The organism is Streptomyces sp. NPDC045021, from assembly GCF_056432645.1.
Map to the genome: position 1 here is coordinate 232,023 of NZ_JBWKIQ010000010.1, position 57,671 is coordinate 289,693.

Annotated in this window: 36 protein-coding genes and 2 pseudogenes (1 of these 38 only partly in view); 21 read left to right on the forward strand and 17 right to left on the reverse strand. The window is 68.5% G+C overall.

Going from position 1 to position 57,671, the window contains the following annotated elements; all coding sequences use genetic code 11:
* Window positions 1-136 precede the first annotated feature (136 nt).
* From AC07DC_RS28260 to AC07DC_RS28270, 3 genes are all read right to left on the reverse strand, one after another.
* A complete protein-coding gene (locus tag AC07DC_RS28260; RefSeq protein WP_478917302.1) occupies window positions 137-1,438 on the reverse strand; it encodes a sugar ABC transporter permease in 1,302 nt (433 codons plus the stop codon).
* Window positions 1,435-2,223 carry an ATP-binding cassette domain-containing protein gene (locus AC07DC_RS28265; RefSeq protein ID WP_478917303.1) on the reverse strand — a complete coding sequence of 263 codons (789 nt, stop codon included), beginning with the start codon at window positions 2,221-2,223 and terminating at the stop codon, window positions 1,435-1,437. The genes AC07DC_RS28260 and AC07DC_RS28265 overlap by 4 nt, the downstream gene beginning before the upstream one ends.
* 170 nt (window positions 2,224-2,393) lie before the next feature.
* Entirely contained in the window at window positions 2,394-3,506 is a 1,113-nt protein-coding gene (locus tag AC07DC_RS28270) for a sugar ABC transporter substrate-binding protein (protein ID WP_478917304.1), read from the reverse strand.
* A gap of 344 nt (window positions 3,507-3,850) precedes the next feature.
* Here AC07DC_RS28270 and AC07DC_RS28275 point away from each other — a divergent pair, with 344 nt between their 5' ends.
* Both AC07DC_RS28275 and AC07DC_RS28280 read left to right on the forward strand, forming a co-directional pair.
* Window positions 3,851-4,951 carry a LacI family DNA-binding transcriptional regulator gene (locus tag AC07DC_RS28275; protein ID WP_478917305.1) on the forward strand — a complete coding sequence of 367 codons (1,101 nt, stop codon included), beginning with the start codon at window positions 3,851-3,853 and terminating at the stop codon, window positions 4,949-4,951.
* A gap of 986 nt (window positions 4,952-5,937) precedes the next feature.
* Window positions 5,938-7,284 carry a jacalin-like lectin gene (locus tag AC07DC_RS28280; protein WP_478917428.1) on the forward strand — a complete coding sequence of 449 codons (1,347 nt, stop codon included), beginning with the start codon at window positions 5,938-5,940 and terminating at the stop codon, window positions 7,282-7,284.
* Window positions 7,285-7,449: 165 nt separating this feature from the next.
* On the opposite strand, the gene AC07DC_RS28285 is transcribed toward AC07DC_RS28280, so the two are convergent.
* Window positions 7,450-10,185: a beta-L-arabinofuranosidase domain-containing protein gene (locus AC07DC_RS28285; RefSeq protein ID WP_478917306.1), complete on the reverse strand. Its 2,736-nt coding sequence runs from the start codon at window positions 10,183-10,185 to the stop codon at window positions 7,450-7,452.
* A 712-nt stretch (window positions 10,186-10,897) separates the two neighbouring features.
* Here AC07DC_RS28285 and AC07DC_RS28290 point away from each other — a divergent pair.
* Window positions 10,898-11,614 (forward strand): FadR/GntR family transcriptional regulator, encoded by a 717-nt coding sequence (locus AC07DC_RS28290; protein ID WP_478917307.1) that lies wholly within the window; start codon window positions 10,898-10,900, stop codon window positions 11,612-11,614.
* Between the two features lie 173 nt (window positions 11,615-11,787).
* On the opposite strand, the gene AC07DC_RS28295 is transcribed toward AC07DC_RS28290, so the two are convergent.
* The 3 genes from AC07DC_RS28295 to AC07DC_RS28305 form a co-directional block, all read right to left on the reverse strand.
* A complete protein-coding gene (locus AC07DC_RS28295; protein ID WP_478917308.1) occupies window positions 11,788-12,546 on the reverse strand; it encodes a hypothetical protein in 759 nt (252 codons plus the stop codon).
* Window positions 12,546-13,076 (reverse strand): SigE family RNA polymerase sigma factor, encoded by a 531-nt coding sequence (locus tag AC07DC_RS28300; RefSeq protein ID WP_478917310.1) that lies wholly within the window; start codon window positions 13,074-13,076, stop codon window positions 12,546-12,548. Before AC07DC_RS28300 ends, AC07DC_RS28295 begins: the two co-directional genes overlap by 1 nt.
* A 177-nt stretch (window positions 13,077-13,253) precedes the next feature.
* Window positions 13,254-14,009 carry a FadR/GntR family transcriptional regulator gene (locus AC07DC_RS28305; protein ID WP_478917311.1) on the reverse strand — a complete coding sequence of 252 codons (756 nt, stop codon included), beginning with the start codon at window positions 14,007-14,009 and terminating at the stop codon, window positions 13,254-13,256.
* A 664-nt stretch (window positions 14,010-14,673) separates the two neighbouring features.
* Between AC07DC_RS28305 and AC07DC_RS28310 the strand changes: the two genes are divergently transcribed.
* The 11 genes and pseudogenes from AC07DC_RS28310 to AC07DC_RS28360 all read left to right on the forward strand — a co-directional run bounded on the left by AC07DC_RS28310 (window position 14,674) and on the right by AC07DC_RS28360 (window position 29,444).
* A complete protein-coding gene (locus AC07DC_RS28310; RefSeq protein ID WP_478917429.1) occupies window positions 14,674-15,984 on the forward strand; it encodes an ABC transporter substrate-binding protein in 1,311 nt (436 codons plus the stop codon).
* 17 nt (window positions 15,985-16,001) lie between these two features.
* Window positions 16,002-16,895, forward strand: coding sequence for a carbohydrate ABC transporter permease (locus tag AC07DC_RS28315; protein WP_478917430.1), 894 nt, complete (start codon window positions 16,002-16,004; stop codon window positions 16,893-16,895).
* Window positions 16,885-17,799, forward strand: a complete 915-nt coding sequence (locus AC07DC_RS28320) for a carbohydrate ABC transporter permease (protein WP_478917312.1) — start codon at window positions 16,885-16,887, stop codon at window positions 17,797-17,799. Before AC07DC_RS28315 ends, AC07DC_RS28320 begins: the two co-directional genes overlap by 11 nt.
* Window positions 17,800-17,870: 71 nt before the next feature.
* Window positions 17,871-19,844: a DUF8034 domain-containing protein gene (locus AC07DC_RS28325; RefSeq protein WP_478917313.1), complete on the forward strand. Its 1,974-nt coding sequence runs from the start codon at window positions 17,871-17,873 to the stop codon at window positions 19,842-19,844.
* Entirely contained in the window at window positions 19,841-20,698 is an 858-nt protein-coding gene (locus tag AC07DC_RS28330) for an amidohydrolase family protein (RefSeq protein WP_478917314.1), read from the forward strand. Before AC07DC_RS28325 ends, AC07DC_RS28330 begins: the two co-directional genes overlap by 4 nt.
* On the forward strand, window positions 20,695-21,033 hold the full coding sequence (locus tag AC07DC_RS28335) for an L-rhamnose mutarotase (RefSeq protein WP_478917315.1): 339 nt from the start codon (window positions 20,695-20,697) through the stop codon (window positions 21,031-21,033). The genes AC07DC_RS28330 and AC07DC_RS28335 overlap by 4 nt, the downstream gene beginning before the upstream one ends.
* A gap of 220 nt (window positions 21,034-21,253) precedes the next feature.
* Window positions 21,254-21,648 (forward strand): annotated as a pseudogene (locus tag AC07DC_RS28340) (aldo/keto reductase); the annotation flags it as partial.
* Between the two features lie 166 nt (window positions 21,649-21,814).
* The gene (locus AC07DC_RS28345; RefSeq protein WP_478917316.1) at window positions 21,815-24,883 is read left to right on the forward strand and encodes an RICIN domain-containing protein; all 3,069 of its coding nucleotides are present in this window, start codon (window positions 21,815-21,817) and stop codon (window positions 24,881-24,883) included.
* 603 nt (window positions 24,884-25,486) lie between these two features.
* Entirely contained in the window at window positions 25,487-28,018 is a 2,532-nt protein-coding gene (locus tag AC07DC_RS28350; RefSeq protein WP_478917317.1) for an RICIN domain-containing protein, read from the forward strand.
* Between the two features lie 122 nt (window positions 28,019-28,140).
* The gene (locus AC07DC_RS28355) at window positions 28,141-28,668 is read left to right on the forward strand and encodes a SigE family RNA polymerase sigma factor (RefSeq protein WP_478917318.1); all 528 of its coding nucleotides are present in this window, start codon (window positions 28,141-28,143) and stop codon (window positions 28,666-28,668) included.
* The gene (locus AC07DC_RS28360) at window positions 28,665-29,444 is read left to right on the forward strand and encodes a hypothetical protein (RefSeq protein ID WP_478917319.1); all 780 of its coding nucleotides are present in this window, start codon (window positions 28,665-28,667) and stop codon (window positions 29,442-29,444) included. Before AC07DC_RS28355 ends, AC07DC_RS28360 begins: the two co-directional genes overlap by 4 nt.
* 80 nt (window positions 29,445-29,524) lie before the next feature.
* On the opposite strand, the gene AC07DC_RS28365 is transcribed toward AC07DC_RS28360, so the two are convergent.
* A complete protein-coding gene (locus tag AC07DC_RS28365; RefSeq protein WP_478917431.1) occupies window positions 29,525-29,617 on the reverse strand; it encodes an RICIN domain-containing protein in 93 nt (30 codons plus the stop codon).
* 837 nt (window positions 29,618-30,454) lie between these two features.
* On the opposite strand from AC07DC_RS28365, the gene AC07DC_RS28370 reads away from it, so the two are divergent.
* The 3 genes and pseudogenes from AC07DC_RS28370 to AC07DC_RS28380 all read left to right on the forward strand — a co-directional run.
* Window positions 30,455-31,819, forward strand: coding sequence for a ricin-type beta-trefoil lectin domain protein (locus AC07DC_RS28370; protein ID WP_478917320.1), 1,365 nt, complete (start codon window positions 30,455-30,457; stop codon window positions 31,817-31,819).
* Window positions 31,820-32,412: 593 nt separating this feature from the next.
* Window positions 32,413-33,909 (forward strand): arabinofuranosidase catalytic domain-containing protein, encoded by a 1,497-nt coding sequence (locus tag AC07DC_RS28375; protein ID WP_478917321.1) that lies wholly within the window; start codon window positions 32,413-32,415, stop codon window positions 33,907-33,909.
* A 186-nt stretch (window positions 33,910-34,095) separates the two neighbouring features.
* Window positions 34,096-35,559, forward strand: a pseudogene (locus AC07DC_RS28380) (glycoside hydrolase family 10 protein); the annotation flags it as partial.
* A gap of 178 nt (window positions 35,560-35,737) precedes the next feature.
* On the opposite strand, the gene AC07DC_RS28385 reads toward AC07DC_RS28380, so the two are convergent.
* Window positions 35,738-36,484, reverse strand: coding sequence for a FadR/GntR family transcriptional regulator (locus AC07DC_RS28385; RefSeq protein ID WP_478917432.1), 747 nt, complete (start codon window positions 36,482-36,484; stop codon window positions 35,738-35,740).
* 253 nt (window positions 36,485-36,737) lie between these two features.
* On the reverse strand, window positions 36,738-38,972 hold the full coding sequence (locus tag AC07DC_RS28390) for an alpha-L-fucosidase (RefSeq protein WP_478917322.1): 2,235 nt from the start codon (window positions 38,970-38,972) through the stop codon (window positions 36,738-36,740).
* A gap of 567 nt (window positions 38,973-39,539) precedes the next feature.
* Between AC07DC_RS28390 and AC07DC_RS28395 the strand changes: the two genes are divergently transcribed.
* Window positions 39,540-40,646, forward strand: a complete 1,107-nt coding sequence (locus tag AC07DC_RS28395; protein WP_478917323.1) for a ricin-type beta-trefoil lectin domain protein — start codon at window positions 39,540-39,542, stop codon at window positions 40,644-40,646.
* Between the two features lie 94 nt (window positions 40,647-40,740).
* On the opposite strand, the gene AC07DC_RS28400 is transcribed toward AC07DC_RS28395, so the two are convergent.
* The 5 genes from AC07DC_RS28400 to AC07DC_RS28420 all read right to left on the reverse strand — a co-directional run bounded on the left by AC07DC_RS28400 (window position 40,741) and on the right by AC07DC_RS28420 (window position 47,635).
* On the reverse strand, window positions 40,741-42,090 hold the full coding sequence (locus AC07DC_RS28400; RefSeq protein WP_478917324.1) for an extracellular catalytic domain type 1 short-chain-length polyhydroxyalkanoate depolymerase: 1,350 nt from the start codon (window positions 42,088-42,090) through the stop codon (window positions 40,741-40,743).
* Between the two features lie 453 nt (window positions 42,091-42,543).
* The gene (locus AC07DC_RS28405) at window positions 42,544-44,343 is read right to left on the reverse strand and encodes an amylo-alpha-1,6-glucosidase (RefSeq protein ID WP_478917325.1); all 1,800 of its coding nucleotides are present in this window, start codon (window positions 44,341-44,343) and stop codon (window positions 42,544-42,546) included.
* Between the two features lie 69 nt (window positions 44,344-44,412).
* Window positions 44,413-45,174: a carbohydrate ABC transporter permease gene (locus AC07DC_RS28410; RefSeq protein ID WP_478917433.1), complete on the reverse strand. Its 762-nt coding sequence runs from the start codon at window positions 45,172-45,174 to the stop codon at window positions 44,413-44,415.
* Window positions 45,175-45,290: 116 nt separating this feature from the next.
* Window positions 45,291-46,280: a carbohydrate ABC transporter permease gene (locus tag AC07DC_RS28415; protein WP_478917326.1), complete on the reverse strand. Its 990-nt coding sequence runs from the start codon at window positions 46,278-46,280 to the stop codon at window positions 45,291-45,293.
* A 101-nt stretch (window positions 46,281-46,381) separates the two neighbouring features.
* On the reverse strand, window positions 46,382-47,635 hold the full coding sequence (locus AC07DC_RS28420) for a sugar ABC transporter substrate-binding protein (RefSeq protein WP_478917327.1): 1,254 nt from the start codon (window positions 47,633-47,635) through the stop codon (window positions 46,382-46,384).
* Window positions 47,636-47,923: 288 nt separating this feature from the next.
* On the opposite strand from AC07DC_RS28420, the gene AC07DC_RS28425 reads away from it, so the two are divergent.
* Window positions 47,924-49,012: a LacI family DNA-binding transcriptional regulator gene (locus AC07DC_RS28425; RefSeq protein ID WP_478917328.1), complete on the forward strand. Its 1,089-nt coding sequence runs from the start codon at window positions 47,924-47,926 to the stop codon at window positions 49,010-49,012.
* A gap of 238 nt (window positions 49,013-49,250) precedes the next feature.
* On the opposite strand, the gene AC07DC_RS28430 is transcribed toward AC07DC_RS28425, so the two are convergent.
* Together AC07DC_RS28430 and AC07DC_RS28435 are read right to left on the reverse strand one after the other, a co-directional pair.
* Window positions 49,251-51,656 carry a ricin-type beta-trefoil lectin domain protein gene (locus tag AC07DC_RS28430; protein WP_478917329.1) on the reverse strand — a complete coding sequence of 802 codons (2,406 nt, stop codon included), beginning with the start codon at window positions 51,654-51,656 and terminating at the stop codon, window positions 49,251-49,253.
* Between the two features lie 99 nt (window positions 51,657-51,755).
* On the reverse strand, window positions 51,756-53,318 hold the full coding sequence (locus AC07DC_RS28435; protein ID WP_478917330.1) for an arabinofuranosidase catalytic domain-containing protein: 1,563 nt from the start codon (window positions 53,316-53,318) through the stop codon (window positions 51,756-51,758).
* 723 nt (window positions 53,319-54,041) lie between these two features.
* Between AC07DC_RS28435 and AC07DC_RS28440 the strand changes: the two genes are divergently transcribed.
* Entirely contained in the window at window positions 54,042-55,619 is a 1,578-nt protein-coding gene (locus tag AC07DC_RS28440; protein WP_478917331.1) for a ricin-type beta-trefoil lectin domain protein, read from the forward strand.
* Between the two features lie 301 nt (window positions 55,620-55,920).
* Window positions 55,921-57,671: the 5' portion of an RICIN domain-containing protein gene (locus tag AC07DC_RS28445; protein ID WP_478917332.1), read on the forward strand. It continues 46 nt past the right edge of the window; the window shows 1,751 of its 1,797 coding nt (coding positions 1-1,751); the start codon lies at window positions 55,921-55,923; its stop codon lies beyond the right edge, outside the window.

Below are 57,671 nucleotides of genomic sequence, written 5' to 3' on the forward strand. Positions count from 1 at the left end.
ACAACAAACCCGGCCCCCCCCCGGTGGGCGCCCCGGGCGCGCGAGTTATGGCTTTTGGGTTGGGTTTGGGCCCACATACACGGGGTTGTGGGCGCCCCCAACCACACCCAGTGGACATCAACTCACCAACCGCGTCTCACAGTCCGGTGGCGGCGGCGCGTTTGCGGCTGAGTGCGTCGACTCCCGCGGCGACGGCGAGGATCGCTCCGGTGACGACGAATTTCACGCCGGCGGTGTAGCCCATCAGACCCATGCCGTTGTCGATGACGGCGACGACCGCGCCGCCGAGCAGGGCGTCGAAGGCGCGGCCCTTGCCGCCGAAGAGGCTGGTGCCGCCGATGACCGCTGCGCCGACGGCGTACAGGAGGGTGTTGCTGCCGCCGGCGTTGGGGTCGACGGATGTGGCGCGGGAGGCGGCGATGACGCCTCCGATTCCGGCCATCGTCGAGCAGATGACGAATCCTGCGATACGTATGCGGGCAACGCTGATGCCCGCGCGGCGGGCAGCCTCGGCATTGCCGCCGACGGCGTAGATGTGGCGGCCGAAGGCGGTTCCGTTGAGGACGTAGGTCCAGATCACCAGAAGGATCAGGACGATGACCACGACCACGGGGATGCCGCGCAGAGAGATGATCGCGGCGTTGCGGGAGCGCTCCATGTTGAGGAAGAAGACGGCCAGTCCGCCGATGACGGCGACGGCGGCGACGCGCAGCACGGTGATCGGAACGGGTTCGGTGACCAGGTTCTTGCGGACCCTCGTGGCGCGGCTGGCGATCTGGGCTGCGCCGTATCCTCCGACGCAGAGGGCCAACAGGAGCCAGCCGAGCACCGGGGAAAGGTTGTTGTTGTCGATGGCGACGATGGTTTTGTCGCGGATGGCGATGTTGCCGCCGTTACCGATGATGAGCAGGACGACGCCTTGCAGGGCGAGGAAGGCGGCCAAGGTGATGACGAAGGAGGGGATGCCGACCTTGGCGACCGAGAGCCCGATGATGAGTCCGATGACCGCACCGGTGCCAAGGCCGGCCAGGAGGGACAGCCACCAGGGCTGGCCGTGTTCGGCCATGAGCTTGGCCATGACGGCGGCGCAGACGCCGGAGCCGAATCCCGCGGAAAGGTCGATCTCGCCGAGGAGCAGGACGAAAGCCAGGCCCATGGCGATGACGGCGACGGGTGCGCCCTGGGTGAACAGATTGGCGAAGTTCGCCCCGGAGAGGAATTGCGAGCGCAGTACGGAAAAGGTCACGCACAGCGTGACCAGTCCGGTGATCGCGGGCAAGGCACCCATGTCACCGCCGCGCACCCGGGCGGCGTACTGCAGCAGCGACCCCCTCAGCTCGGTCAGGGACGAGGGAGCGTTGCCGTTGTGCTCGGGGCGACGGCCATCCTTCCCTGCTCGTCGCACGCGGGCGCTCTCGTCGATCTCACTTCTGGTCATCGCAGGCCCTCCGGGCGCGTGTCGGCGGGGTTCTGGCCAAGGCGTCCGGTGGTGATCAGTTCAACGACCTGACCGTGGGTGACGTCACCGGCGCGGACTTCGGGAACCGACCGGCCAAGGTAGAGGGCACAGATCCTGTCGCTGACGTGGAGGACGTCGTTGACGTTGTGCGAGATGAGCACCACTGCCAGACCGGCGTCGGCCAGGCGGCGAACGAGTTCCAGGACCTGTGCGGTCTGGGCGACACCCAGGGCGGCGGTGGGTTCGTCGAGAATGACGACGCGGCTGTTCCACAGGACGGCCCTGGCGATGGCGACGGTCTGGCGCTGGCCGCCGGACAGGCTCGCGACCTTCTGCCGGACGGATTTCACGGTCCGCACCGACAGGGCGGCCAGTGTCTGGGCCGCCTGCTCTTCCATCGTGGCCTCGTCGAGGCGGAAGCGTCCCTTCTTCTCGCGGCCGAGGAACATGTTCCCGACGATGTCGAGGTTGTCGCACAGCGCCAGGTCCTGGTACACGACCTCGATACCGAGCGCCGCGGCATCCTTCGGGGAGTGCAGGTGGACGGGCCGGCCCTCGAAGAAGTACTCACCCGAGTCGATGGGGTGGATGCCGGCGATGCACTTGACCAGGGTGGACTTGCCCGCGCCGTTGTCGCCGACCAAGGCGGTGACCTGGCCGGGGTAGACGCGGAAGTCAACGTCGTGCAGCACCTGTACGGGGCCGAAGCCCTTGTTCACGCCGCGCAGTTGGAGCAACGGGGTGTCCGGGGAATGGACGGTCAACAGGATCTCACTTTCAGGTCGCGCCCGTCGTGGCGGAACGCGCTGTGGGAGCGCACGGACTGGCATGGGCCACCTCCGGCCGCCTGGGGGGCAGTGTGGCCGGAGGTGGCGGTCAGGAGCGCCGAACGGGGGACAGCGCGGGTGCGGTCGGGAGACGTGTGACCGGAGGCTCAGGAGACGCCGGCGGCGGTGCAGGCCGCGGTGAACGCGGCGGTGCAGAGCTCTTCCTTCTTGACGAAGCCGTCCTTGACGACGTCCGTGATGTTGGCTTTGGTGATGGCTTCCGGGTCCAGCAGTACGGAGGAAACCGTGCGCTTCCCCACCGGGTCCTCGATGCTGTTCGGAACCGAAGGCGCCTTGCCCGAAGCCAGCGCCACGGCCAGGGCGGAGGCGGAGTCGGCCTCCTTCTTGACGGCCTTGTAGACCGTCATGCACTGGTCGCCCGCGAGGATCGACTGCAGTGCGCTGACCTGTGCGTCCTGCCCGGTGACGGGGACCTTCCCGTTGAGGTGGTTCTTCTTCAGGATGGCGATAACGGAGCCGCCGAGGCCGTCGTTGGCGGAGAGCACCCCGGCGATCTTCGGCTGTGTGGTGAGCATCTGCTCGAAGATCGTGCCGGCTTGCTGGTTGTCCCAGCCGGGCACGGACTGGTTGGGACCCTTGACCAGAGTGCCGTCGGCATACAGGGGGTCGAGCACGGAGTTGTAGCCCTGTGCGAACAGCGTCGCGTTGTTGTCGGTGGGAGATCCGTTCAGCTCCGCGACGATGGGTTTGGAGACCTTGTCCCGCTTCAGGCAGTCCACGAGCCCCTGCCCCTGCAATTTGCCGACCTGCACATTGTCGAAGCTGACGTAGTACTTGGCGGAGCCGCCGAGCGTGAGCCGGTCGTAGTCGATCGTGGCGACGCCCTGGGCGGCGGCCTTGGCCTCGATCGCCTTGCCGGAACCGGAGTCGAGGTTGGTGAGGATCAGGACCGTGACGCCGGAGGTGATCATCTGGTCGGCGATCGTCTGCATCTGGGAGGCGTCGCCCTGGGCGTTCTGGATGTCGTACTTGATCCCGGCCTTCTTGAACGCGGCGGCCAGCAGGGGCGCGTCGTCGTTGGCCCATCTGGCAGAGGACTTCGTATCGGGCAGGATCACGCCGATCTTCCCCTTCGCAGCGCCGCCGGGGGAATCCGAGGAAGCCTCGCCGGAGCTGCTCTTTCCGCACGCGACCACGCCGAGGGCGAGGACAGCGCACAGTCCGGCGGCAGAAGCACGCGTGCCGAGTGAGGGATGCATAGCGGTTCCTTGTCTGAGGTAGGGCGGTGCAAGGTTGGACTGCGCCGTAAGCGCGAGTTGGAGAACATGGCGTCGCCGTAGACCAGCAGGTGGACGGTCCCGGAGTCGGCCGATGGCGACGAGCCGCCGCCGGCACCACAGGCCCCGTCGCGCCGATCATCAGGGCGGACGCCGCGGCGATGGCGCCGAGCCTGTTGGCCTGTTCCGGAACGCGCCATTACGAACAGCGGACAGATGCTGTCTCAGGCTCGGATCGATCGAAGGTTTCGATGATAATCTCGAATGTCGTGGGGGAATCTATGCAAGCCCCCAGGAGCCGTCAAGGGCTTGGACGGTCACACCTCATGGAGCGGCGCCTTGATCCAGGGGCTACCATCCGTGCCGTGAACTCTTCGGCGGCAAGGAATCCGCAGGAACGATCGGCAGAGGTGGTCCCGGTGACGGTGGCTGCGACGCTGGCCGAGATCGCACGTGAGGCAGGAGTGTCGGCTCCGACTGTTTCGAAGGTTCTGAACGGTCGGGCGGATGTGGCGCCCGCGACCCGCGAGAAGGTCGAGGCGCTGCTGCGCCTGCACGGCTATCAGCGCCGTCGTGGTCACCAGTCCACGCAGTTGCTGGAGCTGGTCTTCCATGAGCTGGAGAGCTCCTGGGCGATGGAGGTCATCCGCGGCGTCGAGAACGTCGTGCGCGAGGAAGGGCTGACGGTGGTGCTCTCTGAGTCCTCGGGGCGCCTGAGCCTGGGGCAGTCCTGGATGGAGGGCGTGCTCGCACGCCGTCCGACCGGGGTGGTGTTGGTGCTCTCCGGGCTGGACAAGGACCAGCAGGCGCAGCTCACGAGCCGCAAGATCCCTTTCGTGGTGATGGATCCGGCCGGCGATCCCGGCCAGGACGTCCCCGCGGTGGGTGCCACCAACTGGCAGGGTGGCCTGGCCGCGACCCGGCACCTGCTGGAGCTCGGTCACCGGCGGATCGCGGTGATCTCCGGTCCCAGCCGGATGATGTGCAGCCGCGCCCGGGTCGACGGCTACCGGGCGGCACTGGAGATGACCGGCATCGCCTACGATCCCGAACTCGTCCGCGAGGGGGACTTCCACCACGAGGCCGGCTACAGCGCGGGCCTCGAACTGCTGCGCCTGCCCGACCGCCCGACCGCGGTGTTCACCGGGAACGACCTGCAGGCCCTGGGGCTGTACGAGGCGGCCCGCGAGCACGGCCTGCGCATCCCCGAGGAGTTGAGCGTGGTCGGTTTCGACGATCTGCCCCTGGCCCGCTGGGTCGGACCGCCACTCACCACCGTGCGCCAACCGCTCACCGAGATGGCCGAGGTCGCCACACGCATGGTGATCGACCTGGCCCGCGGAAACCGCCCCAGCACCCTGCGGGTGGACCTGGCGACCACCCTGATCGAACGCAGCAGCACCGCACCGCCGCGTCCCGGGCGGTGAGGCTCCCCCCGCCCGGGGTGCCGCGTCGCCGGCGCCGCATCAGTGACGCCCCGGTGCGACGTGAGGTCTGCCCGGACCATTGACGCACCCTCGCGCTCGCCCTAAAGTCACCGCTGGCATTCGGAACGGTTATCGAAACTTTCGATGCGCCAACGGCCGCCGCCCAGCCGACGAACCGACATGCGCCCGAACCCGTTGAACACGGACAGTGATTCATGGCCAGGGCCGCCACCAAGCTCGATGTTTCCCTCTGGCCCGACAGGGGTCCGCGCCGCAAAGTGGACCGAGCCGTCGGTCGCCCTCGCGGTCCAGGCCCGCGCCCTTCTCGGTGCCGGGCAGCTCGAACTCCGGTCCCCGGCGCGTGGATCCGGCGTAGTGGGTGGTCCGCACCCCGACTACGCACCCGGGATGCAGCCCTGACGACCCGCGTGGTGATCGGTAGCGCAGGGTCGCGGAAGGGAGGTCGGTCGATGGCGGACGGGGTCGGGGAACCCCTGAGGCAAACCCCTCCTCTCAGCGGGCGGGTTGCGAAGCGTTGAAGCGCTTCGACGCTGTCACTGGCGCCTTGAGGCTGCCAATGTTCCAACAACGGGAAGGTTCCCTTGAGTTCTCCCTCTTGTTTCGCGAGAAATATGTCATTAGCGTTCGCCGCGAAGTGAAGCGCTTCGACGCACCGAGGGAGAAGGGGCCGTCATCACCAACGAGTTGAACCGGAGCAGTACCGTCGGCACAGCCGCCTCCGTGGCCGGGGCTGCCGCGCTGACTCCTCCCCCGGCGCCGCCAACCGGGTCGGAGGCCTGGTGATCCGGCCGGACGGCCTGAGCTTCCAGGCGTACCGCAAGATGCTGGGCGACGCGACCGTGCGCACCGCGCTGCCGGTGAGCCATGGCATCAACTGTCGAACTGCCGCAGCCGAGGCGGCGACAACTACAGGTTACCGGCGGTACGTTCTCGCAACCCTCCCTACTGCTCAGGAGTTCCCCTTCATGCGCCGTCTTCTCACATGCCTCACGGCCGCGGCCATCACATGCGGCGGGTTAGTCGCGACCGCGTCCCCCGCCGCTGCCGCGGACCCGCTCTCCGGCTCCTTCAGCACCCTCACCTACAACGTCGCGGGTCTGCCGGCGATCCTCTCCAGCGCCTCCACGCCCCGCGACACCAGCACCTCCGCCATCGGCCGGCGCATCGCGCCCTACGACATCGTGCACGTCGAAGAAGACTTCAACTACCACTCCTACCTCTACGCGGCAGACAGCGCGCACGCCCACCGCACCCCCTCCAGCGGGGGCGCCGGCATCGGAAGCGGGCTCAACACCCTGTCGAAGATGCCTTACGACGAGGACGACTTCGAGCGGGTGCACTGGAACTCCTGCCAGATCGACTCCGGCGACTGCCTGACGCCCAAGGGGTTCACCTTCCTACGTGAACGGCTGGCGGAAGGCGTGTACATCGACTTCTACAACCTGCACACCAACGCGGGCACCAACGACGGCGACCTGGCCTCGCGCGCCGACAATCTCAATCAGCTCACTGCCTTCATCAACGCCCGCTCGGCCGGCAACGCCGTCGTGGTCATGGGCGACACCAACACCCGCTACACCCGTAGCGGCGACACCATCGCCGAATTCGCGGCCGCCAACGGCCTCACCGACACCTGGGTGAAGCTCATCCGCGGCGGCACCCCGCCTGCCAAGGGCAGCGACGCCCTCGTCTGCGACCAGACCGGCCCCACCGTGCCCAACACCTGCGAGGTAGTCGACAAGATCCTCTATCGCGGCAGCAAACTCCTGTCGCTCAACGCCACGTCCTACGACAACGAGCACGCCACGTTCCTCACCGATACCGGTCTCATGCTGTCCGACCACGACCCGATCGCGGTCGGCTTCTCCTGGTCGCGCAATGCGGACTTCCAGCTCAGCGACCAGTTCGGCGGACCGCACGGTGACCACTACACCGACATCGATGCCGTACCTGCGGGCGCCCGCCCAGTCAGCCTCTCGCTGCGCAGCGGCTCCCGCGTCGACAGCGTCGGGCTCACCCTCGACAACGGCAAGGTCCTCACCCACGGCGGTACCGGCGGCACGGTGTCGTCCCTGACCCTGGGCAGCGGGGAGTACGTCACCTCCGTCCAGCTGTGCCAAGCCGAGAAGGACGGCCACACCCGGATCTTCTACGCCAAGTTCAGTACCAACCTTGGCAGGAGCCTGTCCGGGGGAGCCACCACGTCCGACTGCGTAACACGCACCGCGCCCTCGGGATGGCAGCTCGCCGGGTTCCACGGACGCGCCACCAACGAGATCGACAAGCTCGGCTTCCTCTATACGAAGCGCTGAACCACTCCCCTACGCCGGACTCGCGTAACCGGAACCGGACCGGCGGTCGCGCCGCGTGACCCGTCTGCGCCTGACCGAACAAGGCGAGGCGGTCGTCCAAGCCGTCATCGCCACCTCGACATGCCCGGGGTCCGGGGGGCGGCGGACCGCCGGTTGCGCGCCGGCTCAGATGAATCGCCACAGGTGGTCGCTGGTGCCGTTGTCGTCCCAGAGGACGGCCTGGGCGCCCTGGGCCGTGGAGGCGCCGGCGACGCCGAGGACGCGGCCGCTGTTGGCGCACTGGATCCTGAAGGCGTCGCCGCCGCCGTGGCGCAGCCGCCACCGGTGGTCGGCGGAGCCGTTGTCCGCCCACTGGACGATCCGCCCGCCGTTGGCGGTGCCGCCGTTCTCCACGGCGAGGACCTTGCCGCTGTTGGAGTTGCGCAGGCGCAGGTAGCCGCCGGTGTCGACGACGGCCGTCCAGCGATGGTCGGCGGTGCCGGTGTCGTCCCACTGGACGGCGAGGCCGCCGTCGGCGGTGGACATGTTCTGGATGCCGAGGACCCGCCCGCTGGCGACGTTCTGGATGCGCCTGGCACCGTCGGGGGCGAACTGCCACTGGCTGGCCGCGGCGCCGGTGTCGGAAACCTGCACGGCTGCCGCGCCGCTGGCGGTGGAGTTGCCTGCGATGCCGAGCAGCTTGCCGGTGTGGACGTTCTGCAGCTTGTGATAGCCGTTGCCGGCGTCGACGACGGTCCACCGGTGGTCGGCGGTGCCGGTGTCGGCCCACTGCAGGATCGCGGCGTTGTCGGCGGTGGACATGTCCTTCACGCCGAGGACCTTGCCGCTGTTGAGGTTGCGCAGCCGCAGTGCGGTGCCGTCGACGATGAGGACCCAGTTGTGGTCGGCGGTACCGGTGTCGGCCCACTGCAGAGCGAGGCCGCCGTCGGCGGTGGACATGTTCTGGATGCCGAGGACGAGTCCGCTGGCCGCGTTGACGAGACGGACGCTGGGACTGTCGGTCCGCCAGTAGGCGGTGTAGTTGAAGCCCTGGGCGTCGTGGAACGGGGCGAGGTTGACCTTCGCTCCGTTGGCGGTGGCCGTGAAGGCGAGCGCGGTGCTGCTGGTCCGGGTGATCGAGGCGGCGTCCAGGGCCGGGAGGGAGGACAGTGCGGTGCTGCCGTAGTTGCCGACGAGGACGGCGGGGCCGTAGGTGACCGCCGCGACACCGGAGTTGTCGTTGGCGGCCTGGAGGGCCACCCGCATGGGGAGCTTCACGGTGACGGTGTCGCCGGGGGCCCAGGACCGGGTGAGAGTGGCATAGGTGCCTGGGTTGGCCGTGACGCTCTGGGCGACGCCGTTGACGCTGACGGTGGCGCCCGAGGTCCAGGCGGGGATGCGGACACGCATCGACCACGTCCCGCCGACACTGCCGGCGACCTGGAGCGTCGTGGTGTCGCCGGCCGGGTAGGAGGTGGTCTGGGTGACCGTGATGCCTCGCTGGGTCCAGTTCAGGACGGAGGGGAGGAACAGGTTCACCGTGAGCGTGGTGCCGTCGTGGAAGTAGATGGAGTCCATCAGCTTGGTGTTGGACTCCATGCCCGTTCCCTGGCAGCACCAGAACGTGCCGTAGTCGGTGCTCCAGGTGCCGCCGCCCCAGGCCGGGCCCTTGCCGCGGCGGCCGCCCGGGTTGAGGGAGGTGAAGTACGTGATGTGGCCGTGCGGGTCGTCCGGGTTCTGGGCGCCGATGACATGGTTGAGCAGCGCCTTCTCGTAGAAGTCGAAGTACGAGGCCCGGTCGGGGTCCAGCTGCCACAGTTCCCGGGTCAGCTTGAGCATGTTGTAGGAGTTGCAGAGCTCGCAGGCGTCGGCGGCGAGGTAGCCGGAGATGGCGTTCGGGGCCCGGAAGTGTTCCGCCTGGCTGTTGCCGCCGATGGCGTAGGTGTGTGAGCGGGTGGTGATCGTCCAGGCATTGGTGGCGATGTCGCGGTAGCGGGTCGTCCCGGTGGCCTTGTACTCGCGGACGGCTCCGATCCACTTGGGCACCTGCGTGTTGGCGTGCAGGCCGTCGAGCTGGTCCAGGTTCGCGGCGAGGGGGTCGAAGACAGCGGCATGGTCGAACCGCTGCGCGGCGGTCAGCCAGCGTACGTTGCCGGTCTGCTGGTAGATGTCCGCCAGTACCTCGTTCATGCCGCCGAACTCGACGCCCATCAACGACTGCATCGTGCTGCGGCTGAGTGTGGCGGTGCGTCGGTCGACCCAGTCGGCGAGCGCGAGAAGCACGTCGCGGGCCTGCGTGTTGTCCATGAGGCGCCACGCGTCGAGCAGACCGGCCATGGTCTTGTGGACGCAGTAGTACGGAACGTTGCCGTTGTTCAGGGTGCCTGCTTCGAGGCTGGCGAAGTCGGACTCGGGGAAGCCCGAGAGGTAGCCGGCGGAGAAGCCGGCGGTCGGGTTGTTGATCTGGCACTTGGCGAGTTCGGCCACCAGGTAGTTCGCCTTGTCGCGGCAGGTGGTGTCCCCGAGCGAGGCGTAGGCCTGGGACCACGCCGTGAGGAAGTGGCCCTGCACGTGGGTGCGGAAGGGAAACGACGGGTCGTCCCAACCGCCGGTCGGGGCGCTGGCGTTGGTGGAGAGCCGGTGGTTGGCGCGAAAGTTGTACAGCAGGCGGTCGACGTCGACGAAGCGGAGGTAGGCCAGAGTGCGGTTCTGATTGTCGAGCCATCGACTGCTGGTGAGCCGGACCTGACTCAGGTCGAACGGGAGGGTCGACACTCCGATGTCGGATCTGACGGGAGATGTCACCGCCGCTGCGGAAGCGCGGCCGACGACGGGGCCGGCCGCCACGGCCACGGCCGCGACGCCGGTTGCTTTGATCACGGCACGGCGGCTGAAGGGGTGAACCGGCAAGGTGAACTCCATGGTCATGAGAGACGAAGTCGGGGACTCGGGTTGGTGGGCAGCGCAGGAGGCGCTGCCTGGCGATGCGGCCAACGTCGAGAGGTCGCGTCAGGTTCGCTGCGTCCACCGGCAGTCATGTTCTACTGGGGGACGCGGTCGGTGGTGACGGGTGTCGGGGAGTACGGCGGCCAAGGATTTGCGCACAAGGGGTGGTGGGTTCAACCGACTGCCGCGGGTGGTGCTACAGCTTGCGGAGTTCGACTTTGTCGATGCACATCCAGGCACATCCAGATGCCGGCCCTACCGTCGCAGTACATGGTGATGGTGAAGTCGCAGTCCTTCGCATGCCGCATGTGTCACCTGCCCGCAGGTAGCAGCCGGCGCCCGCATGGCGATTGTTAACGCTCACAATTGGCGTGTCAATACGTTCGACGGCAGCGCTGACAAAGCCCTCCCCCCCACACCGCGCACAGCCCACACCACTCCCCCGTCACGCAACATGACGGGATGACGGGCAACGGTGGAACCGCCGAGATGCCCCGCAGCATCTTCAGCAGCCCCTGGACGGCTTCCGCGGTCAGCGGCGTGCAGCTGCGAGGATGTCGGATCCGCCGCTCCGGTCGCCGCTTGCCGTGCGGGTCTCCCGCCCAGCGGTCCCTGATCAGCTGATCGCCGTCAAACATGGGATGTCCTGTTACGCTCCGGCTCCGGAGATCAGGAAGAGGTTGGACGGATGTCGCTGACCGACAAGGCCATCAGCCGAATCAGAGAGCTGATCCGGTCGGGTGAACTACCGCCCGGGGCCAAACTGCCGTCCGAGCAGCAGCTCGCCGCCGACCTCGGCCTGTCGCGAAACCTGATGCGCGAGGCCGTCAAAGCGCTCGTCGTGGCGCGGGTGCTGGAGATCCGGCGGGGTGACGGGACGTATGTGACCAGTCTCGAACCCAGGCTACTGCTCGAAGGGCTCGGCGCCGCCGTGGAGTTGCTGAGGGGCGACACCCTGCTGGAACTGACCGAGGTGCGCCGCCTGTTCGAGCCGGTCGCCACCGGACTGGCCGCAGCGCGGATCTCCCCGGCGGAACTCGCCGAGGTCCACCGGCATCTGGAGGCGATGCGCGCCGCCCACGACGACGTGGAGCTGCTCAACGAGCACGACTCCGCCTTTCATCGGGCCGTGATCGCGGCCACGGGCAATGCCACCTTGGCCTCGCTACTGGAGGGCATCTCCGGCCGCACCGTACGGGCGCGCGTGTGGCGCGGGGTGGTCGATGACCACGCGGCCGCCCGCACCCTCGCCGAACACGAGGCGATCTACGCCGCCCTGGCCGCCGGCGATGCGTCCCTCGCCCAGGCCGCCGCGCTGATGCACGTCAGCACCACCGAACAGTGGATGCGCGCCCACCTCGGTCGTCAGGACGACCTCGCGTCGGGCGCGCGGCCCCCAGGGTAGTCCGCGTGGCCTACGGCGAGTCCGCACGATCGCGGCCGTCGCCCGCGAGGACGGGAGCGACCAGGCGGCCACCGGGACCAACGCCGACGAACGCCGATCCGTACCGGGTCACGAGCCCGCCCGGCCGGGTTGACCAGGGTGGCCGCGAGCGGGTCGGCGGCGGCGTGGCTCGGTCAGCCCGTGGCGGTGAAGCCGCCGCGGATCGTGGCCGCGCCCCGTGGCCCCGTGGCGTCGACTCGGTAGGTGTCGCCCTGGGCGGCGCGGGTGCCGGCGGCGTGGTTGTACTGTGCGGCGAATTCGTGCCGGCCGGCGGGGACGGTCCTGCCGGGTTTGAGGGTCCAGCGGTAGTGAAGTCCGCCGCTGTCCTGCCGCACTTCGACAGTGAAGTCGGAGGCGGGCAGGGTCTGCCAGGCGCCGGTGCTCTTGACACCGCCGGTCTGCGTGACGCGTAGTTCCAGGGTGAGCGCGGTGAGCGGCCGGGCGGTCTGCACGGTGAGGTCACTCTGCGACCAGAACGGGTTGCCGTGCGGGTCGATGGAGCCGGTCGCGGACAGCGCGCCGTCCTGGGCGATCGGGCCGGTCGATGGGGGTGACGTGCGCGGGCCGGCCGTCGCGGAGACAGGCGGATGCCCCGGATCGGGCGGGGGAACGGGCGCGGTCGTCGTCGGCGGCGCGCTGACCGCCGCCCCGGTCCCAGGCCGGTGGGGTGGCGGGGTCTGGACGATGGCGGCCATGGCGAGGCTGCCGGCCGTGACGGTCCCGAGAGCGATCAGCACCGCGAGCACGATCTTTCTCCAGGACGCGACCGTCCGTTCGCGGTGGCGGGCGCCCGGGGGACGGGCCATGCCGCGCTCCACGCGGGCCAGCATGCGCGCCCGGTCCGGCTGGTGGGCATCGGCGGCCTCCCGCAGACGCCGTGTCAGGTCGTCCATCAGGCCTTCCTCCTCACCAGTTCCCCGGTTGCCCGGTCGCCCAGCAGCCGTGCCAGCTCCGCCATCCCCTTGGACGTCTGGCTCTTGACCGTACCTACGGACACGCCGAGCGCGAGCGCGGCGTCCTTCTCCGACAGGTCGAGCGCGTGCCGCAGCACCACGCAGGCGCGCTTCCGGAACGGAAGCAGGTTCAGCGCCGCCCGCACGTCCACGACCGCGGCCACGTCCGGATCGTCCACCCGCTCCGTGCGCGCGGACCAGAGCAGGGCGATGCGGCGCCGCTCGCGGACCGCTCGGCGGATGCGGTTGCGGGCCATGTTCGCGACGACGCCCCGGGCGTAGGCGACGGGGTGCTCGGCCTGGCGGACGCGGTCCCAGCGGTGCCACAGGGAGAGCAGCGCATCCGCGGCAAGGTCGTCGGCAGCGTCCGAGTCACCTGTCAACAGGTAGGCGAGCCTGGCCAGTTCGGTGTGGTGCTGTTCGAAGAAGCGGTGGAACTGCGCGGCCGCGGACGGATCGTCGAGGAGCATGTCCGTGGCGCGACCTTTCCGCGTCGGTAGCGAAGGAGAGGTGATGTTGAATGGTCAACCTTTATGGCAGCGTATCAGCCGTCGCGGCAGGGCAGCGCGGGGAGAGTTCCCACCGAAGGGCGCAGAACAGGTCACCTGCGTGCGGTTCCGTTCTGCGACCCGGGGGCCGGTGACGCATCAGCCGAAGACGCGCTGTTGGATCTTCTTGCGGTAGTCCTCAAGCGTCTTGTCGATATGAGTGGCAGCCGCGAGCGCGGCCTCCCCCGGGTGGCCGTCCCGGATGGCCTGGTAGATCGCGGTGTGCTCCTCGATGGCACCCATCGCGTGTCCCCCCAGCGTGCCGCCCAGCGCGATGACACCCGACTGCCGCTGCAGTCGCCGCGCCTCCTGGACGGACACCAACAGGAAGACGTTGTGGGCCGCGGCGGCAATCCCGGCGTGGAACGCGTCGTCGCCCTGCTCGAACAGGTCGACGTCGCCGGATGCGAAGGCATGGCGACAGGTGTCGGCGGCCTTCTCGATGGCGCGCAGTTCGCCGGGGGCCGCCCGGACGGAGGCCAGTCGGCTCGCCTCCATCTCCTGGACTCTGCGGAACTCGAAGAGCATGAACAGGTGGTCGAGATTGGCCGGCAGGAAGAACCCGCCCAACCGCCCCGATCCCAGCATGCCGGGGTCGTCGGCGACGTAGAGCCCACGCCCCTTCTGTGCGCGCACCCGGCCCAGTGCGGAGAGGATCTTGACGCCTTCGCGGACCACAGTGCGGCTCGTTCCGAGCCGCGCGGCGAGGTCGAGCTCCGTGGGCAGCCGGTCGCCCGGGCGCAGTCCCAAGGACGCGATCAGTTCGAGCAACTGCTCGGCCGCCACCTCGTACCCGGGCCGGTAGGGAGCCCCCTCCTCCCTGCCGTTCACCGTGCCTCGCGGTGCGTCCGTCACGAGAGCCTCGCTTCCCCGTAGTCGTCATCCTCATGGGTCTGATGCATCTTCCCTCCGACCTCAGCAGGAGAGCAAGAGCCGCGAGAATAAGCCTGCACACTTCTTGACGAAGCAGCGCCGTGCAGGCCTAGATACACGGTAGTTGCTCGCGAACCGGCCCTTGATGTCTCCTATTTATTGGACTCCAGGACTCCTGTTACTGCCGTCCAGGCCGTTCCCTGCCTCGTGCCCATGCCATCGGCCCCACCACCCAGGAGTCGCCGCGATGCACGCTCCCCCCGCCCACCGTCCGGCCGGCCCTCAGCCGCGTGGCCGGCTCACTCTCAGTCGGCATCCGGTCGGCCGGCCGCAGGCCGTTGCATGTATCAGACTTATATGGCCCCGATATCCACATCGTCCGCAAAAATAAGTGTGCACATGGCCTTGACCCGGTCCGGCTGCCGAGAGCTAGATTACGTGCCAAAAGGCCCGCCCCGCCGCAGTCGGCCTGTTGGCGCCGGATGAACTCATGTGTATGACTCATTCTCGGCTGCCCCCTCATCTGTTGCCCTCCTGCGTGGACGGGACGGGCACCACAACGGAGTGGAGAAACCACATGATCGAAACAATCGGCACACGTGGCTGCACACCGAGACCACGCGGCCGCCGTGCACGCGGCGCCCTGATGGCCTCCTGCGCCGTGGTGGCCCTGGTGACCGCCTCGGCCTGCACCAGCGGCAGCACCGGCGGCGCGACCACCACGAAGGACGGCTTCAAGCAGACCGCCCAGGACAGCGCCGGCACGCTGACCATCTGGGTCGACTCGACCCGGCTGGAAGCGGCGAAGCTGTACCAGAAGCAGAACCCCGGCGTGAAGATGGACATCGTCACCTTCGACGGTGACGCCAACGGGTCCAACTACCTCCAGACCAAGGTCCAGCTGTTCAACCGCACCGGCAAGGGCTGGCCCGACGTGGTGTTCAGCTCGCAGAACAACGAGGTCACCTGGGCGGTCGACGCGGGCTTCACCGCCCCGCTCGACAAGGGTCTGGTCCCCACCACGACCCTCGGCAACTTCGCCAAGGGCGCCAACGACGTGTGCACCGTCAACGGCACGCTCTACTGCCTGCGCAACGACCTCTCCCAAGGCGTTCTCTGGTACAACAAGACCCTGCTGGACAAGTTCGGTTACCAGGTGCCGACGACCTGGGAGCAGTACGCGGCCCTGGGCGCGAAGGTCGCCGCCGAGCACCCCGGCTACCTGGTGGGCGACGCCGGCGACTCCTTCACCCCGGAGATCTATCTGTGGGCGAGCAAGTGCGGCGCCAACCAGATCACCGGCCCCAAGGCGGTCACGGTGAACACCACCAGCGCCGAGTGCACCAAGATGGCCCAGCTCATGGACGGCCTCATCCAGAACAAGTCCATGTCGACCAGTGGTGTCTTCAGCACGGACTTCGGCAAGAACCAGGCCGACAAGGTGCTGCTGATGCCCGGACCGGCCTGGTACGGCGGTGCCCTGTTCAAGGGCACCTTCAAGGTCCCCGCGGGTCAGATCGCCGCTGCCCCGGCCCTCCAGTGGCAGGGTGAATCGGCCCCGTCCACCGGCAACGTGGGCGGCGGAACCTGGCTGCTGTCCGCGCACTCCGCCCACCTCAAGGCCGCCACGGACTTCCTGACCTGGGTCACCACCTCCAACGACTACCAGGGCAAGACCGCCCCCGGCTACCCCGCATACGCCCCGGCCGCCGCCACCTGGCTGGCCGCCCAGAAGGCCGGCGGCTACTACGCCAACGACATCACCAAGCCCCTCCAGACCGCCTCGACGCAGGTCTGGCCCGGATGGGGCTCCGGCCAGTTCAGCCAGGAGGCTATTTGGGCGGCCACCGTCAAGCCCGGCCTGACGGACGGCAAGACCATCGTCTCCATGCTCCCCGCCTGGCAGAGCGCGGTCGTCAACTACGCCCAGAGCGACGGATACAAGGTCTCGAAGTGACCGCCGGCACCCCCGCGGTGGGATCCACCGGGGGGCGCGCCGCCCGCGCGCCCCGGCGCAGCCCGACCACTTACCTCTTCGTCGCCGGCTATGTGATCCTGCTGGCCGCCTTCGGGATCGTGCCGACCGGCTACGCCATCTATTTCGCCTTCACCACCGCCGACGGCGCCTTCACCGGATTCGGCAACTTCGTCACCAACGCGGACGACTTCCGCTTCCTGCCGGCCGTCGGGCACATCGCCCTGTACCTGGTGTTCTGGCTCGCCCTGCTCGTGATCCTGGTCGTCGCGCTGTCGCTGCTGCTGCACCGGTTGGCGTCGCACGGGGTCAGCAGAGCCCTGCGGTTCCTCTTCTACATACCCGGAGCGCTGGCGGGCGCGGCGAGCGTGATGGTCTGGCTGTTCATGCTCGACCCCACGGTGAGCCCGGTCAGTTTCCTGCTGCGCCAGATGGGCTTCGACACCTTCGGCGCGGTCATCGCGCCGGGCCATCTGCCGCTGCTGTTCGCGCTCATCGCGTTCTGGACCGGCGCGGGCGGCTGGATCGTGGTGATGCACGGGGCGCTGAACAACATCCCGGTCGAGGTGCTGGAGGCCGCCCGGATCGACGGCGCGGGCCCCTGGCACACCGCCTGGCACATACAGGTGCCGCTGCTGCGCAAGTGGATCGTCTACATGGTGATCCTGGCCTTCGCGGGAGGCACCCAGCTGTTCGTCGAGCCGCAACTGCTCTCCCAGGCCAGCGTCGGCGTGGCCGGCCGGGACTACTCGCCCAACCAGCTCTCGTACGACTTCGCCTTCCAGATGAACAACATCAACGGCGCCGCCGCGGTCTCCGTCGAGCTCCTGCTCGTCGGACTCATCGTCGCCACCGCCTTCGTCGCACGGTCGGGATTCTTCGATGCAGACTGACACCCCAGCGCACGCTCCAGCCCAGCGGAGGCGGCGAGCGGTCCGGCGGCCCGTCCCCCGGCTGCTCACCGCCGTGGTGTTCGGCCTGTCGCTGGTGTTCTTCGTCCTTCCGGTGCTGTGGCTGGTGCTGGCCGCCACCAAGACGGATCAGCAACTGGTGCACGGCAATCCGCTCTCCTTCGGGTCGTTCCACGCGCTGCGCGCCAACTGGCACGCGCTGACCGGCTTCCAGGACGACGCGCTGATGCTGTGGCTGCGCAACTCCGCGCTCTACTCCGGCGTCGCCCTGGTCATCACCCTGTGCGTGGCCGTGCCCGCCGGGTACGCGATGGCGATGACCGAGTTCCGCGGCCGGCGCACCCTGCTGGTGGCCACGCTCATCGTGATGCTGATGCCGAACGCCACCTTGGTCGTGCCGCTGTTCCTGGAGATCAACGCCGTCCACCTGATCGGATCCATGTGGTCGATCGTCCTGCCGTACGCGTTCTACCCCTTCGGCGTCTACCTGACCTACATCTACTTCACCACCGCCGTGCCCAAGGACCTGCTGGACGCGGCCCGGATCGACGGCTGCACGGAGTTCGGGGTCTTCCGGCACGTCGCCCTGCCGCTCGCGGCCCCGGTCGTGGCGCTCGTCGGCTTCTTCAGCTTCGTCGCCAACTGGACCAACTACTTCCTGCCCTACGTCATGCTCCCCGAGAGCGACCAGATGCCGGTGCAGGTCGGCCTGGGCACGCTCCTCAACAGCGTCCCCTCGTTCAATCCGACGGTCGGCTCTCTCGCGATCGAGCGGCCCCAGCTGGCACTCGCCACCCTGCTCGCGATCACTCCGGTGCTGGTGGTGTTCCTGTTCTCGCAGCGCTTCCTGATCGCCGGGATGCTCGCGGGATCCACCAAGTCCTGAGCCGCACCGCCGCATCGTCCGGCCGGCATGCGAGCCACCTACCGCCGCAGCGCCCCGAAGGAGACCCCCGCATGGCCCTCAACCCCACCGAACCGGCGCCGTCGGCGCCGGTTCCCGGCGTCACCGCCTCGGTCCCGCTGCTCGGACCGCCAGGGTGGGCCATCGCGCAGCGCGAACTGTTCGACCTGCTCGACCACGCCTGGCGCCGATTCGCGAAGGAGTTCACCGGCGAGGACGGCCGCCTGAAGTACAGCGGCCGGCTGAGCTCGCGCGACGGCGGCGACGACTTCTACGAGGTGTTCTTCAACTGGCCGCAGCTCTATCTGCTGGGCGGCGCCGACGATCTGCTCGCGGCAGCCGAGCACCACTGGGAAGGCGTCACCGCACAGCTGGCCGAACTGGACATGCTGCACAACGAGTTCGAGCGCGGCTACGACTGGTTCCACCAGGGCGAGGCCCTGCTGCTGCTGTACTTCCTGTCGATGGCCGCGCCCGAGCGCTGGACCGGACGCGCGCTGCGCTTCGCCGAGCTCTACGTCGATCCGGCCCAAGGCAACTACGATCCCGAGCACCACATCATCCGGCGCCCGCACAACGGCAGCGACCCCCAGCGGGAGGGGCTCTCCGACACCGGGTCCTATCCGTGGTTGCCGGGCGAAGCGCGAATGTACGGCTTCCCGCTCGACTGGATGGTCCCGCCCGGTGCCCCCGAGCCCGAACTCTCGCAGGACCCGCGCCTCGGCGACCAGATGCGCCATCGCATCGGCAGCGGCGACACCGCCGTCAACCTCGCAGCGGCCGGCCTGGTCCTCAACGCCTGGATCCTGTCCGGTCAGGAGCGCTACCGCGCCTGGATCATCGAGTACGTCGGCGCCTGGCGGGACCGCGCGGCGGCCAACGACGGAATCATCCCGGACAACGTGGGCACCGACGGCGCCGTCGGCAGCCAGCTGGAGGGACGCTGGTACGGCGGGCACTACGGCTGGTCCTGGCCCCATGGCTGGTACAGCGTCGGCCAGGCCGCCCTCGTGGCGGCGCTGGCCGCGGTGGCCGCCACCGGCGACGACGGCTTCCTCGACATGGTCCGCCCCGCCCTGGACACCGTCATCGGCCACGGCAGGACCATGACCTTCGCCGAGTCAGACTCCAGTCTGCGCTCCCGGTGGAGCGCCCAGCTCGCCGAGGACGCCGACACCCCCACCCTGCACGTCCCGTTCCGACACAGCGACCGGGGATGGTTCGACTTCAACCCGCCGCTGACCGCCGTCCCCACCGCCCTGTGGCACCACAGCGCCGCCGACGCCGGGGACGCCGACCGGCAGCGTCTGCAACGGCTGCGCGAGGCCAGCGGCTACGACTGGCGTACGGTCCGCGCCTTCCGCACCAAGGAGGAGGCCGGCCACGAGGAACCCTGGTTCGCGTTCCTGGCCGGCGACAACCCCGACTACCCGGAACGAATCCTGGCCGCCGCCCAGGCGCAGATCCGCCACCGCCTCGCCCGTATGGAGCGCTACCGCGACTGGGATGTGCCCGAGGAGGACATCCACCTGTGGCAGCAGTCCAACCCCGTGGTCACCGAAGCCCTGGTCCACCTCACCTGGGGCGGCCCGCAGGTCGTCTACAACGGCGGACTCCAGCAGGCCCGGGTGCGCTACTACGACGCCCGCGCCCGCCGTCCCGGCCTGCCCCCGTCGGTGGCCGCGCTGGTCACCGACATCGACCCCGCCGCGACCACCCTCGAACTGATCAACCTGGATCCGCAGGCCCCGCGCACGGTCGTCGTCCAGGCGGGCGCCTGCGCCGAACACACCATCAGGACGGTCCGGTACACCCGCTGCGAGGACTCCGCCTGGATCGGTGACCTGTACGACTACGGGCACCGCCAACCGGTCGTCTCGGAAGCCGTCGCGGCCGTCGACGGCGCCTGGCTCACCGTCGAACTGCCCGCGTCCACCAGGATCCGCCTGACGCTGGACCTCACCCTGCGCACCCGTACCCCGTCCTACCGCACACCCTTCGGCACCGCGGACGGAGGGGCGTCATGAGAATCCTGGACGCGCACCTCCACTGCTGGGACCCCGACCGGCTCAGCTATCCCTGGCTCAGCGGGACGCCCCTGAACCGCTCCTTCACCCCGCAGGACGCGGCGAAGGAACTGCCCGACGGGACCGAGGCGATCTTCGTCGAAGCTGGGCGGCGGCCGCAGGACGCAGGCGCCGAGATCGAGTGGATCCGGCGGGAAGCACGCCTGCATCCCTGGATCCGCGGCGCGGTCGCGCACGCCCCGGTCGAGGACGGGCCCCGCGTCGGCGCCCTGATCCGCCGGTACGCCGACGACCCCTTCGTCGTCGGCGTGCGCCGCAACCTCCAGGACGAACCCCCGGGCTTCACCACCGGCCAGGACTTCCGCACCGGCCTCCAGCTCCTCGCGGACGCCGGACTGCCCTTCGACGCCTGCGTCCGGGCCCACCAGGTGCCCGAGCTGGACGAACTGGCCGCTGCCGTCCCGCAGATCACGCTCGTCCTGGACCACCTGGGCAAGCCGTCCTGCGGCGGCCCCGAGGACCGGGCCTGGCGCAGCACCGTCCGCAGCCTGGCCCGCCGGCCCAACGTGGTCTGCAAGCTGTCCGGACTGGCCACCGAGGCCACCCCCGGAGCCGCCCCGCCGCTGTTGCTGTCCTGTCTGCGCGAGGCACTCGACGCCTTCGGATTCGAACGGTGCCTGTTCGGCAGCGACTGGCCGGTGATGACCCTGGCCACGCGGTACGGGCCCTGGCTGGACCTCGTCCGCACCGCGCTCGCCGGGCTGCCGCCGCAGGCCGTCGACGCGGTGCTGTACGGCAACGCAGCCCGCGTCTACCGCATCGAACCCGCCCTGCCTCGAAAGGAATCCGTGTGAGACGCCTCGCCCAGACCATCCGGCTGCGACCCGAGCACCGTGAGGAGTACCTGCGGCTTCACCGCGCGGTCTGGCCGGGCGTCGAAGCCGCCCTGCGCGCAGCGAACGTGCGCAACTACAGCATCTTCCTTCGCGAGGACACGCTGGTCGGCTACTTCGAGTACCACGGTGACGACTTCGAGGCCGACATGGCCCGGATCGCCGCCGACCCGGACACCCAGGCCTGGTGGCAGCTGACCGATCCCTGCCAGGAGCCGTGGCCCGACGCCGGCACCGGCGGCAACTGGTCGGACCTGGCCGAGATCTGGCACCTTGAGGACAAGGATCCCGCATGACAACCGACCCCCTGCGGCAGGTCGCCTACACCGGCGACCGCACCCTGCTCGTCGAGTCGGCCGTCGTGGTCGCGCCCCCGCCGGTTACGTCCGCATCGAGGTCGCCTAATCCGGCATCTTCGGCACCGACCTGCGTATCTTCCACGGCGACATGGACAGTCGCGTCGGCCCACCCGCCGTCATCGGCCATGAGATGTCCGGCCGGATCGCCGAACTCGGCGAGGGCGCGCTGGACGATGTCCTGCCGGCCGCCGAGGAACTCGGCAAGAGCGTCGTGGCAGTCGGCGTCATCAACTCCGGCCTGTTGTCGCGGGATCGCCCCGCCCCCGGCTCGAAGTACGACTACCAGGACGCCCCTGCCGGCATCATCGCCCGCGCACACGCCATCGCCGACGTCTGCGAACGCCACGGCACCACCCTTGCCCGCCGCCGCCATCGCCTTCCCCCACACCCATCCGAGCGTCGTCAGCGTCACGCTCGGCTTGCGGACCGCCGAACAGGTCAACCGGCAACATCGAACTCCGGTAGCGCCCGGCACCCGATGAGCTCTGGCAGGACCTCCGCGACCAGAACCTGCTCAGGTCCGACGTACCGGGCCGGATGACGGGGCCTTGACAGACCCGCCGCGTGAGATGCAGCGTCTCTCCCTGAAACCCCTTCGGCAGTCCTCTCGTTCGGCTGACTCAGCCATAGATTGTTAACGCTAACGCTTCAACTGTCTTCCGGGCTCCGCATGTCACAGGCGGGCTGTTGTCCTGCCCGCCTCTTGGAAGGATCGTCCATGAAAATACGCACGCACCCGCTACGCGGTCGGCGTTCGACGCGGTGGTCGGTCGCCGTCGTGTCGGCCCTGGCTGTCCTGGCGGCAGGGCATCCGGCCATGGCCGTCCAGCAGCATTCCCGGGCAGACGCGGTGGTCGCGGCCGCGCCCACGGTCGATACCCCGGCTGCCGGCAATGGGGCGCTCACCAGCGTCGATCTGTCCGGGACGTGGGGCTTCACCCCGGCGGGTCGAGCGGCGACGTCGATTACCGTGCCGGGCGGTGGCTGGTACAAGCAGGGGTTCACCGATGTGAGCGAGGCGGTGTACTCGCGCAGTATCACCGTGCCGGACTCGGGGCAGCCTCAGTCGGCCTGGATCGAGTTCGGTGCGGTGAACCACCAGGCGACGCTGTCGGTGGACGGCCGGGTGGTGGCCACGCAGACGACGGCGTTCACGCCCACGAACTTCGACATCAGTGCGTACGCCGCACCGGGTACCACGCACACCATCACGGTCGATGTGAAGGGCCGGGGCGCGCTGAAAAACCCGTCGAACGGAAAGTATCTGGTTCCCGACGCGGCTGAGTGGTCCGAGGCGGTACCCCAGGGGCTCTTCCGTTCGGCGTTCCTGCGGGTGTATCCGGCGGTGTACGTCAGTGACACATTCGCGCGGACGTCGGTGTCCGACAAGACCCTGACCTACGACGTGTCGGTGACCAACACCTCCGCAAGCAGCCGGTCGGTGACCCTGAACGGCTCACTGGCCTCCTCCTCCGGCGCCTCGTTCACCTACCCGGCGGTGCCGGCACGAACCGTCACGGTGGGCGCGCACTCGACGGCCAAGGTCACGGTCGGGCCGATCGCCTGGAATCTGGGCACCGGCTCGTACTGGTGGCCCAACGTGCCCTACCGGCCGGGGTACCGGGCCCAGCTCCACCAGTTGTCGGTGCACGTGGCGACCGACGACGGGCACACCAGCGACTCCGCGTACCGGTTCGGGTTCCGGGAGTCCACCCAGAACGGCGAGTACTACTACCTCAACGGCGTGCGGGTGAACTTCCGCGGCGACGACCTGCAGGGCGCGGACTTCGACCGGATCAACAACAACGGCAAGGGCGACGCCTACGACACCCTGCCCGGCTTCCTCCCTCCGTCCTCGGGCAACGGCGGCTGGCCGCAGGCGGTCGACAACTACCAGCACCTGAACTACAACGTGGTGCGCATCCATCAGGAGCCGGCCAGTCCGTACATGCTCGACGTGGCCGACGAGATGGGCCTGATGATCATCGACGAGACCGCTATCCGCGGCTCCAACGGCGGTCAGGACTTCGTCACCGGACACGACAACATGGTCGACCACGCCCGGGCGCTCACCCTGCGCGACCGCAACCACCCCGCGATCATCCGCTGGAGCCAGAGCAACGAACCGGACCTCAGCGGCCTCGACTCCGAGCAGTTCGAAAAAGACCTGTACGCGGCGATGAACGGCAACGACGGCACCCGGCCGGTCAGTGTCGATCAGGGCCCCGGTGCGTCGACCGGCGCGTACCCCGCCATGACGTACGCCAACTTCGCCGTCTTCCCGCACTATCTCGACGGCCTGGGCACGTATGGTGAGCGCGTCACGCCCGTGGCCGGCCGGCCCGACGGTGAGGGCGAGTTCATCTGGCCGGCGTGCAACACCAAGCAGGGCTTCGAGTGGTTCGCCACCGAGACAGCCGCCAAGCGGGGCAAGGACGCCAGTGACCTGCGCCCCTACACCCTGCTGTCCGGCTGGACCGGTGTCGTGCCCGGCACCCGGACCACCGACTTCGTCCCCGAGGAAGGCGGTCATCCGGTCTACGGTGCGGACAACCTGACCGACCCGTGGAGCAACCCGCAGATCCAGCGCATCCAGGCCGGCTTCAACCCGGCTGCCGCGATCGACCTGCCCTACTGGTCGGCATCCGGCCTCTCGAACGCCAATGGCGACTTCCCCCTTCCCGGCGCCGTTGACAACTACGCCTACGGCGCCGCGATCAGCCGCGACATCACAGTCTTCAACGACACCTTCACCGACCCGTCCGTCACCTTCACCTGGACCGCCAGGCTCGACGCACCGGACGGTGCGGTCATCGCATCCGGCAGCGCCAACCTGACCGTTCCCCTCGGATCGCGCCAGGCCCGGACGATCGCCTTCACCGCACCGTCCAGCGGCTCCAGGGTGTATCTGACGCTCTCCACCCAGCAGGCCGGAACCACGATCTTCACCGACTCCGCCGAGTACCTGACCCTGGCCGCGTCCACCAGCTCGGTGGACGACGCCGACTCCACGGTGAGCTACGCCGGCTCCTGGGGTCACACGAGCGGTGAAGCGGGCACCTACAAGGGCACCAACTCCTACAGCGACACCAGCGGTGCCACAGCGACCCTGCGGTTCATCGGAACGGGGATCACCCTTCACGGGGTCACCGCCCCCAACCACGGAATCGTGGGTGTCTCCATCGACAACGGTCCCGAGACGCTGATCGATGAATACGCCGCGTCCCGGGCGAGCGACGTTGCCCTATGGACCAGCCCCGCGCTGGCATCCGGATCGCACACCATCCACGTGCGGACGACCGGAACGCAGAACCCGAAATCCGCGCACAACTACGCGACCATCGACAGGTTCGAAATCGCCGGCCAGCCGGCCAGCGGCACCACCTACCGCATCATCAACCGCAACAGCGGCAAACCCCTCGCCATCTCCGGCAATTCCAGCGCCGACGGCGCGGGTGCCGTACAGCAGTCCGGCACCGCCTCCTGGAAGTTCACCTCCAGCACCGGAAACGCCTACACGCTGAGCTACTCGGCCACCGGCAAGCTGCTCGACGTCAACGCCGGCAGCAGCACCGTCGGGCTGCAACTACAGCAATGGACCGCCAACGGCGGCAGCAACCAGCAATGGCTCCTGCGCCCGACCGGCGACGGCTACTTCACCATCGTCAGCCGCGTGAGCGGACTGGCGGCCGACGTGTACGGGCAGAGCGCCGCGGACGGCGCCACAGTGGACCAGTGGACCGTCAACGGCGGCGCCAATCAGCAATGGCAGTTGACCCCGGCGTGATCCACACCTCACCCGAAGCACCCGCTGCCTGAAGGCGCGGATGCACCAGGTGCCCTCGGCCGACGCTCCCGGCCGAGGGCACCTCAGCGGCTGGGCAGTGAGCGCAGTCAGGGGAACCGGACCGCTCAGTTCCGGACGAACTGGACCCGGGCGGGCTGCACGACGTCCGGCGACAGTGCGATCCCGCTGACGTCCAGTCGTTCGCCGTAGATATCAGTGATCCGGATCGCTCCGCCGCACCCGCTGGACTGACGTAATCGGCAGCCGACGGGGCGTGGCGCCAGCCCCATGACCGCCGCGGCGGGAGTTTTCGGCAGGGCGGCAACCTTTCGGCGAGCGGCGGCAACTGACGGGCAGGACCCGGAGGCGATCACCCCGATCGCCCCGTCCACCGAGCCCCGACCGCCGCATGCGGCGCAGCCGGGCCCGGGGAGGGCCGTACCGCCCCCTCCAGGCCCGCGTGCGTGTCGTACGGCCGACGCAAGGAGTAGCGCCATCAACGAGACAGAGCCCAGCGGGCACCGCCGCCGCCCCAGCGGTGCCGAGCCGCGCAAGCGTGGACGCCACCGCCGGCGCTGGACGGCGACCGGCCTGCTGCTGGGCGTGCCCGCGGTTCTGGGGCCCTACCTGCTGTTCGTGCAGACCGATTCGCAGGCCACGACCGTGGACGCCACCGCCTACTACCAGGTGGTGTCCGTGCGCAGCGGCAAGGCGCTGGGCGTGGTCGGAGCGGACACGACGGCCGGCACCGGGATCCAGCAGGAAGGCCCCGCAGGCGATGCGCTGAGCCAGCAGTGGCAGCTGAAGCCGATGGGCGACGACTACTACGAACTGGTCAACCGCAACAGCGGAAAGGTCCTCGGTGTCCGGGGTGCCTCCACCAGGTCGGCGGCCCCGGCCGAGCAGCAGTCCGACGCCGGCACCGCCGCCCAGCAGTGGAAGATGGCCGATGCCGGCGGCACGGCGGTGAAGTTCATCTCCCGCGCCAGTGGCCTGGTGCTGGACCTGTACGGCGGCTCCAGCGCCGACGGCGTGCCGCTCGTGCAGTACCAGGACCGGGGCAGCAGCAATCAGCAGTGGAAACTGGTGAAGGTGGCCGCCACGGGCGGGTACGCGTGGCACAACGTCCAGATCGCGGGCGGCGGCTTCGTCACCGGGCTGGTCTTCAACCCGGCCCGCAAGGACCTGCTGTACGCCCGGACCGACATGGGCGGCGCGTACCGCTGGAACGCGGCAGGCGCCCGGTGGATCCCGCTGACCGACTGGCTGGGGGCCGGCGACTGGAACCTGCTGGGCATCGAGAGCCTGGCGACCGACCCGGTCGACCCGAACCGCCTCTACGTCGCCGCCGGTACCTACACCAACAGCTGGGCGGGCAACGGGGCGATCCTGCGCTCCACCGACCAGGGCAGGACGTTCCAGCGCACCGATCTGCCGTTCAAGCTGGGCGGCAACGAGGACGGCCGGTCCATGGGTGAGCGGCTGATGATCGACCCCGCCGACCACAGCACCCTCTACCTGGGCACCCGCAAAAACGGCCTGTGGCGCAGCACGGACTACGGGGTGACGTGGAGTCAGGTCTCGAGCTTCCCGGTCCGGGACGGCGCGAGCAGCGGGGTAGGGGTCTCCTTCGTGACCTTCGGCCCGGCCGGCAGCCGGACGATATACGTCGGCGTCGCCGACAGGACCACGTCGCTGTACCGCTCCACCGACGGCGGCGCCACCTGGCACGCCGTACCCGGCCGGCCCACCGGGCAACTGCCGCAGCACGGTGTGCTGGCCGGCGATGGCTCGCTGTACCTGACCTACACCAACGCCCCGGGGCCGAACGGCGTGACGGGCGGTTCGGTGTGGAAGTACACGCCGTCGACCGGGGCCTGGAAGGACATCTCGCCGTCCTCCGGCAGTTTCGGCTTCGCCGGGCTGGCCGTCGACGCGCGCAACCCGTCCACGGTGATGGTCAGCACGCTGGACCGCTGGTGGCCCTCCGACGAGCTGTACCGCTCCACCGACGGCGGCGCCACCTGGAAGGCGCTGGGCGCCTCCTCCGTCCGGGACGACTCCGGCGCACCGTACGTCGGCAAGGGCATCGGCCACTGGATGGGCGCATTGGCCCTCGACCCGTTCGATTCGGGGCACGTGCTGTACGGCACCGGGGCCGGTCTGTGGGGCAGCAAGGACGTGACCGCGGCGGACGGCGGCCGCTCAACGCACTGGACCGTGCCGGCCAAGGGGCTGGAGGAGACGGCGGTCCTCGGCCTGGTGGTGCCGCCCGGCTCCGGGCTGATCAGCGCGCTCGGCGATGTCAGCGGCTTCCGGCACGAGGATGTGGACAAGGTGCCGGCCGGGCCGCTGTCGGGACCGCGGTTCACCAACACCACCGGCATCGACTTCGCCGAGGCCAGGCCGGAGTTGGTGGTGCGGGTCGGTCTCGGCGGGGAGCAGCACGGCGCCTACTCCACCGATCGCGGTGCCACCTGGAAGCCGTTCGCCGGGGTCCCGGTGAGCGACGCCGGCGGCGGCACGACGGCGGTGTCCGCCGACGGCGCCACCGTGGTGTGGACGGCGTCGGGCCACGTGCCGTACCGCTCCACGGACCACGGTGCGACCTGGACGGCGGCTTCCGGGCTGCCCAGGGACACGACCGTGGTGGCCGACCGCAAGGCGGCGAACACCTTCTACGCGCTCAGCGGCGGCACGCTCTACGCCAGCACCGACGGCGCCCGGAGCTTCACCGCCCGGGCCTCAGTCCCGGGCGGCGGACGCCTCAAGGCGACGCCGGGGATCGCCGGGGACCTGTGGATCGCCGCCGCCGATGGCGGGCTGCTGCGCTCCACCGACGGCGGGGCACACTTCAGCCGACTGGGCGGCGTCCAGCGGGCCGACGCGCTCGGTTTCGGCAAGGCGGCCCCCGGCGCCGGTTACCAGGCCCTCTATCTCATCGGCACGGTGAAGGGAGTGACCGGCGTCTTCCGTTCCACCGACGCCGGAAACACCTGGGTCCGGATCAACGACGACCAGCACCAGTTCGGCGGGATCGGCGGTACCGGTGTGATCACCGGTGACCCCGCCGTCTTCGGCCGGGTCTACCTGGGCACCAACGGACGCGGCGTGCTGTACGGCGACCCGTCGTGACCGCTGTTCGCAGTGGGCGGGCGGCGGTCCTCGCCGCCCACCCACTGCGGGCAAGCGCGCCACAGGTACGCCGCCGAGTCTCATGCGAGCGCGCACATTCCAAGGAGAGAGCACCGAGGCGCATGTTCCTCAATGACGCGTCCGCGGAGTTCCACGAGTTCTTCGCAGGCCACTACGCCGAACTCGCCCGCCTCGCCCACCTGCTGACCGGCGAGGCGGACGCGGCCGACGATCTGGCCGCGGACGCCCTGATCGCCTTGTGGCAGCACTGGGACCGGTTCAAGCGAGCCGATCACCCGCTCGCCTACGCCCGCGGAGTGGTGGCCCACCTGGTGCGGGCACGGACCCGCAGCGCGGTTCGCGAGCGCCACCGGCTGGCGATGTTCTGGTCCCACCGGCCGCAGCGGATGGAAGACCCGGACGTGGCCGCCGTGGTGGATGTGCGTGCGGCCCTGGCCCGACTGCCGTTCCGCAAACGGGCGTGTGTGGTCCTGCGGCACGCCTTCGACCTGTCGGAGAAGGACACCGCGCTGGCGCTCGGCATATCGGTCGGTACGGTGAAGAGCCAGACCTCGAAGGGGATGGCCGAACTGGAACGGATACTGGGCGCACGCGCGGCCGGCGAGCTGACGGAGGGGCGGAGCCGTTGAACGAGCAGATCACCCGGCGGCTGCGCGAAGCCGCCGAGGCCCACCAACCCGACCGCGCCCGGATGCTGGCCCGCGTGGAGCGCGGCACGGCAGCCGGCGAGGCACAACACCGCGCGCCGACCACCGCCAGATCATGGCGCAGGGTGGCGATCGCCTGCCTTGCCGCGGCCGGCATCGTGGCGACCGGTGGTTTCGCCGTCGCCGCCATCGTCCGCACTCCCCCGTCCCGGCCGCAGACCGCGCACACCTCCACCAGCCCGTCCCCGACGGCGAGTTCCAGCGGTACGCCATCCGCTCAGCCCACCCGCACCTCGCCCCCGACCGGGTCCGGCCGTCCGTCGCAAGCGAGCCAAGGCCCGCTCACCGGCACACAGGCTCAGGACGGGCCCCTCCGGTCGGACGGCTCCATCGACCCGCACAGCAGCGTCTACTGGGCGCAGAGCGACCTCACCCTCAAGACCACTCAGCCCCTCACCGCGCTCACCGTCGAACTGCGGATCGCGCAGGCCGGCAAGCCGCAGAGCACCGGTAGCTGGCAGACCCGGCCCGCAGACGACTTCACCGTCACCGTGCGGCAGGAGGGTGGTGCCCTGGTCTACCGCTGGATCCTCAAGCCGGGCCGCACGGTACCGGCCGGCGAGCACGTATTCGCCGGCCAGTACAATCACGCCACCGGCGGGCGGGACGCGACAAACGACAGCTATCGCGCCAACGCCAAGGCCACCGGTGGCTCCCTCGCGGTCTGGGGAAGGTTCGCGCCGACGGGTTCGCGCTGAGGCCGGCCGAATCCGCACGCGTTCCGCGCGGGGAGCGATGGGCGCCCACGATGAGGTGCGGCTCGGTCGAGGCGGACCGGTCAGTTCAGCTTCCACTGCTGGTTGGAGCCGCCGTTGCAGGTCCAGAGGTCGATCTTCGTGCCGTTCGCGGTACTGGCGCCGAAGGCGTCCAGGCACGTGGGGTGTCGAGGTACTGACCGGTGCTGTTAGCGCTCACTTTTCCCGGCCGCGGGTCTCCGTCCGCGACTGGACAGACGCAAGGGGATTCCGCGGATACAGAACGTGCACCCACTCCATCGTGCTGTCAAGACTGGTGACGCGAATCGATTCGCGAACCGGTGGAGCCGGGTCTCGTGAGGTCTTCCGGGCGCTGGGGAATCACGGGTTTAGGGCGTTAACCGGAGGATGCACGCCAATCCGCGAAGTGTCATGCACACCTCTTGAGGGTGGACGGAATATTGTGCCAGTCTAATTCGGGCGGACCCGTCGGAGTGTTTCGGTGCCACTTCGCAGTCCCGCCCTCCCCCACTCGTGAATGTGAGCGCTAACCTCACATCGGCCGTCATGTTCCCCTTGTCAAGGAGTGTCTCCGTGAAGCAAGGAACAGGCCCTCCCATACGTTCTCACCAGCGCAGATGCGTGAACGACAGCCCCCTGTGAGATGGCGGTGATGGCGGAGTACCGTCGGCGCCGACCGGGTTGGCGACTGGCTCCTGCGGCTCCATGGGCGGAGCCCCAAAGGGCCAATCCGTCAACTTATGAGTATTACTCATCTACCCCGAGCCGACTGACGGCAGCCGCACGTTCGACGGCGCCCGGACATCCCAGGCCCTCGCTCATGAGCCCTCAGGAGACCCTGATGCGGGCTCTCCGCAGGTCCACTGGGGCGAGGCATCCGGCGAACCGAGTCGATATCGCGGGCAAACCCTCACCCGAAGTTGCTCATCCAGTCGACCGGCACACGAGTGCGGCCAACTGCCATTCTCCACCTCGCAAAGAAGGAGGAGTACATGAGGCGCAACAAATCCCTATTCCTGCCATTGGTGATCGCGGCTCTTCTCGTCCTGGCCGCTGCCGGCACCGCGCTGAGCAGCAGCCTCGGCACCAGTGCTTCCCCAGCACAGGTCGGCCCTGCCGTGGCAACCGTCGGATGTGGCAAGGCCCCGACGCTGACGAGCGGCACCCATACGATCCAGAGCAGCGGGCAGAACCGCAGTTACATCCTGCGGGTTCCCGCCGGCTACGACAACAACCACCCCTACCGGCTGATCTTCGGATTCCACTGGGTGGGCGGCACCGCCAACGATGTCGACTCGGGCGGAACCGATGGATACAACTGGTCCTACTACGGACTCAGGCGGCTGGCCGACAACGCCAACAACGGCACGATCTTCGTCGCGCCCCAGGGCATCAGCAACGGCTGGGCCAACTCCGGTGGCCAGGACGTGACGTTCGTCGACGACATGATCCGACAGCTCGAAGCGGGTCTGTGTGTCGACACCACGCAGGTGTTCTCCGGCGGTTTCAGCTACGGCGGTTCGATGACGTACGCACTGGCCTGTGCGCGTCCGACGGTCTTCCGCGCGGTGGCGGTCTACTCGGGCGCGAACCTCAGCGGCTGCAGCCCCGGTACCGGGCCCGTCGCGTACATGGGGCTGCACGGCATCCGGGACAACGTCCTGCCCATCTCCTCGGGACGGGCGCTACGCGACACGTTCGCCAGGAACAACGGCTGCACCTCACAGACCCCGCCCGAGCCCGCGTACGGCAGCCTGACCCACATCATCACCGCCTACTCCGGGTGCAAGCCCGGCTATCCGGTCGTCTGGGCCGCGTTCGACGGGGCAGGTCACGATCCCGGTCCCATCGACGGCTCCACCGGGGACGGTTGGCACACCTGGACCTCGGGCGAGGTGTGGAAGTTCTTCACACAGTTCGACTCCACACCGCCGCCCACCAGCCCGCCACCGACCAACCCGCCGACCGGTAGCCAGGAGATCGTGGGCCAGCAGTCGAGCCGCTGCATCGACATCAACAACTCCACCACGGTCAACGGCACCCAAGCCCAACTGTGGGACTGCAACGGCGGCGTCAATCAGCGGTGGACGTACACCGCCGACAAACGGCTCATGATCTACGGCAACAAGTGCCTCGATGCTTCCGGCCAGGGGACCGGCAACGGAACTGCGACGGTGATCTGGGACTGCAACGGGCAGACCAACCAGCAGTGGAACGTCAACCCCAACGGCACGATCACCGGAGTGCAGTCCGGACTGTGCCTCGACGCCAGCGCCACCAATACCAGCAACGGCACAAAAATCCAGCTCTGGAACTGCACGGGTGGAGCCAACCAATACTGGCACCTGCAGAACTGAACCGCGCTTCGGGGCCGAGCACCCTCGTGCTCGGCCCCTGGGCGATGTCCACCCGGGAACGGGCTGCGGCAGCGGGGCCGAAGGAGATCCGCGCGAGGACATGGGATGGATGTGGAAGATGTGCGTCGCTGTTCCTATCTCAATCCGCCTCCCTCGTCACATGCCGGGCGGTACAAATATCGTGACCGCACGAGTCATGGGATCGATCACCCGGCGACATCCTGCCGCACGGCTCCGGGAACCCTGCAACACAAAGCGAGGGGCCCGCGCTCCGCCGCACCGGGAGCATCCCCCCACGACTGGCCCGGAGGTCGGTAGACCATGAGTGAGCAGCAGTCAGGAGGCCTCACGGCGGAATGCAGGCATCTCAGGCTGCGCAAAATTGTTAGCGCTAACTCTCACTGGGCTCCGCACCTGCCCGCAGTGGGTGCGAGCAGGTGCGGAGCTCTGGCTGAGCTGTGACCTGTAACGGCAGCGATACCCAGCAGTGGGTCCTCGCATAAGGCCGGCCTCCCGATGTGCCGTAGGCAGCTCCGCGCTGATCTGCGGCCGGCTTCAACCAGAGGCCGGGTTGTATGCCCGGTCCCCGACACATGGCAGGAGCACTCGTGTTCAGACCTCTAACGCCCCCCATATTTCGGCGCCTTCGCCGTTGGACGCTGTCCGTGGGCGCGGTTGTCGCGCTCGTTGCCGGCGTCCTGGTCGGTGGGACGCAAACCTCGCTGGCGGCCGGTTCGCTGCCCTGCGATCTGTACGCCTCCGGCGGTACGCCCTGCGTGGCCGCGCACAGCACCACCCGCGCGCTGTACTCCGCGTACAACGGCTCGCTGTACCAGGTTCGGCGCGCGTCGGACAACACCACGCGGGACATCGGCCTGCTCGGAGCCGGCGGGTACGTCGACGCCTCCGCACAGGACTCGTTCTGCGCGAACACGACATGCCTGATCACGGTCATCTACGACCAGTCCGGCCGGAACAACCATCTCACCCAGGCGCCTGGGGGCGGAGCGGCGGGCGGCCCGGACAACCTCGCGAGCGCCACCGCCGCGCCGATCACCGTCGCCGGCCACAAGGCCTACGGCGTCTACGTCGCCCCGGGCACCGGCTACCGCAACAACCACACCAACGGCATCGCCACCGGCGACAACCCCGAGGGCATGTACGCCATCTTCGACGGCACCCACTACAACGGCGGCTGCTGCTTCGACTACGGCAACGCCGAGACGGACAGCAACGACGACGGCAACGGCACCATGGAAGCCATCTACTTCGGCAACATCAGGGTCTGGGGCTCCGGCAGCGGCAACGGCCCCTGGATCATGGCCGACCTCGAGAACGGCCTGTTCTCCGGGGTGAATGCCGGCAACAACCCCAACGACCCGACGATCAGTAACCGGTTCACCACCGCGATCGTCAAGGGTGAGCCCAACCACTGGGCCATCCGCGGAGGCAACGCCCAGTCCGGCAGCCTCTCGACCTTCTACAACGGCCAGCGCCCCAACGTCGCCGGCTACAACCCGATGAAGAAGCAGGGCGCCATCATCCTCGGCATCGGCGGCGACAACAGCAAGGGTGCCGCCGGCACCTTCTACGAGGGCGTGATGACCTCCGGCTACCCGTCGGACGCCACCGAGAACGCCGTACAGGCCAACATCACCTCCGCCGGCTACACCACCGCCTCCTCCGGCGGGACGAGCACGGGTGAGCTGCACGCGGTGGGTGCGGGCCAGTGCCTGGACGTGCCGAACGCGTCGACCACGGCCGGTACGCAGCTGCAGATATGGGGCTGCTGGGGCGGGGCCAACCAGGTGTGGACCCATACCGCGGCCGGGCAGCTGACGGCGACCATGTCCGGTACCACCCTCTGCCTGGACGCCTTCAACAAGCAGACCACCTCCGGCACCAAGGTGGTGACCTGGCCGTGCAACGGCGGGGCCAACCAGCAGTGGAACCTCAATGCCAACGGCACCGTCACCGGAGTCCAGTCCGGCCTGTGCCTGGACGTCACCGGAGCATCCACCGCCCAGGGCGCTCCGGTCCAACTGTGGACCTGCAGCGGCGCATCCAACCAACAGTGGAACCTCAACTGACCCACCTCTGTCCCACCCCCGTGGCCGGTGCACACCGGCCACGGGGCCAGATCGCGCGCCACTGGTCCGACCAGTCCCCGCCCCCACGACCAGCGCCAGATCGGTTCATGGCGCGCTCGCACGACGCTCAGGTCACCCCCGCTGACCAGTACCGAAACACCCCCCACACGAGGAGAGCGATCTTCCATGTTCGCGCGCAAAGAACAGCCCCGGCGCCGCAGAGCGCTGGCAGCAGCCACCGGTCTGACCGCCGCTACGGTGCTGGCCGTGACGGCGAGTCTCACGGCACATGCCGCCGGGGCGAGCACACTGGGCTCGGCAGCAGCAGGCAGCGGCCGGTACTTCGGTACAGCGGTGGCTGCCGGCAAGCTCGGTGACTCGACCTACTCCACCATTCTCGACCGGGAATTCAACATGATCACCCCGGAGAACGAGATGAAGTGGGACACCACCGAACCATCCCGCGGCAACTTCAACTTCGGCCCGGCCGACCAGATCGTCAGCCACGCCGCAGCGCACGGCCAGCGGATGCGCGGCCACACCCTGGTGTGGCACTCACAACTGCCCAACTGGGTCAGCTCCATCACCGACCCGACCACCCTGCGCGGCGTGATGAACAACCACATCACCACCGAGATGAACCACTACAAGGGCAAGATCTACGCCTGGGATGTCGTCAACGAGGCTTTCGCCGACGGATCCTCGCAGCAGCGCAGTTCGGTGTTCCACAACGTTCTGGGCAACGGCTTCATCGAGGAGGCGTTCCGCACCGCCCGGTCCGTCGACTCCGCCGCCAAGCTCTGCTACAACGACTACAACATCGAGAACTGGACCGACGCCAAGACCCAGGGCGTCTACGCGATGGTCAAGGACTTCAAGTCCCGCGGCGTGCCCATCGACTGCGTCGGCTTCCAGAGCCACTTCGGCACCGGCGGCCCGCCGGCCAGCTACCAGACCACCCTGTCCAACTTCGCCGCGCTCGGCGTGGACGTCCAGATCACCGAACTGGACATCGCCCAGGCACCCGCCAACGCCTACGCCAACACCGTCACCGCGTGCATGAACGTCTCCCGCTGCAACGGCATCACGGTGTGGGGCATCCGTGACAGCGACTCCTGGCGCAGCGGCGACAACCCCCTGCTGTTCGACCGCAACGGCAACCCCAAAGCCGCCTACGGCTCCGTACTCACCGCCCTCGGCGGCAGCACCGGCGGCGGGACAGGAGGGATCGTCTCCGGCACGGTCTACAGCCTGCTCAACACCGCCGGCGGCCGGGCCCTGGACGAGCCGGGCGGCCAGACCGCCAACGGCACCTTCCTGCAGGTCTGGGATTCCTGGAACGGCACCAACCAGCAGTGGCGGGCGACCCTGAACGGTGACGGCACCTACACCCTGACCAACATCGCCAGCGGCCGGGTACTGGACGAGCCGGGCGGCCAGACCGCCAACGGCACCCGCATCGAGGTGTGGGACGCGAACGGCGGCGCCAACCAGCACTGGCGCGCCACCCGGAACGGCGACGGCTCGTACACACTGGTCAACGTCGCCTCCGGCCGCGCGCTGGAGACCCCGAGCGGGCAGACCGCCAACGGCGCCCAGGTCCAGGTCTGGGACTCCAACGGCGGCAGCAATCAGCACTGGACCTTCCGCTGACCTGACCGGCCCAGGGCTGCTGACTGGACACTCCCGCCGCGACCTCCCGGTCCGCGAGTGCGGGCCCCGTCCCGCACCGTCCAGAACGACGGACTCAACCGAGACTCCGGCGCCCGCCGCCCTCTCCGCCTCTCCCGCCAGGCGGAGAGGGCGGCGGCACCGAAATCCCGGGGACTCAGCCGAACACCCTGCGCTGGATTTCCCGCCGGTAGTCTTCGAGGGTCTTGTCCAAATGGACCGTGGCCGCCTGCGCCGCCGCTTCGGCGTCACCGTCACGGATGGCCCGGTAGATGGCGACGTGCTCCTCGACCGCTTCGGGCGCGTGACCTCCGACGGTACCGCTCAGCCCGATCGTGCTGGACTGACGCTGTAGACGTCGGGCCTCCCGTATCGCCGCGACGAGGAAGGGGTTGTGCGAGGCGGCCGCGATGCTCAGATGGAAATCCTCGTCGCCTTGGTCGAACAGGTCCACTCGCCCCGTCGCCAACCCTTGTCGGCACATCTCGACGGCCGCTTCGATGGTCCGCAGTTCGGCCGGTGTCGCCCGCGTCGCGGCCAGCCGGCTGGCCGCCGCCTCCTGGACGCGCCGGAACTCGAAGAGCATGTAGACGTGGTCAAGGTCGGTGGGAAGGAAGAAGCTCCCCCACCGCGAGGACCCCAGCATGCCCTCGTCGTCCGCCACGTACAGGCCGCGGCCCTTCTGCGCCCGCACGCGTCCGATCGCGGAGAGGATCTTGACTGCTTCCCGTACGACGGTCCGGCTGGTGCCCAGGCGTGCCGCCAGCTCGTTCTCGGTCGGCATCCGGTCGCCGGGCTGGAGCCCCACCTCGGCGATGAACTTCAGGATCTGCTCGGCGATGAGCTCGTAGCGCGGCCGGTAGGAACTCGCGACCTGGCCCGACGGCTGCCCGGCCAGCTCCACCGGGGCTCCGCCTGCCGCCAGTACGGAATCGCCGTCCAACGGCGTGCCTCCTTCACCATCAACCACACCGCGCACATATGACATGCGCCGCGCTCAATCTATCACCTCGATCCAATAAGTAGTACTCATTTCCCACAAGCCGTCCGACTATATCGATAGATTCGCTACATAAACCCCTTTTCTTCCAGATATGTTTTGAGTTCCCGCCGTCCCCGGGCCGACGGGCCGGGACAACGGAGTGGAGTTCGGCGGACTACTGAGCGGCGAACGTCCACTGGAGGTTGGTGCTGCCGTCCCAGGTCCACTGTTTGGTGGCCGAGCCGGAGGCGACGTTGCCGCCGCCGTCCAGGATGAGCCCGGTGGTGCGGTTGGCGATGCTGTACCGGCTGTTGCCGCGGTCGGTGATCTGCCACTGCTGGTTGGTGCCGCCGTTCCAGGGGGACTGCTGCGCCGGTGCCCCGTTGGTGGTGGAGCCCCAGCCGTCGGCGACCATGCCGTTGGTGCGGTTGACCAGGCGGTAGTAGCCGTTGCCCAGCTCGACGGCTTGCCATTGGAGGTTGGTGCTGCCGTTCCACGTCCACTGCTTGAGGTTGCTGCCGGAGGCGACGGTGCCACCGCTGTCCAGGGCCAGGCCGTCGGTGACGTTGGTGACGCGGAAGTACGCAGTGGGGTTGAAGATCACCTTCAGTGAGGTGATGGCGTCGTTGTTCCCGGTGTTGCGCAGGTCGGCGTTGTCGGCGCTGAAGGTCCAGGCGGTGCCGGAGAAGTTGTCCCCGGAGTAGCCGACCGCCTGGTATCCGACGGGTATCCGCAGGGAGGAGATCGTCCGCGTCGGCAGGCCCGCGGCTTGCAGTTGGGCGGCGCTGTAGCTCCCGAGTGTCAGTGACGCTGCCGCACCGGCATACGAAACGTCGCCATACGCGGTGACGGCGCCGCTGCCGCCGGCCCCGAGGACCGGGATCTGCCCGGAGAAGGTGAACTTCAGAACGTAGGCCTGCGCCGCATAGGGTGCCGAGGAGGACGGAAGGCTGACATGCAGGCCGTCGCTGCCCTGTGTGGGTGCCGGCAAGCCGATGTACGTGTCGGCGGTCGATCCCAGAAGTTGCGCCGACGTCAACGAGCCGAGGTCGATCCGGCCGCTCGCCAGGGTGGCGATGGTGGTGGAGCTGCCGGGCCAGCCCAGGACCGTGGCGTACAGGACTTTGTTCGCCTTGTCGCGGGTGAAGCGGAAGTCCTTGTTCGTCCCGACCACAGGGCTGGTGAAGGAACCACCGCCCATCTTGGTCGGGCCCTCGCCATAGACCGTCCACGCCCGCGTGGAGTACAGCGACTCGCCGAACCGCTTGAGGTGATCGCCGATGCCCAGCAGGACGTCCCGCTGGCCCTGGGGGATCGTGCCGTCCGCCATCGGGGCGATGTTGAGCAGCATATTGCCGTTCTTGCTGATCCGGTCGATCAGCGCGTGGAGCATCTGCGGGATGGAGTAGTAGCCGATGCCGACGGTGTAGCACCAGCTGGAACTGCTGATGCTGTCGTCGGTCAGCCAGTAGGGGCTGGTGATGCCGGCCGGGCCGCCGCGTTCGTAGTCGAAGATCTCGCCCGTGTCGTCGTAGCCGTCCTTGTAGGTGGCCACGACCTCCTTGCCCCAGCCGAGGGCCTGGTTGTAGTAGTACGACAGGAAGTTGAGCCGCTGCGTCTCGTCCACCCTGCTCAGGTCGAAGTCCTCCCACAGGATGTCCGGCTGAGCCAGGTCCACGACCTCCTTGAGCTTGGCGAACCACAGCTGGTTCTCCGCCACGGTGTCGAGCTGACCGAAGAGCTTCTTCAAGCTGGTGGACGACTGGGCGGGGACGTGGTCGTAGTAGCCGTTGAAGTTGTAGGCGTGGTGCATGGCCACCAGCAGTTTCATGCCCTTGCCCCGGATGGCGTCCCGGAACAGCGCCAGCAGGTTCAGCCCCGGCCCGCGCTGGACCGAGTTCCACTCGTTGACCGAGCTGTTCCACATCGAGAACCCGTCGTGGTGCTCGGACACCGGCCCCGCGAACTTCGCTCCCGCGTCCACGAACAACTGCGCCCAGGCGTCCGGGTCGAAGCTCCCGCCCTGGGAGACCAGCTTGGGCGCGAACTGCACCCAGTTGCCCGCCTTGTCGCGGGCCCCGTCAAGGAAGTTGTTGTACGGCCACACTGTCGGGTCGCCGTAGGTGGCGACGTGGTGGTTGTGCTCGGCGCTCTGGGCGATGTACAGGTTCCGCGGATACCACTCGCTGCCGAACGCCGGCACACTGAAAGCACCCCAGTGGAAGTAGATACCGAACTTCGCGTCCTGGAACCACTCCGGCGCCGGCGGGTGCTGGTCAACGGACGCCCAGGTGGGCGAGTACGACGTTGGGGCCGCCAGGGCCCTCGACGTGCCGAGCGTGAGATCCGCCGCCGCGGCGGCGACGACACCGGTGGCAGCCGATAGGAACACTCGCCTGCTGATCGTCATGGCTGGGCCCTTCGTCGGTGAACGGGGATGACTTCGCGGACGGTCCAACTGCGCCGGGCCGCCGATGAGGACCGGTCCTGTTGCAGCGAGGAGACCAAAACGGCGGGCATCCGCGCGAGTGGGTGTGTCGCGATGCGAAGCGACCTGCTGCGCGCCTGACTGTGTGAGCGCTCACACCAAACTGGACCTGATTCTGGCAGGGCCGTGTCCGCTGTCAAGGTCTTGCACACGGGAAACTGCTTGGACCTCAGGCATGGGATGTATTTGTCTCCGCACCGCAGGCCCCGAGCCCCTAAATGGCCGCTGAAACACCAACAGAGGCGAAAACGCGCCAAGTTCACCCCCGCCGGTCGAGTCGCCCGATTGCTGCATCCATGGGATGTCCCAGACGAGAGTCGACGTGATATGCCTACGAGGGCGCCCTGGGATCGGTCTGGCGCTGAACCGCAAGTCAGGACTCGCCGAGGCAGCCAATACTGTCGATCGGCCCAGAATTGTTAGCGCACACCAGTCGGCTGCTACACAACTGCGGCCCGCTCAGCACTCATTCACGGAGGAGGACGTTTGATGAGAACGAGCTGGACGGCTCTGCTCGTCGCACTCGTCGTTGCCGCCCTCGGCATTGTGGCCGCAGGTGTGACACCGGCCGCTGCCGCGTCGACCACGCCCGTACGACTGATGCCACTGGGTGACTCGATCACCTGGGGCGTCGGGAGCAGTACGGGCAACGGCTACCGGGCGCCGTTGTGGAACGAACTCGCGGGAGACGGCCATCAGTTGGACTTCGTCGGCACGCTGCGGGGCGGCTCGATGTCCGACCCGGACAACGAAGGGCACTCCGGATACCGGATCGACCAGATCGCCGCCCTCGCCGACACTCCGCTCACCCAGTACCGGCCCAATGTCGTGACGCTGGAGATCGGCACCAACGACCTCAATGGCAACTACCAGGTCTCCACCGCCAACGCCCGGCTGAAGTCGCTGGTCGACCGGATCACCGTTGACGTCCCCGGCGTGACCGTGCTGGTCGCCTCGCTGGTGGTGTCCACCAGCGGCACAGAGGAGCAGTACCGCGCGGCGTTCAACCAGGCCATCCCCGGCATGGTGCAGAACGAGCAGGCGGCGGGCAAGCATGTCGGATACGTCGACATGAGCGCTGTGACCACCGCCGACCTGGCAGACGCCCTGCACCCCAACGACGCCGGCTACCAGAAGATGGCCGACGCCTTCCACCGGGGCGTGCAGGCCGCCGACAGCGCCGGATGGCTGACGAACCCCTCCCCCGCCGCGTCCCCCGTGCACTCCGGCATCACCGGCAAGTGCCTCGACGTCAGCGGCGCCAACAGCGCCGACGGAACAGCCGCCCAGATCTGGAGCTGCAACGGCGCCTCCAACCAGCTCTGGAGGGCATACACCGACGGCACCTTGCGTTCCTTGGGCAAGTGCCTGGACGCCGCCGGCCTGGGCACGGCCAACGGCACCAAGGTGCAGATCTGGTCCTGTGGCAGCGGCGCCAACCAGGTCTGGCAGCCCTACAACGGCGGCTACCGCAACCCGGTCTCCGGCCGCTGCCTCGACGACCCGGGCTTCTCCGCGACCGACGGCACCCAGCTCCAACTGTGGGACTGCAACGGCGGTTCGAACCAGCAATGGACCACACTGACCGCCGGATGACCACCTCCCGCGCCACGCGGTGAGCGCGCGAGAACCCACCCCGTGGCCGGCGCGAGCCGGCCACGGGGTGGGGCGCAGGTGGAGAAAGGATCGGTCAGGCGAGGTTCCACTGCTGGTTGGATCCACTGCCGCAGGACCAGAGTTGGACCAGGGCGCCGTCAGCGGTGGACGCTCCGGCCACGTCCAGGCACAGGCCGGACTGCACACCGGTGACCGTGCCGTTGGCATTGAACGACCACTGCTGGTTGGCCCCGCCGTTGCACGGCCAGGTCACCACCTTGGTGCCGTTGGCGGTCTGCTTGTTGGAGGCGTCCAGGCACAACGTGGTGCCGGACAGGGTCACGGTCAGCTGCCGGGAACTGGTGCGGGTCCAGACCTGGTTGGCCCCGCCCCAGCAGCCATAGATCTGCAGCTGTGTACCGGCCGTGGTCGACGCGTTCGGTACGTCAAGACACTTGCCCGCACCAACCGCGTGCAGCGCGCCGGAGGTAGTGGGCGGCGGCGGGGTGGTGCCACCGCCGTCCAGACCGAGGAAGGTGATGGCACGGGCGAGCATGCCGGGCTGCGGCAAGGTGTGGCCCGTGTTCGCGATGCTGATGCCTTCGACGGGGGCCTGCGCTCCGGTGCCGCCGTAGCGGGTGCGGGTCCAGGCCGACTGGGGCTGGTCGGTGGAGGCGGGCGTCTGGTTGAGCCCGTGAAGGTTGGTCCACTGCTTGATCTCCTCGCCGTAGTTGGGATAGGCGAGGGTGGTGTCGCTGGTGCCGTGCCACAGCTGCATGCGCGGGTAGGGGCCGGTGTATCCGGGATCCATGGAGCGGGCCAGGTCGCCCCACTGCTGTGCCGTCTTGATGATGTTGCCGCCCGAGCACTGGCTGTTCCACAGTGAGCCGTCGCTGGTGGCGAAGCAGCCGGCCGGCACTCCGGAGAACGCCGAGGCGGCGGAGAAGACATCGGGGTACTCGGCGGCCAGCACGTTGGTCATCATGGCGCCGGAGGAGAAGCCGCTGACGACGATGCGGGCCGGGTCGACATTGTAGTGCTGGCGGGTCCAGGCGACCATGGCCATGATGCCGGTGGAGTCGCTGCCGCCGTCTCGTCGGAGGGCCGCGGGGGTCGAGACGTCGAAGCAGTGCCCGTCGCGGGTGGCCTCGGGCGCCACGACGACGTACCCGTACTGGTCGGCGGCGGTGGCGTAGTCATGTCCGTTGCCGCCGAAGATGCCCTGCGCCGAGCCCCCGCAGTAGTGGACCAGCACCAGCAGGGCGGGCTTGGGCGCCAGGTGGTCGGGGGCGTACAGGTACATGTTGAGGTGGGTGGGGTTGGTGCCGAAGCCGGTGATCTGCGTCAGGCTCGCCGCGGCCGCGGGTTGGGGTACCAGGAGCGTGAAGACGGCGGCCAGCGGTAAGAGCACCATGGCCAGGACCGCGCGCAGAATGCGTGTCACAAGTGGACCTCGTTTCCGGTGATCGGTGGGGATGGGTGGCGGGGTGCCCGGCGCCGGTTCGCGCCGGGCAGCGGGCGTCCGCCTCGTGCCCGTGGTGCTGCTTTGCGGGGAGCATCGACCGGGGCGGCAGCCACGCACGAACGTCCTGCCCCCGGACCCGGCACCGTGAGGCTGCGGACGGAGCCGTGCCTCTCAGGCAGTGGGCACGATCACGGCGAGCAGGGTGGTCAGCGCCGTAACGGCTCGCCGGAACCGCGCTGACCCAACTGACGAGCCGCCATCTGCACGACCCCATCGTGACGGCGACCCAGGCGAACCCCAGCGAACCCTACGAAGGACGACAGAGGGCCCGCATGCTGTCCGAACAGGGAACGTCCCAGGTCCCGTCGGAAAGCCGGCTCCCCAGCGAATGCCTCAGCCGTCGTCCTTCTCTGACTGAATGTTAGCGCTCACTTATGGCGCGTCAAGACCGCGCGGAGAAACCTCCGAGCCGGGGTCCGCCGCCGTGCGCACGCTGCCCGGCGCCACCGAGGTGCGCCGGTGGTGGTCGTCGGCGAGCAGCAGGTAACTGCTGGCGGTCCAGGTGTAGGCCCGGTCGCGCAGTCCTCGGCCGGTGAGCGCGTCGAAGTTCTCGGCGAAGCCGGATGACTCGCACAGGGAGCGGAAGCGGCGGCTGATGTCGTCGGCGAGACTGACATGGCCGGCTCGGCGCAGGCCGTCCTCGATGAGCACGGTGGCGGGGGCCCAGATGGGCCCGCGCCAGTACCCGTCCGGCTCATAGTGCGGCGAGTCGGGATGTTCGGTGGCCAGCCCGTACGGGGTGAGGTGAGCGCGGATGCCCTCGGCAAGCTGGTCGGCGACCTCGCTCGGCAGGCGCTCGCCCAGGACGATCGGCATGAGATCCAGCAGGCTGCGACTGGTGGAGAGCTCCCCGGACTCCGGGGAGCGGCCGTGGAACCGGCCGCCGGACCACAGCTGCTCCAGCAGGGCGTCCTGGACCGCATCGGCGGTGCGCAGATGCCGGTCGGCGGCCTCGGCGTGCCCGAGGTCCTTGGCCAGTTCCGCCAGTTCGGCCAGTTGGAGGACGAGGAAGGCGGCGAGGTCGCCGGTGATCAGCACGCGGCGGCCGTCGAAGGTGGTGGCGTTGTCCCAGCCGCTGTCGTTGCCGTGGTGATAGTGAGGTAGCGGCTGACCTGGCACGGTCCGGGCGACGAGCCAGAAGTCGGTCCAGCGCCGCAGGCGCCGGTACGTCTCGCTCAGCTCGTCGGTCGCCGGTCGGTGGGGTAGGCGGTCGCGCAGCCGCCGCAGCGTCCAGCCGTGAATGGGCGGTTTGACGAAGTTGTACAGGATCTCGGAATGGGTGAGGGAGTCCGGCAGGGCTCCGGTCTCGTCCTGGTGGTCGAACGGGAGCTGGAACTGGTCCCAGGCCAGATCCGGCCGGCCCGGGGCCAGCGCGAGGGCGTTGAAGCAGTGGTCCCAGCTCCAGACCTTGTCCATCCAGTGCTTGGACATGAGCACGGCGGGACGCCGCAGGTAGCCGGCGGGGCGCACGGTCGCCGACCACAGGACGTAGGCGGCACGTTCCGCGGCGGGCGCCAACTCGGCCGGCAGGGGGGCCACGGCGTCGGCGAAATCCCGGAACGCCCGGTGGTTCGCCTCCGCCGCGGCATCGAAGTCCCCCGCAGCGGCGTAGGGCGGCCGCGCGCTGTCCATCTCCTCGATGGCCGCTTCCCAGCCCTGGGGGCCGGACAGCGTGAGCTGACGGACGGTGCCGCCCAGTCCCTCCAGCCCGGCCGGGGTGGCGCTCGCGCCCGCCAGGAGGGTGATCCGGTAGCGGCGGCCCGTCTCGTAGGAGGTGAACTGATAGGACCCGTCCACGGGGTCGCGGTAGAAGTACGTGCCGCTGAACGGCGTCAGCTCCGGGGCCGCGGGCGTGATCAGGAGATCGAGGTCACGTCCGCGCAGCCGCAGCGTGTCGGCGCTCTCGTAGACCATGTCGATCCGGCCGGCCTCCGTGTCCCAGGTCAGTAGGGACGGGGTCGCGTTCCAAGCGGCCTCGGCGCGGTCACCGCCAGAGGGGTGGAATGGGACGAAACGCAGGACGGGATGCATGCCGTTCTGGTGGGAGACCAGATGCAGGTCTTTCGCGCGGCTGTGCTGGGCGATGACCGGGGAGACGTTGAACCATGATCCCTGGCGGCTGAACGGTATCTCCTGAATCGCGAAGGCGGAGCTGTCGGGGGTAGCGGTCATCGGTGGGGTTCGATCCTTTGCGGATGGCGGCGTTGGTGCCGTGAAGTGGCCTGGCGGGAAGGGCGCCGGTCAGTCCTTGACGGCGCCGGTCGCGACGCCGGCCGCGATGTAGCGCTGGGCCAGCACGAGGATGACGGCTGCCGGCAGGGACGCGATGACGGCGGTGGCCATGATGGCGTTCCACTCCTGGTTGTTGTTGCCGATGTAGTGGTAGATGCCGAGCGTGATCGGCTGGTGGGCGCCGCCGCTGTCCAGGGTGCTGGCGAAGACGAAGTCGGACCATGACCACAGGAAGGCGAACAGGCAGACGGTCACGATCGCGTTGACGCTCATCGGCAGCACGATGGACCGGAAGGTGCGAAGCGTTCCTGCCCCGTCCACCTTCGCGGCCTGCAGGAGCTCCTCGGGGATTCCGGACATGAACGCGGTGAAGATCAGGACGGCGAACGGCACGGCCAGGGTGGAGTCGGCGACGATCAGTCCCGGAACGGACTGCAGGAAGCCGAGGTTGAGGTAGATGGCGTAGAACCCCATCGCCATGATGATCCCGGGGATCATCTGGGCGACCAGCATCAGGAAGCTGACCAGCCCTCCGCCGCGCGGGCGCAGTTTGGCCAGGGCGAATCCCGCCGGGGCGGCGAGGAGCACGGTGACGGCGACCGTGCCCAGGCCGATGAGCAGGCTCGTGCCCAGGTACGGCAACTGCTGGTCGAGCACCTGCCGGTAGCCATCCAGGGTGCCGTGCGCCGGGAACAGGTTGGGCGGGGACTTGCGCATGTCCTCGTCACGGGTGAGGGAGACATTCACCATCCAGTACACGGGGAAGAGCATCACGGCGGTGAACAGCACGCCCAGCGCCGTCTTCCCCCACGATCCCCGCCGTCCGCGCGGGCGTTGGGGCCGCCGCGCCGGTGGGTGCGTCTGGGCGACTGCTGTGACCTGGGCGCTCATGCGTTCGCCTGCTTCCGCTGGGCTCGGATGTACAGCAGGCCGAAAGCGAGGGCGATGACCACGAGGAGGTTTCCCACGGCGGCGCCGGGGCCGAACTGCGGCAGCAGGTTGCCGAAGCCCAGCCGGTAGGACCAGGTCGCGAAGGTGGTCGAGGAGTCGCTGGGACCGCCCTTGGTCATGATCCAGATGATGTCGAAGACCTTCAGTGTGTAGACCAGTCCGAGCAGCAGGGTGATCGCCGTGACCGGGCGCAGCAGGGGGAACGTCACCTTCCAGAACCGGTGCCAGGCGTTCGCGCCGTCGAGCGCGGCGGCCTCGTACAGCGATACGGGAATCGCCTGGAGGCCGCTGTAGAGCAGGACCAGGTTGAAGGGGATGCCGATCCAGATGTTGGCGATGATCACCGAGACCAGCGACCACGACGGCGAGGTCAGCCAGTTGACCGACCCGATCCCCAGCCATCCCAGGACCGTGTTGACGATGCCTGACTCGCTGTTGAGCATCCACGACCAGGTGGAGGCCGATACGATCAGCGGCAGCAGCCATGGCACAAGGAACAGGCCGCGCAGCGTGGCCGAGAGCCGGAAGTGCTGGGTGAAGAACACCGCCAGGGCCATACCGATGGCGTACTGGAAGAAGAGGGAGACCCCGGTGAAGAGCACGGTGTGCTCGAATGCCGGACGGAAGGCCGGGTCGTCGAAGACCTTCCGGTAGTTGTCCAGGCCGGTGAAGGGTGCGCCGCCCTGCACGAAGGAGCGCACGGTGTAGTTGCGCAGCGACAAGTCAACGTTGCGGTAGAGCGGATAGGCGTAGAAGGCGACGAGGTAGATCACGACCGGGGCCAGGAAACCCCAGGCGGCCCACTGCTGCGAGCGCGGCGTGCGACGGGACCGGCCTGCGGCTTCGGCAGGGGGACGGGCTCGGTGTCCCGGCCCGGTTCTGCCGGACGCGGCCGAGGCGTCCGGTATCCGTGCGGTGCTGTTCATCGACGGTCTGGTCCTTCAGTGGGCAGGCACGCCCGCTACGCGGGCGGGGCCATCCGACGGAGCCCTCGCCCGGGCCCGGAGCTGGTGCGCTGAGTCGGGTACTACCTGGATGCGGAGGACTGCGCCGCGGAGAGCGCGTCGTGCGGCGACTTCGCTCCGGTCAGTGCCGCCTGCACCGCGCCCCACAGCTGTTCGGAGATCTTTGGGTATTTCGTGCCCAGGTCGTCGCTGGTGCGCCCCTTGGCCGCGCGTACGGCCTGCACCCACACCTTCAGCTGCGGGTCCGCGGCCACCTGCTGGTCCTGCACCGCGCCGGTCGGCGCCACATACGACAGGGTGGTGTCGGTGGCCAGCAGGTTCTTGGCGTTGGTCAGGCAGGTCACGATCTTGTCGGACGCGGCGTACCGGCCGCCGTCCTTCTGCACCGGCACGGTCACGAACTCGCCGCCGGTCGGCGCGGGGGCGGTACCGCCGGAGGCCGCAGGGATCGCGATCGTGCCGTAGTCGAAGCCGGCCTTCCTGGCGTTGGCCAGTTGCCATGTGCCGTTCTCGGCGAAGGCGAAGTCGCCGGTGGCGAACTCCTGCCAGCTGGTGGTCTGCGTGTTGTTGATCACCGAGTTCGGCGCGTAGCCCTGCTTCAGCCAGTCCTTCCACAGCGCCACGGCGGAAACCGCCTTGTCCGAACTCAGGTCGGTCAGCTGGGCCCCCGATCCCCACAGCCAGGGAAGAAACTGAAAACTACCCTCCTCCGTGCCGATCGCCGAGAAGGTGATGCCCTTCTTGCCCGCGGCCTTCACCTTGGCCAGCGCCGCGTTCAGCGACGCCCAGTCCGTGATCGACGCGGGGTCGACCCCTGCCGCCTTCAGGACCTTCGTGTTGTAGTACAGCGCCAGCGTGTTCGCGCCGATGGGCGTGCCGTAGGTCTTGCCACCGCTCTGGCCCGCCGCCAGCAGGTTCGGCGCTGCCTGCGCGGTGTCGATCCGGTTCTCCTCGGTGCTGGTGAGGACGCCGCCCTCGGCGAGGGTGGAGACGACCGGGTTGTCGACGATGAGCACGTCCGGAGCGTTGCCCTGCTGCGCGGCCAGCAGCGTCTTGTTGGTCAGGTCGGTGGTGTCGAACGCCGTGCGCTTGACCTTCACCCCGGCCTGGGTGCCGCAGTCGCTGAGCAGCTTGGCCCACGCCGAAGCGCCGTCGAACTGCGGGTACGGGTCCCAGACGGTGTATGTACCCCCCGCCGCGGACGATGCGGACCCGTCGCCCGGGGAGGACGACGACCCGCATGCGGTGAGAGCGCCGGCCGCCGTGACGGCGGCCAGTGACGCGACGGCGAGCCGACGCCCTGCGGATCTGTTCATGGCACCTGTCCCTTTCGCTGCGTGCCCGGCCCGCTGGGGGCCCGGGCCCCCACGCGCGGCGACCAGGTCACCGACGTGGACCGAATCGCCGAGTAGCGAATCGGTTCGACAGTGAACGTAGAGACCCGTCTCCCTGCCCGTCAATACCGCTGCACTCCCTGTTTCCCTGATGGGGACCACGCGCCGGCGGAGCCGGCCCCACTCGTCCTCCGACGACATGGCCGCTACAGCCTCCGAACCGATTCGCAGCGGGTATGATCGCGTCTGCGGATGTACCTAAGGAGCGGCATGAACATCGGCGAGATCGCGCGACGAGCGGGTGTGTCGCGCAGCACGGTGTCGTATGCGCTCAGCGGCAAGCGTCCCGTCGCGGCCGACACCCGCAAACGGATCCAGGGCGTGATCGACGAGCTGGGATACCGGCCCAACGCGACCGCGCGGGCGCTCAAGGAAGGGCGGACCCGCACCGTCGGCCTGGTGATCCCCCCGGCGGGCAACCGGCTCACCCACATGCAACTCGATTTCGTCGCCAGCGTCGTCGACGCGGCGGCCCGTGCCGACCTGGATGTGCTGCTCTCCCCCTCGGGCGGCGATCACGACCGTTCCTTCGAACGGCTGGTCTCGGAGAGCCGCGTCGACGGCGTGATCCTCATGGAGATCCGGCTGGAGGACGCCCGGGTGGGCCGGCTCCGGCACGCGGGCCTGCCATTCGTCGGCATCGGGCACACGGCCGGGGACGAGGCGATGTGCTGGATCGATGTCGACTACGCCGGCCTCATCCGCCATACGGTCCAGCACCTGGCCGATCTGGGCCACCGCACGGTGGCACTGATCAGTCGTTCACCGGAACTCGTCGCGGCGGGCTACGGTCCCGCCCTCCGCGCCCGCGAGGGATTCACGGCGGCCGTCGACGAGCGCGGCATCACGGGTGTCGAAGTCACCTGCGGGGACGACGCCCGCTCCGGGCAGGAATGCATCGAGGAACTCCTGCGCGCCCATCCGGACCTCACGGCCGTCACCACCATCAACGAGGCTGCCCTGCCAGGCATCCAGCGGGCGCTGGCCGACGCGGCACTGACCGTGCCGTACGACTTCTCGATCACCGGTGTGGCGGCCCGGCTATGGGCCGAGGACTTCCGTCCCCCTCTCACCGCCGCCGACGTGCCCGCACTCGACATGGGCGAGAAGGCCGTGTCCCTGCTGATCGAACGCATCGCCGCGCCCGCCACACCGCCGCGGCACATCCTGCTCGCCCCTCCCATCTCCCTCCGCTCCAGCACCGGCGCCGCCCCGTCCCACCGCGCCGGTGGCGTGGCCGCCCGGAGGGACGGCCACGCCTCGGCGTCCAAATCGCCCAACCGACCCGCTCAGCGGTAGTCGGCCGCGGTGATGTTGGCCTGCACAGCGTTGTCGGTGGCGCCAGAGGGACAGCTGGGCCGCTGCCGCGGCAGGGGTCGACGACGCCAGTGCGCCCACGAGCGACGCCAGTACAGCCGCCGCGAAGCACGCGGCCAGGACTCTCCAGGGCCGCCGCCGGGACGCGGGTCCCGCTACGCCGGGGTCGGCGAACAACCCATGGTGTCCTCCTCGGGTTGCTGCTGTGGACAGATGTGGATCATCCGAGGGTCCACCGCTGGTTTCCGCCGCCGGTGCAGGTCCACAGCTCCACGAGGGTGCCGTTGGCCGTCGCGGCGCCGGATACATCCAGGCACAGCCCGGACTGCACGCCGGTGACGGTGCCGTCGGCGTTGACGTTCCACCGCTGGTTGACCGCTCCGTTGCACGCCCAGGTAATGACCTTGGTCCCCGGGGTGGTTCCCTGATGGTCGGCGTCGAGACACAACTGACCGCTGCCGCTGTAGACCGTGAGCTGCCCGGCGGCAGTGTGCGTGAACAACTGGTTGGACCCGCCCCAGCAGTCCCATATCTGCAGCTGCGTGCCCGCCGTGGTGGACCCGCCCGGCACGTCGAGGCACTTGCCCGCGCCCACCGCGCGCAGCGCCCCGCTGGTGCCGCCGCCGCTGCTCGGCACACCGGCCTGGTCGATGACCTGCTGCGCGCCCGACGGCCAACTGGTGCCGGACACCTGGACGTTGCCGGTCAAGACGTTGTTGTGCGGGGATCCGGTGGCGACGTTGGCGGAGCCGGAGTTGTACCAGTTGTAGGAGAACGTGCTGTCGTTGGTGTTGTTGGTGGAGCTGGCATTGGTGAAGGCCCATACGCCGCTGTCCTGAAGCACGTTGTTGCTGAGGGTCACAGAGCGCGACCCCTCGTCCAGGTAGAGGCCTACGGTGTGCTGATTGTCGTAGATGTAGTTGTGGTCGATGCTCGTGCCGGGGTTGGCGGACAGGTTGTAGATGCTGCCGCCGTCGTGGAAGACCTTCTTGGTCCCGTGCACGCGGTTGTAGCTGACCACGGTGTTCTTCAAGGTGGTCGGGGTGGAGTAGACCGGCTGGTAGTTGTACAGCCCGCGGTTGCGGTAGTCCTGGCTGCCGCCGGGGTCGTTGGCGCCCCAGCCCCAGCCGACGTCGATGCCGTCGTAGGCGAGGTTGGCCACCTCGTTGTGGGCGATGACGGCGTGGTTGACATAGGTCGACAGGATGCCGGCCATGTCCTTGTAGTCCTCGGCGACGCCGTTGACCAGGTTGCCCTGGACGGTGATGTTCTGGTTGGTCATCGCCGGAACGGACGGATGATGGGCGTCGGGTTGCACACCGCCGATGACGATGCCGGAACCGGAGTCGTCGGTGAACGTGCTGCCGGAGACGGTGACGTCGGAGGCGCCCAGACCGATGCCGGAGGCATGGGCGTTGGCGTCATTACCGATGCCGAGCGCGACCTGGCCGAGATGGGCGAAGAGGTCGCCGGTGAACGCCACGTGGTTGGCCGCCGAGACCTGCACGGCGGCCGGGACCTGGTTCCAGCTGTTGCGCGCCGCCTCGAACAGCGGGCAGCCCGACTGACACGAGGTCAGGTAGTCCGACGGCTGGGCGAAGGCACGGGGCAGGAAGGCGCCGCTCTGCTGGTCGGCGTAACCGATCGAGGTGCTCGGGCCCAGCCAGGTGGTGTGCTGGAAACCGATGCCCTGGAAGGCGAGGTCATGGGCGGGACTGCTGTAGCTGCCGCCGATCTGCAGCAGTGAGGAAAGCCGCGGCAGTTCGATGTCATGGGCGGCGGGGTTCCAGCCGGCGGGAGCCTTGTAGTAGGCCCGGCCTGCTTGCGGGTCGATATACCACTGCCCGGCGGCCTTCAGGAACGCGTAGGAGTTCTCCAGCAGCAGTTGTCCCCCGGCGAAGGGGCTGGCGACCGTGTCGTAGCCCCAGTTGTTGTTCTGCCATGCGGGCTGCTGCATCGTGACGGTGGTACCGCTGATGCTCTGCACCGGGGTGAACCGGTCGGTGAAGGAGTTCTGGCTCTCCAACTCGATGCGGTTCTGCTGGGGCAGCGTCGCCAGGTAGTTCAGCGCCGGGTTCACGATGGTCATCCCGCTGGTGGTCACCTTGAGATCGCTGCGCGAGACGGTGATCGAGGCCCGCGGCGCGAGCGCGCCGTCGACGTACAACTGTCGCGCATCGGCGCCGGTGGGGATCGGTGAGGCGTAGATGTTCGCCCCCTGGTCGTACAGCGACCATCCGGTCAGCTGCTGCCCACCCGACAGCACCGGGCTCTGACCGGGCGCGGCCTGCCAGATCACGCTGTGGCCGTTGCTGCCCGAGTCGGCGGCGCCGAGGGCCAGCGGGGCCGCCATCCGGTACGTGCCGCCGGCCAGCTGGACGACGATGTCGCCGCTCATACTGCCGTTCACGGCCTCCACCGAGGACTTGGCCTGGGCGAGGGAGCACGGCTGGGACGCCGAGCAGGCGGTGCCGCTCCCGCTCGGGGAGGCGTACAAGGTGGTCATGGTCGCGGCCTGCGAGACCACGGCCGGCGCGGCCAGGACGGCGCCGAGGGTCAAAGCGGCGGTGAGAGCCGCTCTCGCCCGCCGGCCCCGTGCGGGGCGCGCGAAAGGAAAGGAGGTCATGGTCTGCTTTCTTGGGGGAGACAGCGGATACCTGGCAGGACTGGACTCCCTGGCAGGCATCCGCCTTTCTGGCAGGACTGGGCCCGAACATCGGTGAGGTCAGTTCAGGTTCCACTGCTGGTTGGATCCGCCGTTGCAGGTCCACAGTTCGACCAGGGCACCGCTGGCGGTGGAGGCGCCCGAGACGTCCAGGCACAGCCCTGACTGAACGCCGGTGACAGTGCCGTTCGCGTTGAGGTTCCACTGCTGGTTGGTCTGCCCGTTGCAGGGCCAGGTCACCACCTTGGTGCCGGCGGTGGTCTGGTGGTTGTAGGCGTCCAGGCACATTCGCGTAGCGCCCGAGTAGACCGTCAGCTTGTTGGAGACCGTGTGCGTCCAGACCTGCTGAGTGCCGCTCCAGCAGTCCCAGATCTGGAGCTGGGTGCCCGCTGTGGTCGACGCGTTCGGAACGTCAAGACACTTGCCCGCACCCACCGCCCGCAGGGCGCCCGTGCTCGTCCCACTGGACGAGGTGCCGTACGCGACGGCGGTGATGCTGGCCTGTACGGCGTTCTCGGTGGCGTCCGAGGGGTAGCCGGCGGTGATCGCCCCTTCGAAGAACTCGCCTTGGCCCGAAGGGCTGTTGTCGCCGCCGGTGCCGAGCAGGAGGGAACTGTCGGTCTTCATGGGCGAGTAGCCGTTCGGCAAGGGTCCCGAATACGGAGTGGTCAGTCCGCCACTGGCGGCGTTGCCGTACTTGAGGGTGAAGTTACTGGTGCCGTTGTTCTTCTCCCACACGCTGACGAAGGGGAAGTGGACGCCCTGGTTGGTGGGGTCCTTGTTGGAGCCGGTCCCGGTGTGGAACATGCCGTTCTCCAGGTCGGCCTCGACCCAGGGGCCGGTGCCGGTGCAGCCGCCGAACCAGCAGGCGTTGCCCCAGTAGATGGCGTTCATAGTCGCGTTGCCGGTGTCGGTGTGGGTGTTCTCGCCGCTGCCGTAGTCGAAGCAGCACCACTGGTTGGTGTAGTTGGAAGAGGTGACCATGTAGATGCCCTCGGGCTGGGAGCCGGTGGGGGCACCGTTGGCATGGTCGATGCGGTAGCCCGCGCCGGGGGTCACCTTGACGCCGAAGACCTGGTGGCCGCCGGCGGTGACCGGCAGGGCCATGGCGTTGGCGCCGATGTCCGAGCCGTTGGGTCCGGGACCGGGCCAGTACCCGCCCGAGGAGATGGGCAGGTCGTTGCGGCGGGCGGACTGGTCGTAGATCTTGGTGATGGTGCACGAGGTGCCCGCGCAGAAGGAGACCTGGGAGGCGCCGTCGGCGTATCCGCCGGCCGACAGCAGGCCGATGTCGCGCGAGGCGTGGTCCGAGTCGCGCTGGATCTGGTAGAGCGGCCCGTTGTACGCCGCGAACAGCGCCCGGGTGGTGGAGTGGGCACCGATGCAGGGCGTGCCGCCGGCCGCGTAGATGTCGCAGGGCAGCGAGACGGTGGCGGCAGGCGCGGCTGGGAGAGCGCCATAGACGGTGGGCGCGGCCGGACCGGCGCGGTGGACGGCGGGAGTGGCCGCCGCCGGAGCGCCGGCCGCGGCCTGGCCTCCGAACACGGCCGCCACCACTGCCAGCACAAGCATCAGCACCGCGATCGGCCTGGTGTGGCGGACCGTGGCGAATAGCAGGGGCATATCGGGCTCCTTTGCGAAGCCAACCGTGGAGAGTGCCCGAGAAGACCGGGCGGGGGAGGCTGAACGCCTGGCAGGGGTCCGCGTACGGCGTTCAGCAGGGCGGTGGTGGCGGGAGTCGGATGCGGACGCGTGTCTCCCCCGAGATGAGCAGACCACGCGTCACGATGAGTCAGACTCATCGTGCCCACAGTGATGCCTTCGCCAATGGGCTCCCGAAGCCACAGAGGGCCGGTTGGACTGTCGGCATCCCAAACGAAACCGATCACCGCTTACCTCGCGATTACGGCATTGAACTGCCCATTCAGGGGTCAGCCCGGGGAGGCGCGGGCCATTCCTGGCTGCACGAGACACTCCTGACAAGGGGAATGTGATCGCTTCTAGCGGGAGTGAGCGCTCACATTCACGAATGGGGGGAACATGTACAGGACGTATCACCGATCATCTGCCCACGATCGGTCCACATGAGACTGGCACAAGCAGTGACACATCCTCAAGAGACGTGCACGTACCGGATTGCGTCGGCAACAGAGCGTTCTCTCAACCGGTCCGCGGAGCGACCGCCCGTCGCCAAAACCTCGCGGCCGGGCTGGTGTTGACAGCGTGCACGGAGAGGAGGACGCTGCTGCCGCCGCCGGGCCAGCCTTTCACCACGGCGGAGACCCGTCGCCTGTTGTGAGCGCTAACAGACAGCTGGCGCTCTCCCCCACTACGCAAGGAGACTGCGTGGACAGCACGACAACACGCCTGCTTCGCCGCCGGGCACGTCCAGACACGGGTGGGCGGGGCAGTCCTCCCGCCGGCTCCGAGAGCCGGCCGGCCGCCGGCCGCAGCCGCCTCCGTACCGCCCGGCACCTGATCGCCGGCTCGGTGGCCATGGCTCTGGCGCTGCTGGGACTGCTGACTGCCGGCACGGCGCGGGCCGATTCGCCGGCACAGGCCGCCGCGGCGGCGTCGGCCACCAGCCAGTTCCACGGCGTGAACTGGGCCGATCCCAACGACAACTTCATCACCGGCCCCAACATCCCCGTGGGCTTGTCGACGTCGGACGACTACACGACGACGTACACGAAGTCCACGGCCATCCTCAAGGGCTTCCAGAGCTTGGGCGCCAACACCGTCCGCATGGGATTCAACGCGGCGACCACCTCGGGGGCCTGGTGGGGCAGCTACACCGCGTCGCTGGACGCAGCTTCCGCGCTGGGCATGAACGTCATCGTCGCGCCATGGCTGCAGGGCGGAAAGGTCAGTGACACCGCGTCCTTCAACCGGATGTGGGACACGATGATCAACAAATACGGTGCGAAGAGCAACTTCTACTTCGACATCATGAACGAACCCTACGCCTACAGCGCCACCGACCTGACCAATTTCGAGGCGGGCTGGCTGGCGCGCTACCCCGGTCTGCCCCGTGGTCACGTGATCGTCCCCGGTCTGTGGAGCGACACGAATCTGTGCGCCGTCGGCGCCGACTCCCGGCTGTCCGGCACTCTGCTGTCGATTCACATCTACGGCATGTTCGGTGACTCCCACACCACCGAGGCCGACTGGGTCAAAGACTTCACCGGCGCTCTGTGCGGCTATTCCGACCGCGCCGTGCTGACCGAGTTCGGCGTCCCCATGAACACCGGCGTCAACTACAACGGCCCCAAGGACGGCAACAACGACCTGTCGTACCTCTACGCCATCACTGACACCGTACGCAGTCTGAACATGGGCTCTGTCCTGTGGACCGGAGTCAAGGAGACCAACCAGACCCAGGGTCCAGGACCTTGCGAGAACGCCTCCTGCGCGATCACCACCTTGAAGGGCAGCGGCACCAGTCTCTCGGTGACCGTCACCAACCAGTCCGGCCTCGACCGGCTCCAGTGGGGCTGGGGCACCGGCACCAACCCCGGTGGCGGTGGTGGCACCGGGAACGGCAACGTGCTGCGCGGCGTCGGCTCCAATCGCTGCCTGGACGTGCCGGGTGCGAGTACCGCCAACGGCGTACAGACCGAGATCTGGGACTGCAACAGCGGCGCCAACCAGCAGTGGAACCTCACCTCCGCCAAGGAGCTGCGGGTCTACGGAAGCAAGTGTCTGGACGCCGCAGGCTTCGGGACCTCCCCGGGCACCGAGGTCGAGATCTGGGACTGCACCGGCGGTGCCAACCAGCAGTGGAACCTCAACAGTGACGGCACCGTGACCGGCGTCCAGTCCGGCCTGTGCCTCGACGTGACCGGCGCCTCTACCGCCAACGGCGCCCTCGCCGAGTTGTGGACCTGCAACGGCGGCACCAACCAGAGGTGGAACCGGCAGTAGCGAGGAAGACGTCGTGCCGGGGGCTCGATGGAACCCCCGGCACGGTCGTCCTGACGGGACGCGCAGACGCGCTGCACCGGAGCCTCAGCAGCGGCACGAGAATCGATTCGACCAGTTCATCACGCGCGGGACCTGGATTCGTTTACACCTCATTGACCGCAGTGGTTCCCAGTCGTAATATCCGGTCGAACCGATTCCGGTGAATCGGTTCGATTTACCAGCTCCACGGTCGCACGAGCCGGCGGAATCCACCGTCTCGTCGCGTCACAGTGCAGTGACGCCAAGCCAGAGGAGGAAGTTGATGAGGAAAAGAACCAGGCCGGGACGCTTGGTGACGGCCGCCGCCGCCGCGTTAGGGCTGGCAGCCCTACTGGTGATGCCCAGTGCGGGTCATGCGGCCGCGGGAGAGTCGCTGAGCGTAGATCTGAGCTCCACCCGCGGGCCGTCGACCGGCGTTGGGGAGGGCTTCCTCTACGGCATCACTCAGGACGGCAGTCAGCCGGCGGACCAGTATCTGCAGCCGCTGGGGATCAACGCCTTCCGGGGTGGCGGCTGGTTCTCCGGTGGCTGGATCAAGGACGGGTACCGGTACGGCTCCGCCACTCAGGCCGACATCGACTCGATCACCGCACAAGCCCGGAGGCTGACCCAACCGCCGTACCACGCTCAGTACCAGGTGATACTCAGCGACCTCTACGGCAACAACGGCGGCCAGCCCTCTAACGAGATGTATCCCTGCGACAACGGCAACTGCTCCAACTGGATCAGCTTCGTCGACTCGACCGTGAGCGCGCTGCAGGCGACGGGCCTCCCCTTCACCTACGACATCTACAACGAGCCGGATATCTCGGTGTTCTGGACCCGAGGTATGAACAGCCCTCAGTACTTCCAGATGTGGGACACCGCCTACCGGGAGATCCGCCGCGTCGCCCCCAACGCCAAGATCGTCGGCCCGTCGCTCGCCTTCACTCCGCAGAGCAATCCCGGTGAGTGGAGCACGTGGCTGGCCCATGTCAAAGCGGCGGGAACCGTACCGGACATGATCACCAATCACGACGAGGGGGACGTCGACGATCCGGTCACGGTGTCGCAGGCGCTCAACAACGCGCTGTCGGCCAACGGCATCCCCGCACGGCCGCTGTCGGCGAACGAGTACCAGCCCGCGGACCGGCAGACCGCCGGGGTGACCGCCTGGTACCTCGCGCGGTTCGCCCAGTCCGGGTACACCAATGCCATGCGCGGCAACTGGTCGTGCTGCCTGACCCCGAACCTGACCGGGGTTCTCACTCAGGTCAACGGGATGTGGCAGCCCAACGGCAACTGGTGGGCCCTGCGCACTTACGCGGACATGACCGGGACCCTCGTCAACACCTCGGGCCAGGTTGGCTCGACGGCGATCTCCGCTTCGGAGGACAGCGTGGCCAAGCGGGCGGTGGCCGTGATAGGCGACAGCAACGGCTACACCGGCGCCGCCTCGGTCACCTTCAACGGCCTGGGGTCGGTGCCCTGGCTGGCGAACAACGACAGCGTCAACGTCACCGTCGAACGCATTCCGGACCAGGCCCCGCTCAGCGCCCCGCAGGTGGTCTACAACCAGAACCTGAGCGCCTCGGCCGGTTCCGTCACGGTGCCTGTCACGTTCCAGGCCGCGCACGACGCCTTCGCGGTCTACGTGACTCCGGCCGGTTCGACGGGCGGAGGAACCAGCGGGGCACTGCACGCGGTGGGCGCGGGCAAGTGCTTGGACGTACCGAACGCGTCCACCACGGCGGGCACGCAGCTGCAGATATGGGGCTGCTCGGGCGGGTCCAACCAGACCTTCACGCGCACGTCTTCGAACCAGCTGACCGTCTACGGCGGCACGAGCCAGATGTGCCTGGACGCGAACAGCCGGGGCACCAGTCCCGGCACCAAGGTCATCATCTGGTCCTGTAACGGCCAGACGAACCAGCAGTGGAACATCAATCCCGACGGCACAGTTACCAGCGCCCTTTCGGGGCTCTGTCTGGACGTGACCGGAGCGAGCACCGCCAACGGTGCCCTGGCTGAGCT

What these genes read in the sequence shown, in the direction of transcription:
- AC07DC_RS28330 (WP_478917314.1), top strand. Translation starts at nt 19,841, where the DNA reads ATGAGAATCCTGGACGCGCACCTCCACTGCTGGGACCCCGACCGGCTC.
- AC07DC_RS28370 (WP_478917320.1), top strand. Translation starts at nt 30,455, where the DNA reads ATGAGGCGCAACAAATCCCTATTCCTGCCATTGGTGATCGCGGCTCTT.
- AC07DC_RS28355 (WP_478917318.1), top strand. Translation starts at nt 28,141, where the DNA reads ATGTTCCTCAATGACGCGTCCGCGGAGTTCCACGAGTTCTTCGCAGGC.
- AC07DC_RS28425 (WP_478917328.1), top strand. Translation starts at nt 47,924, where the DNA reads ATGAACATCGGCGAGATCGCGCGACGAGCGGGTGTGTCGCGCAGCACG.
- AC07DC_RS28280 (WP_478917428.1), top strand. Translation starts at nt 5,938, where the DNA reads ATGCGCCGTCTTCTCACATGCCTCACGGCCGCGGCCATCACATGCGGC.
- AC07DC_RS28415 (WP_478917326.1), bottom strand. Translation starts at nt 46,280, where the DNA reads ATGAACAGCACCGCACGGATACCGGACGCCTCGGCCGCGTCCGGCAGA.
- AC07DC_RS28390 (WP_478917322.1), bottom strand. Translation starts at nt 38,972, where the DNA reads ATGACGATCAGCAGGCGAGTGTTCCTATCGGCTGCCACCGGTGTCGTC.
- AC07DC_RS28395 (WP_478917323.1), top strand. Translation starts at nt 39,540, where the DNA reads ATGAGAACGAGCTGGACGGCTCTGCTCGTCGCACTCGTCGTTGCCGCC.
- AC07DC_RS28290 (WP_478917307.1), top strand. Translation starts at nt 10,898, where the DNA reads ATGTCGCTGACCGACAAGGCCATCAGCCGAATCAGAGAGCTGATCCGG.
- AC07DC_RS28275 (WP_478917305.1), top strand. Translation starts at nt 3,851, where the DNA reads ATGGAGCGGCGCCTTGATCCAGGGGCTACCATCCGTGCCGTGAACTCT.
- AC07DC_RS28300 (WP_478917310.1), bottom strand. Translation starts at nt 13,076, where the DNA reads ATGCTCCTCGACGATCCGTCCGCGGCCGCGCAGTTCCACCGCTTCTTC.
- AC07DC_RS28260 (WP_478917302.1), bottom strand. Translation starts at nt 1,438, where the DNA reads ATGACCAGAAGTGAGATCGACGAGAGCGCCCGCGTGCGACGAGCAGGG.
- AC07DC_RS28325 (WP_478917313.1), top strand. Translation starts at nt 17,871, where the DNA reads ATGGCCCTCAACCCCACCGAACCGGCGCCGTCGGCGCCGGTTCCCGGC.
- AC07DC_RS28435 (WP_478917330.1), bottom strand. Translation starts at nt 53,318, where the DNA reads ATGCCCCTGCTATTCGCCACGGTCCGCCACACCAGGCCGATCGCGGTG.
- AC07DC_RS28310 (WP_478917429.1), top strand. Translation starts at nt 14,674, where the DNA reads ATGGCCTCCTGCGCCGTGGTGGCCCTGGTGACCGCCTCGGCCTGCACC.
- AC07DC_RS28285 (WP_478917306.1), bottom strand. Translation starts at nt 10,185, where the DNA reads ATGGAGTTCACCTTGCCGGTTCACCCCTTCAGCCGCCGTGCCGTGATC.
- AC07DC_RS28375 (WP_478917321.1), top strand. Translation starts at nt 32,413, where the DNA reads ATGGCAGGAGCACTCGTGTTCAGACCTCTAACGCCCCCCATATTTCGG.
- AC07DC_RS28295 (WP_478917308.1), bottom strand. Translation starts at nt 12,546, where the DNA reads ATGGACGACCTGACACGGCGTCTGCGGGAGGCCGCCGATGCCCACCAG.
- AC07DC_RS28405 (WP_478917325.1), bottom strand. Translation starts at nt 44,343, where the DNA reads ATGACCGCTACCCCCGACAGCTCCGCCTTCGCGATTCAGGAGATACCG.
- AC07DC_RS28270 (WP_478917304.1), bottom strand. Translation starts at nt 3,506, where the DNA reads ATGCATCCCTCACTCGGCACGCGTGCTTCTGCCGCCGGACTGTGCGCT.
- AC07DC_RS28430 (WP_478917329.1), bottom strand. Translation starts at nt 51,656, where the DNA reads ATGACCTCCTTTCCTTTCGCGCGCCCCGCACGGGGCCGGCGGGCGAGA.
- AC07DC_RS28345 (WP_478917316.1), top strand. Translation starts at nt 21,815, where the DNA reads ATGAAAATACGCACGCACCCGCTACGCGGTCGGCGTTCGACGCGGTGG.
- AC07DC_RS28320 (WP_478917312.1), top strand. Translation starts at nt 16,885, where the DNA reads ATGCAGACTGACACCCCAGCGCACGCTCCAGCCCAGCGGAGGCGGCGA.
- AC07DC_RS28420 (WP_478917327.1), bottom strand. Translation starts at nt 47,635, where the DNA reads ATGAACAGATCCGCAGGGCGTCGGCTCGCCGTCGCGTCACTGGCCGCC.
- AC07DC_RS28410 (WP_478917433.1), bottom strand. Translation starts at nt 45,174, where the DNA reads ATGCTCTTCCCCGTGTACTGGATGGTGAATGTCTCCCTCACCCGTGAC.